The sequence below is a fragment of the Acinetobacter sp. CFCC 11171 genome, assembly GCF_003268405.1.
GTDB classification, from domain to species: domain Bacteria; phylum Pseudomonadota; class Gammaproteobacteria; order Pseudomonadales; family Moraxellaceae; genus Acinetobacter; species Acinetobacter amyesii.
Window position 1 is genome coordinate 1 of sequence record NZ_LQXP01000027.1, and the last position, 46,482, is coordinate 46,482.

The following is a 46,482-nucleotide window of genomic DNA, read 5'->3' on the forward strand; positions in this document are numbered from 1 at the left end:
GCATTCCAAATAATAAAAATACAAAGTGTAAAAAACCATATATTAGCTGTAATTACTATCGTAAGCACTGCCAATATAAATAAGATAAAACCCAAATTTAGGTTTAAAAATAATATAGTTGAAGTTCTTATTGGTAGTTGTACTTTCATTGGCAACTGCTTGAATAAAATATTACCATCATTCAATTTTTCGTTATATTTAAAGTAAAAACAAATTGCCAGTATTAAGAATGATATTAAACTAATGAATGTAAAATGTTTTTCCCATATTTGCCAATTAGATAAAAAATATATAAAAATGACCGTAAATATTGAAATTGAACAATACATCGTAAGTAAGGAATTTAAAAAAATATGCATTCTCATTGTTTGTTTAATCTAGTAATTTTTTAATGGTATAACTATACTTAATTATTGATAAATTTAAAGCGTCATGATGAAATGTCTTTGTAAAACTATCTCATCATGCTCTGGAAAATTAATTTTTATTTAATGATTTTTAAATAAGATTTAATATTTTTCAATGTTTTATAGGTTTAGTTATCTGCTTTCTCATAGGTATGTAGTGAATTCCCCATTGCTGAGTTAATTCACCTACAATCTCAAAGCCAAATTTTTTATAAATTTCTAAAGCATAGAAACTCGAATTTACCGTAATATGCTCAGGCTCATGCTGCATTATTACGCTTTCTATAAACTCCCACATTTGACGTCCAAAACCTTGGCCATGATATTCAGGTTTCAAGAAAAAATGCATGAGATGTGCAGGATGCACATAAGCTACATTGCCAACGATTTCTTGATTTATTTCAGCAACAAAATAATGGATTAAATCACGCTCAAATATATGTTTGAGCATGTGGGGCTTAAAGCGCTCACGACCTTCTTCACTGCAAATAACATCATCGACAAATGGTTCAATGACTGCCGCGATTCCATCAACATCCTCTACACAGGCTGGGCGTATGATCATTTTTAGCATGTTGTTTTCTTTATAAAAGTAATCCTTAAACTTCCTCCGTCAAAGAAAATAAACTTTCTTAAAAGAGTCATTTAATGAATTATCGCTTTTAGCTGTTATTTTTCAATACGTTTAAAAGTTACTTCAGCTAAATTTAAAGTAGATGTTGTATATACAATATGCAATTGTCATTCAAATATTTTTCAGCACAATTTTAAAATATATGTGAGGCATAAATGCTGAATGAATTCAGAAAACATAAAAATCCCCCACGTTTGGAGGATTTTTTACTTTATTTATTGAATAGCCATTATTTTTAATACACATCACGGCGGTAACGACCTGCTTTACGCAGTGTATGCAGTTGTTTAATGCCCAGTATCTCTTGCAAAGTGGCATCTACCGCTTTGGCCATATTCAAACTGCCGCAGATATAGAGACAAGCCCCTTGCTCTAGCCAATCAATCGATTCAGCTTTTTTACAACTAGGACATCTTGCACATACTTTTCAGCAAATCCATCACGAGAAAATACCCGATCGATTTCTGCAATTTTACCTTGGTTTTGTAATTCATGCAGTTCATCAGCAAAAATTGCATCGAAATCTTGTTGATGCTCACCATAAATTAACCTGTTTTGATAGTGCACCGTTGCGACACGTTGCTAAAGATGTGAAAGCAAACCCGCCATTCCTGAGCCATTGCCAATCATAATTGCCGACTTAACGCCCTCTGCTAAGTGAAAATTTGGATTCGCACGAATATAGGCATGAATACATTGTCCAAGTTTTAAATCTTGTGTTAATAAACCAGAACCTAAACCTAGTTCATCGCCATGCTGCTCTTGACGTACGACGAGCTCTAAATCTTTTTAATTAAATAGAGTTTGATAATTTCACGCTTATACTAAACGACTGAATAAAGACTATAATAAAAATTAAAAATTCATTCGCCATTTGCGAAATCTTCGAGCAATCATGTCCAAAAATCTTGCAACGCTGATTGGATTCAGTGCAATCTTACAATGGTCTTCTATTGTTGGTTTACTTAAGAAAATTAGTTTCAGTATTGGCCCTGATCTTGCTGTGCTCTTTATGTATACCTTGAGCGCAATTATTCTATTGCTCTTATTTAAAATTCCAAACCTTAAACTGGTTCCGCGCCAATTTTTGATATATGCCACCCTTTTATTTGTGATTTATGAGTTGTGTTTTTCGTATGCCATTGCTTTGGCTCAAACAGCTCAACAAGCGATTGAAATCAGTTTGGTCAATTATTTATGGCCGAGTCTGACAATTGCCGCGTTAATATTATTTAAAGAATTAAAATTTAACTTTTTCGTAATCATTGGTTTAGCCATTAGTTTGGGCGGCATTATTTTGATCCAAACGGGTAATGGAAGTTTTAACTGGTCTACAGTCTTTACGAACATTCAGTCCAATCCATTAAGCTATTTTCTTGCTTTTATGGGCGCGAGTTTATGGTCACTCTACTGTGTGATTACCCGTAAATACAGTCATGGACATAACCCTATTTCATTCTTTTTCGTCGTGATCACCATTGTGCTATGGCTAAAAATGTTGATATTTCACGGTATCCCGCGAATGCCTGCCGTAGACTTACATACCGGTAAGTATATGTTAATCGTGTCCATCGTGACCGCATTGGGCTATGCAGCGTGGAATGTAGGTATTATAAAAGGCAATATTACGATATTGGTGACTTTATCGTATTTTAGTCCGATTTTTTCTTCGGTTATTTCAATGTTTATATTACAGACACCACTGAGTTTAAGTTTTTGGCATGGTGCCATTTTGGTGACATTAGGTTCGCTGGTATGTTGGATTTCAACCAGTTGGCCACAAATAAAAGCAAAATTAATGCAATTGCGTCATGAATAATATGGCGCAGTTAATTGCCTCTGATTATCTTAAACTGAATAACAAAACCGCGATTAGGCACAGCATGTGAAGTAACTGTGTTGGTGCAAAATATAGAAAATATTTCCATCCACCTGTGAGAAATGCATTCACACATTTTGAAATCGCATGGGCTGATAATCCAATCACCACAGCATAAACCAATGTTAAATTGTCGATATTACCTTGCATCACCACGGTTGCCATAGCTGCATGGACTTCAAAGAGTGATGCTAATAATGTCCCTAAAATTAAACCTTTATCACCTAAAGCGAGATTTAATCCATAAACAAGTGCTTGGATCAAAGTAAGCGTGATGGCAATGATTGCCGCCTGTTTTAAGCTAAACATTCGACTATCGGTCTTTTCTAACTGTGCTGGTTCATTCGCCTCTACATGAAGCATTTCGGGTTCTGACTCTTTATTATGCTGAACTGGAGATGAGCCATAAATCAGATATAGCGCAGCAAGGACCAATATCAAGATGCCGACGATACTTGGTATAACTAATATTTTAAACCAAGCAAAACTCACCCCAAGGACAATGATCAAAAGTTGAACCAATGTCGCAACACATGAAAAAAGTCCTGCCCCTGCATTACTTTTGGCACTGGCTTTTCCTGCTCGCACTTCCATGCCTAAGCTTGCGATTGTTGCTGTGCTCGACACAAAACCTGATGCCAAGGCCGATAAAATAATGGCTTTATCAGAAGATAGAAGCCGCTTGGCGATGTGCGCTAATGACTGCACCACCAAGATCAATATCAGTAATTTTAAAATCACATAGGGATTTAATACAGAACCCCAATAGGCCTGATTCGGCGTTAAAGGTAAGGCAATTAGGATCAATGCCAGTAAAAAGACCCCATCTCTTAACTCATAGTCTTTGATCCAATGTGCTGCAAAATGATGTAAGCCTTTTTTTCCAACTAATATGAGGGTCAACACCACAGCCAAACACGCAGCCAATGGAATATTAAATACACAAGCAGCGCCGATTAAATAGGTCATAACAAAAGCAAGTTCTGTGGTTGTGCCAATATCTTGTTTTTGTTGACTTAATCCATAATAGCTAAACATACTGACGACAATTGCACCGATCGCACCAACAGCTAAATGTATTAAAAAACACAATGCTCCAAACAACGCACAAATGGTAAATGAGCGTAAACCAGCAAAACTCTGTTCACTGTCCAAATTGTTGTTACGTTGACGCTCCAAACCGATGAGCAATCCACAGCCTAAAGCCGAAGCTAAAATAGTTAACAATGCGGGGAAGGATAAAGTTTGTATGAGTATTTCCAAATTTAAGCCCTCCCATCAATACATTGTTTATTTTGGCAATATAAATAAAAAATAAAAAAAAAATTTAACGCTAAAATTTGAAAAATAAATATATAGATTGAACAACTTGAGCATTTTCAATCATGTTCCAAGTTTAGTCATCCTTTAAATCATAAACAATTCCATGTTAAATATCCTAGTGAACATGGAATATTTCTCATATTTTAATTAAAAATATATTCGAAAAACTGACTTAAATTCGGCCTCTATTTGCTTTCATGAATGTTTAAAGCACACATTAAGCCCAAATCACCATAATCGCCGCAATCACCACTAAGGCTAATCCCCAATGATCGGTTCTTGCGAGTTTTTCCTTAAAGAAATATGCAGAGATTAATAGACTAAATAAGATTTCGATTTGACCTAGGGTTTTAACAATCGCAACCGTTTGCATGCTCATAGCAGTAAACCAACCCAAGGACGCTAGAAAGCTACAGACACTAACGCGAAAGGTCAAACCGACTCTATCCCACATGGCAATGAGCGTTTTGCGGCTAAATAGACTGAGGTAGAGCAGCATAATCACACATTGAAAGCCAATTACACTCAACAATACCCACGCCGCACGATGCAAAGTCGGTAAATCACTTAGCTCTAAACTGGCTTCACGAACCAATAAAGAGGTAATAGCAAAACTTAATCCACTCCCTACACCGATGCATAAAGTTGGCAAAGATAACTTTTGTCGTTGAGAACCTTTGCTTAAAAGAAAAACGGCAACACCACCAACCAAAACACCAATCCAACCAAATAAACTTAAATGTTCACTTAAGAAAATCACCCCAACAATGGCCGCAAATATCGCTTCACTTTTCGCTAAACCAACACCAATGGCATAATTCTTTTGTTTAAAAAGCAAGACCATTAAAATCGTCGCTAAAATTTGACTTAGTCCTGCAATCACCACATAGACCCAAAACATAGTTGTAAATGTGGTCACCTGAGTCACAGGCTGTTGTTGGTACAGCACATATAAATAAATGCAGGCAAATGGGAGTCCAAAAATAAACCGTGCAAGGGTGACACCATACACATCAACAGTGGTACTGAGTTGTTTTTGAAATGCATTGCGCCATGACTGCATAAAAGCAGCCATTAAAGTGAACAAGATCCAAACTGGAAACATAAGAAAGGTGGTTTAACGGTGGATGCCTCATCAATTTACGCTTTTATTGAATTGAATGCGACCCAACACGGCTAGATTATTCATTGAACTTGGTTATGGATTCGTTGAAAAAAATTTATTTAAAAACCTCATATTAAGAATATGGTATTTATCAAAATTTATGTTTTTATAAAAAAATGCAAAGGCATGTTACCTTTGCGTTTTACTCTTTACTAATATTTAGTTAGTGACTTATATTAAGTTAGCTTTCTAGTAATACAGCACCAAATTGCTCACGTAGATCTTTTTTCAGCATTTTACCTGTTCCGCTCAAAGGAATAGCATCCACAAAAATCACTTTATCTGGCACCTGCCATTTAGCAACTTTATCTGCATAATAATCCAAAATTTCTGTATCAGATAAATCGACATCTGGCTTTTTAATTGCAATCAAAACAGGACGCTCATCCCATTTCGGATGGGTCGCTGCAATCACTGCCGCCATTGCAATTTTAGGATGTCCCATAGCTAAATTTTCTAACTCAACAGAAGAAATCCATTCACCGCCCGATTTGATCAAATCTTTTGAACGGTCACTAATTTTTAAGAAACCATCTTCGTTCAGGGTTGCAATATCCCCGGTATCAAACCAACCATCTGAGGTTAATGCAGATTCTGTTTTGCCAAAGTAATTGCCAATAATCCAATGCCCTTGGATCTGTAAATTACCCGTCGTTTCGCCATCACGTGCAACTTCGTGTGTACCGTTTTCTTCATCGGTAATACGTAAATCGACCCCGAATGGTGGACGACCTTGAGACAATCTTACTTGTAATTGTTCTTCTTCAGATAATAATAAATGTTTGGCTTTAAACTGGTTTGAAGAACCTAATGGACTGGTTTCAGTCATCCCCCAAGCATGAATCGTTTCACAGTTAAATTGTTCTTTAAAGACTTTTAACATCGCAGGAGGACAAGCAGATCCACCAACCACATTACGCACTAAACTTTGGAGCTGACTGCCCGCTTGCTGCGCAGCATTGATTAATCCCTGCCAAATCGTTGGAACACCCAATGCAACGGATACTTTATAGTCATCAATCATTTGCGTCAGGCTTGCTCCATCTAAACCTGGGCCTGGCAGCACTAAAGTACATCCCACCATTGCCGCAGCATATGGCGTACCCCATGCATTGACATGGAACATCGGCACAACAGGCATCATAATATCTCGCGCTGAGATATTTAATGAATCCGGCATACAAATCGCATAACTGTGTAAGACTGTTGAACGATGACTATACAACACGCCTTTCGGATTGCCTGTGGTACCCGAGGTATAACATAACGAACTAGCCGATAATTCATCTAATTCTGGCCATGTATAGTCTGCAGATTGCGCCGCGATGAGTTCATCATAAAACTTCACATCGGGCACCGCTTCAACAATCGCTGCATCTGGTCCATCTAAACAAATAAAATGTTCAACAGATTTTAATAATGGTTTTACTGCTTTGATTAAAGGCAAAAAGGTTTTATCAAATAACATCACGCGGTCTGCGGCATCATTGATGATAAAAATTAATTGTTCTGGAAATAAACGTGGATTAATGGTGTGACATACATAACCACTACCTGAAATAGCGTACCAAGACTCTAAGTGACGATGGTTATTCCAAGCGATGGTCGCAACACGATCCCCTAAATTTAAACCGAGTGATGCAAGAACATTGGCAAATCGTTTTGAATTTTTATGGACTTCACCCCAAGTGGTTTTCGTAATCGTCGAGTCTGTATTTTTTGAAATGACTAAACTATCCGCATGATAGCGACCCGCATGTTCAATCATGCTACTAATCAAAAGCGGTTTAAACATCATATTACCAAGCATTCTTTGCTCCCACATTCATCCATATTGAGTTGTTGTTTTTCCGCACTGTCCTGCAGATTTTTTAAAACTTTGCACCATGTCAAAAGTGATTGTTCTTTATCGACAAGGTTAAAGCAGTAGATATGAAACGCATATCCAAAACTGATTCTTATGTTTTAACCTTAATTGATTTTAGAATCCACTGTTTTATTGCTCAAAATATGAATGCTTTAGTGGTATAAAATGCAAAAATTAAAGCTTTAGCCCTATTCAAAATATAGTCTTATTTAGTTATAACACTGCTGCTTTAAAAAATGTCGTTTTCAGTTATCAAATAATCGACTGAGTCAATTAGCATAAAAAAACCCAGTCTAGATACACTGGGTTCATTCGTTGCATTAGCCGTTGTAGTTAAGTTGAAATAGTTACAGCACTTCAAACTCAATACGACGGTTTTTCTTACGGCCTTCAGGCGTAGCATTGTCTGCTACAGGCTTATTTGAGCCCATCCCTTCAGTACTTAAGTTCGCCGCCGCAATATTCTTTGAAATCAGGTAGTTTTTAACTGCATTAGCACGATCTTGGCTTAAACTTAAGTTTTTCTCAGGATTCCCTGAGCTGTCTGTGTGACCAATAATTCGTACTTTTTTCCCACCGACGCGATTCAGTGCGATAACCATTTCATCTAAGATCTGTACCCCAGATGGTGCTAAAATCGCGCTTCCAGATTCAAATTCAATAATACGATTACGTAAAGCCGCATCAATAATGGCCTGTTCAGCCTGATTGACAGAAAGCTGTGCATTGAAACGAAAAGGTGCTGTGACCAAAGACTGAAACTTGGTGGTCGTGGGTTGGATATCATCTTGATTTGACATCTTTCCACTTAAATCGACTTGCGTTCCGCGTACAGAGAGTTTCCCCTGTTTTACTTTCTTTAAGTCATCATTAATCATCTGGCTTACGCTATTGCCCCAACCATTGGGTGCAGTAACCGCTCGAACCTGAATTTTATCAACCACATTTGCCTGACCATAAGTCAAATAGGCTTTATTTAATATTTCTTGCTTGGTTGCTTCATTCGGTACAGCGCCTTCAATCACAATAGGCTCTGCCCAGAGCAAAGCCGAACAGCCTAAAATGCATACACTCGCAAGAAATTTGGGCAACATTGGTAAGATTCTTTGCATCATTATTCTTCTATAAAAGTCTGTCTAAAAAGTTTAATGCCATGAATAAGGCTGATCTGACGCTCACTCAAAGACTGTTCCAAAACGGCTAAGCCTGCATTTTGTTCAAGATAAGGATCAATCCAACTGGCATCGATCAGGGAAACCCAATGATCACTTTGCATATTTTGGGTGAAAACATCACTCAGCGCTGTAATATCAGCACCTTGAAAACCAAACAGTAAAACAGGTGAATCACTGTGTAGGATGCCAATGAGTAACTCAGCATCTTGGTTTTCGACAAAACGACTAATTAAATTGACCCAAAACGCCGCAATTTCATAGCAGTAACTAATATTATTGATTGGTAAGATCAGCACTTTATTCAACCGAGACGTACCCTGATGAATAATCGGTTGTAGCAGCAAACCGAGACCAATCATGCTTTGCGCCAACTGATAAGGCGTAAAATTCAATAAACGTGCAAATGAATGCAACGTATGATGCTCATAAAAAGAAGAGGTTTCTTCTGTCCCGAACACTTGAATTTCGTTATTCAGTTTGCCTAATTTATCGAGCAAAATATCGGGATCGCGAATAGAACGCATCACTCGGTTACGCTGATATAAGTCAATTAAGGTTTGTTTATAACGATAAGGTGCATACAAAATATTATCGAAAGGATCATCGATTTCTAGCAGATGAGCGAGCACCATTGGAAATTGACGCTTTGAACTGTCTTCACTACTAATCAAATTGGCAACCAAAAAACGCTTATCTTTTGGACTGGCAATAAAGAAATCTAATGAAGGCAGTGAGTTATACGCTGCATTAAAATTGTCTGAACGCATAGCGAACTCAAGCGCCTCCGTGATCCACTGATCGATTAACTGAATCAGTGAATATTGTTCACGGCTCTTTAAGAAGTCACCACGAGCTGGACATTTTCCATAATACAGCGGTGTCGTTCTCACTTCATACATCGTCACACTCCTTGTTCTTTTGCACGAATGCCACCGCTCTCATTTTTAAATTCATCATCATGGTGTTGCTGTTCCTTGTACAACACTCATCGGTGAAGTCGCTGGCGCTACAGGCGCTTGTCCTGCAGGCATCGTTTGCGCTGCGACGACACGAACACCTTTATTCGTCACCACTTGATCAACAAGAGTCATACCTGAATAGCCTGAACCTGTAGTTGGGCCAGATGCGTTACCACTTATTAAACGGAAATTCACTTTAACAAACACTTTTGGATTTTGTTTGCTACGCCACACCATTTCAAATGAATTACCATTTTGTGTACGCTGAGCGCCTTCAACCAATCGGTTAATACCATATTCACCCGGCTCATCAAAAATCGTATGCGTTTGACCTTCCAAGTCAATTGCAGTAATACGTGCACCCGGAATTGCCCCTTTATTTGGCCAAACGAAGTTCACCCATTGCTGAACACCGTTTTCATACACCATACGCTGACCATCAATATCAATGGTATATGAAAGCAACTGTGTATTTTCTAATGGGAAGAACTGGAAGTTCGATTGATTGGTTGCCGCAGGTGCTGCTTGACTCAATTCCCCTGTAGCAACGCCATTACTTGGCGCAACATAGCGTTGGAAGTTCGCTACAAATTGTGGATTTAAACCAATGCCCAAATCTTTCCATGTTTTCGTGGTTAAGGTATAGCCTCGACGAATCACCAATGGATCCAAATATTCTTTTACAAAACGAGCGATACTTCCGTTTTCACCAAAAATTTGGCTAATTTCATTACTGGTCGCTTGTAAAGTAGCATTGCTATTAAATGGATATTTAGGTGCAAGATTGGTTGTAAATGGTTGATACGCCTGCATTGCCCACAACTTATTAATTTCGTTTTGAGCTGGAATCAAAAGAACTTCAAATGACTGAGTCACCGGCTGCATAAAGAGTTTTTGAATCAACTGTTGATCTAATTCATTCAGACCCACAGACATTTTTTCATCTACGAATTTTTGTGTGCTATTAAAGACTGAGCTTTGATCATTGATGGTTTGTTTCACCAATGTCATGCTTGCAGGTCCCATATCACCGCCACTCTTCAAATCATTGAACTTACTACGTACTTGACTCAAAGACAGCATGTATTCATCTAAAATAGATTTGTTTTGCTGATCATCACGCTTACGAACTAGTTGATAGAACACATCAAATTCTTTTGCAATAACACCTTGACCGGCTTTAGAAGCAACTTGCTGTGCCTGCTGCGCATCATCACGGCTGAGGACTTTACGTTTAAACCACGCAATAAAACCTTTCTGAGGCGCAGCCAGTTCTGCTTGAACAATTGGATTATCCCAACTGGTTTCTTTCGCAATACGGTCCACCACTTTACGAATTGGCGAATTCTCAGGTTCACCTAAAATATCGATAAAACGTGACTGCTGAGCAACATCTGCACCTTTTCCATAATGCACAGCATTTAAGAATTTACGCCATTCAGCGATATATTCCTGCTTATAAAGTTCGGTTAACTGTTTACTGATCTGATCTGGACTACCACTAAACGTCAGGTCATCAGAGCGATTGGTATTGAGTACCCAATCTTGAGTATCTGTCGGATTATTCGCAGCTTGGTTAATCGCATCTTTTACATAATCATTCCATGCTTGGTAAGTAAAAATACCCGGCAAGGCATAACTACCTAACATGCTGTTTTGGCCTGTTTCACCTAATATTTGCTTAACTGTCACTGCTGGGAAACGTACTGAACCACGCATTTTAATTTCATTATAAACGCGGTCACGTGCAGGAATACCCATGGTAACAGCTGTTAATAATTGACGTGTTTGATCAACCAATAAAGGATCAGATTCCATTTGCGGGAAAGCAGGATCAGCGGCTAAAGTCATTGCATAAGATAAAACTTGTTCAGCTTTTTGAATCATTTCCCCGCGTGGCATTTGACCACGATTTGAATCTAACCATGAACGCCAGAAACGAGTAACTTGATCACTCAAATGGCTCGATTCCATATATTTATGATTGCTCATCATCAAATACGCCTTCAGTGCATTATATGCATCCTGAGGGTTAGTATCCGATGGTTCTAAATAGGGTTGATTTGATTTCACAGTTTGAGTGATTTGCACATTGACGTGATTTTCTTTCAACGTCGCTTCATTGGCTTTGACACGTTGTAAGTACTGCGCCATATTTTGTTGAGATGGTGCCAATACAATTTGTTGAATACCACGTAAATACTCAACTTTGAGTTTTTCACGGATTTTATTCCCTTGGTATAAACCAAAACTATATTTCAATGGACGATCTTCATCAAAATGATCGAGCTGCTGTAAATGTCCTTGTAATATCAGCAATGCATCCAATTGAGTCGAAAGCTCACTTCCGCTACGGCTTTCCATTTGCACAACTTTGTCTAAGTCAGCTTGAACTTCCGCCACGAGTTGTTGGTTATTACGATACGACCAAACCCATAACCCAAGCACCACAGCAACCAATAACAATGCAGCAATAAATGCCATAAAGCGCTGACGTTTACGTGCAGGATTGATATGTTGTTTAACTAGATTTTTATCTTTTAAAATGACGGTTGAAAAGAGTCCTTTTAAGAAATAACCATGGTCTTGCGAAACAGAATTCGTAGGAATGCCAAACTCACTATCCGTACTTTTCACCAAATGAAAATCTTCAGCGATTTGCTCCGTCATTGGACTTTCAATCACACCTTCTTGCAACGCACTGGTGAAATAGAACCCACGGAATACCGGTTTAAACTGATAAGGGTTGTCTTGAAACAACGTACCAATAAAAGTTTTTAACACTGGCTTTAAACTTTTAAACTCAAGTGGAAATGTCATTACACTTGGAGAAATATTTTGCGAATGACGACGACTCAAGTGCGTAGTACTGACGCTCTTCAAACCATCGTATAAAATTGAATAATGCTTTTCGAACATCTCAACGGCATGCTCAGATGAGTCTGGATCATAAGGTAGTGTTGCACCCCAAACTTGATCAAATTCATCTTTATCATAACAATCAAAAAATTCAGTAAAGCCCGCTATCAAATCCATTTTTGAAAAAACGATATACACTGGCGCAAAAATTTCTAAACGTTCAGTCAAATCCTGTATACGTGCTCGTAAATTTTTGGCTAATTTGATTGATTTTTCAGGGCTTTGACTGACAAGTTCTGCCACAGAAACAATCACAATTAAACCGTTAATCGGCGCTTTAGAACGGTTTTTCTTTAGAATATTTAAGAAACCTAACCATTCTGAATGGTCTTCGGCATAAACTGAATATCGACCTGCGGTATCGAGTAACACACCATCTGTAGAGAAAAACCAATCGCAGTTACGTGTACCACTTAAACCTGCCGACACCATTTTCTGATGAGTTTCTTCAAATGGAAATCTAAGGCCAGAATTATAAATCGCTGAACTTTTACCCGCTGCTGGGTTACCAATCACCATGTACCAAGGTAATTCATATAGCGCTGCATTACCCTTTTTATCGCCAAGTTTTGATTTACGGATAAGTTGAATCGAGTCTTTCATTTGCTGATTGATCAGCGCAAGTTCTTCTTTATTCTTTTGTTTGCCGTATTCAGCTTCATTATCTTTGGCAATCGCCTCAGCAAGCTCTTCGCCTTGCTGTTTATGACGATAATGTTGTACTAACTCATAAATACCCCACAGAATTAATCCGAGAATATAAACAGCAACCACAATGTAAAAAGTCTTTTGTGGAATCGAATTATGCATGGCAACAATGGCCACAAAAAATGACAAAGCCACCATCGCTTTAGGATTGGTGACGTACTGCCAAACATAACCGAGGATCGTATAAAATAGTGTGTTCACAATGTTCTCAATTTCGTCTTAATTCTAATTAAACAGTTTCTTGTTCAAGTTCATCTTCTACTGAAAATGCTTGAATAAAAGCAAATGTCGATTCTTGGTCTGTGCTATAAATCATAGCAGTTAACTCTTCTGGCAAGTGCATACCCAACATGAATCCAAAAATTTTTGCCAATTGCTGGGTATTTCCAAGATTCTGTTTTGTATATAAAAAATGATAGGTTTCAATCGCGGTTTCATTAAATTTATGCTGTAATTTTTTCACCACTTTCATATCAGTTGCATCATCTAACATCAATAAAAAGGGTTGTTCTTGATCATACTGATCTAAATTATTCAGTGCTTTAAGCTCTAAATTACGTTTCAACTCAGGCTCATGTGCCACCACTTGTAGCACTTTATTTGGAGTTAAACCTCGAACTTGAACCTCTGAAGCAGCCAAACACCAACTCGATGCAAACTCTGCAGCAATGTATTTTTCTTGTAACCACATCTTTTCATCAATCCATTCTTGGTCGATTTCAGAGTCAGCATTGAGAATCAAACTGACTTCAAACTTTTGTTTTGAAATCATCTCTAAAATGCTTAACCATTCTGAATAAGCGACTTGAGTGCCGATAAAATGTGGCTCGATATGAATTTGTTCGGGAATGATCGAAAATCCGTCAGATAGATACTGCTGAATAATTTGAGCATAATCATCATTCCATTGATGAATCAAATTATCAGCAAGCAAAATATGGACATTTAAACGATTTAAACGTGAAACTTGCTGTTCATTGTTCGCCAAATGTTCTGGATGTTCATCTTGCGTATAATCTGGATCCACCCAACCCGGATGCATACGGTACTGATATGCCAATTCACTATCATAAAAGAGTGCTGATTGCTTCAGATGCTCTGCAATTAAAAATAGACTTTCAACGTGTTGCTCTAGTTGTTGCTGAATAAGTGACTGGATTCGTTTTTCACGCATGGTGATGGCACTATATTCATCATCTGCTTCTTCATTAGTGAGTTCATCTAAATCTTTGATTCGAAATGAAAGAACAGGCAAACCGTATGCATTAAATAACTTATCATCGAGTTCAGGACTTTTGAATTGTTGAATATCTTGGATAATTTGTTCGTTTTCACCAAAACTATGCCAAGCCGCTGAAGAATAAACATTTAAACGAAATTGCTGTACATCAATAGGCTTCGGTTTTGCTTGTTCAATGGCCTCAAGTTGTTGTTGCTCAGCTTGTTCTTCTGCACGTTTTTCAGCTTCAAGTTTTTTTTCTTTTTGATGTTGAATGCCCTTGTAAAGCAAATAAGGCGACAAAATAATTGCACATAAAGCTAAAGGAAGAAGTAAAAAGTATGTGACTAAATCGAAAGCCGTCGGATCATAGCCTGTATCTCGCCAGTAAAAAATCACGAAAGCAGTACACAAAACAAAAAGCGTACTAAAGGTTCCAATTATTAATTTCAGCATTATTTTGCATTCCCCATTAAGGCATAACAGGTTTCTGTATTATCGACCTGTTTATTCGGCTGTAAAAATGCTCCCTGAGCTAAACCAATTCCGCTCAAAGAATTTAAACACACCGGTTTTATTTCTTCTTTTTGTAAAATTAAGCGCACATCCACCATTAATGTTGGACTACACCAAGTTTGAATCATTTGTTTTAATTTTAGGCTGCGTGCCTGATTCGGTAAAAATGTTAAATAATCTTCATGATTTAAAGGTCCAATCACGATTTCAATTTTTTCGTCAATCTGTTGAATCTTCTCACCACAAAAAGTATTCAGCCCCAATAAGCTCGGCTGAGATCCACCTAAACATGTTCTCTGATCTTCTTCAAATACAAAAGTTTCAGGGATAAATTCTCGAATATCAAATTTCTGCTTAAAGATACAATTCAGCATGGTTTTTAATGCATAAGCTGTATTGTTTTGCCCCTGCATTAAACCTGAGAATTCAGCAAAATAATCATCTAAATCTGGCTGATCATGCTGGCTACTGATATAACCATTTAATGCATGTAAAATATCAAGATAGTGATTATCCTGCTCGATTTCATAACGAATAGGTAAATGATAATTTAAACTGGCATCAACATAATGTGCTGTTAATTTATGATTAAACAGCCCTAAAAACTTTTGTGTTTCGTGTCGCTGATGTCGCCCGCTGAGCTTAATCTTATTGGTATAGCTATAAGGTAATGCACCTTGAATACCCGTTAAACCCACCATTAAATTTGTCAGTTCAACTTTCTCATCGTTGAACTCTAAACTTTCAATTTCAGTGTTCGGGAAGTTCAAATTAAGTGAACTATTAAACTCAAAGTCATTGGCCCAATGGACTTGAGCTGCTCCATAAGGTGCATGTCTTAACAAACGAGTAGCTTGAACAAACTCGTAGGCTTTCGGTTCTTGGAAAAGTCCGTCAATTACAGAGCTTTCTTGCCACCAACGTTCTGCACGCATTGGTATAACTCCTGTTGACTATTTGCATCAAAAACCGAGACATCGACAAAGCTGTTCATATTGACTTTTAAATTAAAGATATGGGCCAGCAATTGACTAAATATATACAGGCTATGCCCTCTAAATATATCCGCATCGATATCGAGCTGTACTTTTAAGCCTCTGACAAATAATGGAAACGGTTTACTATCTACAAGTTTCTGCGTGGTAGAAAACTGAATATTTTTTATGGAATCGATAATAATTTGGTTTTCTTTCGATTTAGGTAAATTATACAATTCCAAAAGTTCTTTAATATGAGAGACCGCATCGCCTTTCATTAAAGACATATTATTCAAAGATAAATGTGAAATAACCCGCCACTGTTCTTGTTTATTTTGCTCAAAATAATACGGTAACGACGGTCGTTTGAGCATCAGGGCACGACGTGCCAAATTACTATCATTCAGTGTTAATGCATTCTGATCTTTATTATAACTTTCGTAAGGTAGCTCACGATTACTACACAAAGTTCAGTACTAATAAAATCGGACTGAGTACTATGCGGGTCTAAAGCACGAGATATGATTGAATAGTTTAATTCCTGATGTTTATTCTTCATCTGCTGCGGATTTAAACTATAAAAAAACTGGACTTTATCCTGATGATAATGACTCATTGCAAAAAAAGGCAGTACCGGATAATACACTTCATCTTGGTTACTTTTTTCACGCACCATATTCATTTTTAAAATGCTATAGGCTTGAAAATATTCAGGATGGTGTGCATCTGTCACCAATGGATATTCCATTCGCTTATGATTAATCTTTTGCGGCTCTGCTTGTTTATTGAAAAGATTAACAATTGGTGTAGCAAACAATTTAAAATTTGCAGCATTTAATTCAGAATAATTTCGAATCGCTGCTTGATCATTTAAATTGAGTTTAAAGTGCATTTGAACATCAAATTCACTATGTTCTAAACTTAAAAACTTAATGAAATCTAAATTTAGATTTAAAAAATTGAATTTTTCAGGAACACAAAAATATTCCATCAGTAAACGATATGCATGATGCGTATGCTGATCGATAGGAAGAACACTTTGAACTTCTTCAAAGCCCATAATTTCAAATGGATTGGCAATATCAAAAATGTGCTGCCCTACACGAATCGAAAAACTTGTAGTGGATTTAAAAATACTATCCAAAACCTGCAAAGGAAAATTAGAAATAGCGTCTAAAAAGATCGGCAAAGTTTCATTTTTGAGTAAAGCGTGCTTATTCGAAAAAATTTCAAATCCTAAGCTCAATGTGGCATTTTGATTTAAATGCATATGTGCCGATGGATGAGTTTTGAAATTGAGCTGTTTTAATTGAATCGGTAATAATGTGACTTCTTGTACCGTCTGATATTCACATTGAACACCGCGCGTACTTTTGGCTTTTAGACTGGTCGCCTTTGGAATAACGTGTCGATCTGTTAATTGCTTAATTTTATTTATATCTTCGAAGCTCACCACAGAACATGCAGGAAATGGTTTTAAATATTGAGGAAACATCACCTCAAAAATTGATCGGGTAAAAACGTCATAACTATCTGCAAGTTTTTTATCAATCCGTGCAGAAATTAAAGAAAAGGCTTGAATTAAACGCTCAATATGCGGGTCATCTATTTGTTCTTGGTTTAAAGACAAACGCTGGGCGATTTTGGGGTATTTACTGGCAAACTCACGGGACTGTTGTCCAAATTCCTGTAGTTGTTTTTCGTAATACGGTAACAGCTCTTCAATCACAGATAACCCACTTCATTAAGCTCTTGGAGAAATAACATATTGTTGTGTTGTTGGTTTTAATAAGGCATCAAAAATAACTGGTTCGTATAAAGGATGAATATTTAAATATGCCTGAATACTTAAACATAGTGCCCCCATATTATGGCCATCCATGAGCATTTCGACTCGAATCTGTTTTAAACGCGGTTCATGTGCAGCAATCGATTGCTCAATTGACTGGCAAATTTTGTCGCGATCCGATGGATTTGCTGTCGATAAGCCCACAAAATCGATAATGCCAAATTGCAAAATAGACTTTTTTGCTAATGGAAAGTCATCAATCAGTTCATCTAATTTTGCCACACGACTATTGAGGAGATCCTCTAAATCGGAAGCAACAGATTCACGAAGTTCTTGCAAAGACAGACCTTGAGTCTGTTGAGCATCAGCTGGTAATAAGCGGTCAAATAATGTCGTTCTAAAACCATAAGGATAAAGCTGATCGAGATTCATATCTTCTTATAAATATTTAAAAAAATGAAAATAGAGGCTACCCAAGTTAGCCTCTATCTGAATCCATCTATTACGCTGCGTATGAAGCAGTGTTGTTAGATAATGACCACTTCTTAGTAACAGCACCTTTCGCAGTACCGTTAATATCTTGTTGGTTATATGTCCACTCTACTGCAGCATATTTCAAACCAAATGATTCGTGTGGAACACCTTCATCATTTACAGTTGGAGTCACGCTAGAAACCAACACATGTTTCAGTTTGATTTGAAGATATTTAATACGTTTGTCGCCATTCGCACGGTAGAAATCAATTTGAACTTCATCAAATGTATAACCTGCTGAACATGCTTCCCAAAGTTTAGGGCTTGTCGCGTCTAAATCTTTAACAAAAACCATGTCAGAATGCTCTACACGTTCTGCAGTGTGACCACCCACACTTGAAGAAGTCGCAGATTTAGGTTGACGGATGTTATGCGTCCAAGAGTTTACTTCTAACCAACTCTTGTGCTCTGCATCACGAGATTCGCCGTCTACTTTGTACTTACCACGAAATTGAATGTATATATCTTTCATTGTTCTGAATACCTATTTATTTAAAGTTATTATAGTGTTGACCCAAAATTAATTTGAGGACTGAGGTAACTCGGTCACAAGTCGTAATGAAACAGACAACTCATCCAACTGGAAATGTGGTCTTAAGAAAACCACAGATTTGTAGTGACCAGGCAAAGCTGGATTTTCTACAACTTTTACAGAAGCTTCACGCAATGGATACTGAGCTTTAGCTTCTTGAGATGCACCATCATCAAGTAATACATATTGCGACAACCATTCATTTAAGAAGGTCTCAACATTACCCGCTGATGCAAAACTACCCACTTTGTCACGCATCATTGCTTTTAAATAATGTGCAATACGTGAAACTGCCATGATGTATTGGATCTGGCTAGACAATGCAGAGTTGGCATTTGCTGTATCGCTATCATATTTTTTAGGTTTTTGCGTCGATTGCGCACCAAAAAATGCTGCATAATCCGTATTTTTGCAGTGTACCAACGGAATAAAACCAAGATCACTCAGTTCTTTTTCACGACGGTCAGTAATGGCAATTTCAGTTGGGCATTTAAAGACCACTTCGCCATCATTGGTTTTGAACGTATGGACAGGCAAGCCTTCAACTAAACCACCACCTTCTACACCACGAATCGCAGCACACCAACCATGCATATCAAATGCATTGGTTAAACGCGTACCAAAGGCATAAGCCGCGTTCATCCATAAATATTCATTATGGTTTTCACCCGAAACTTCTTCAACGAAGTTAAAGCCTTCAGTGGCAATACCTTCTTTTGGATCATATGGCAAACGACCTAGTACACGTGGCATTGTCAATGCAACATAACGTGCATCATCACTTTCACGGAATGAACGCCATTGTACATATTCAGCGGTTTCAAAGATTTTAGATACATCACGCGGACGATCAATATCAGTAAAAGACTCTAGTCCCAACATATTCGGGCTAGCAGCCGAAATAAACGGTGCATGTGCAGCCGCAGCGACATGTGAAATTTGCTCAAGCAAATACATATCAGATGGAGTACGGTCAAACTCAAAGTCACCAATCAATGTTGCATAAGGCGCACCACCGAATGATCCATATTCTTCTTCATAGATTTTTTTGAACAACGTGCTTTGGTCAAAATCGGTCGCACCTTGGAAATCTTTAATCAATTCTTTTTTCGTCGTATTTAACATACGAATTTTTGTTAAAGAATTTGAAGGTGTTTCTTGGCAGAAATAATACAAACCACGCCATGTCGATTCAATTTTTTGAAATTCAGCATGGTGCATGATTTTACTTAACTGAGATGAAATCAACGCATCAATTTCAGCAATACGCTTATCAATTGATAAAGTCATATTGTCTGAAACGGTGATGGTACCTGCCATCACTTCTTTAGCAAGTTCACCAATCAAACTTTTTGCACGATCATGTTCTTGATCTGTACGCGCGATACGACTTTGTTCGACAATTGAATCTAAAAGTGAATATTCTTCGGTTGCTTCAACGTTTACAGCAGTTGCAGTATTATAATTACTCATTTTCTGCCTCCACGCTCAACTTACGAATTTGATCAGTGTTATGTAACACTTCATCCAATAAATCTTCTAAGCGTTCATTATTTGAAATTTTATTACGCAAGTCAGACAGACGCTCACGCGCAGCAACTAACTTTTGTAGTGGATCAACCTGTTGTACAACTTGCTCAGGAGTAAAATCGGCCATGCTCTTAAATGTAAGATCTACCGACATTTTTCCACCGTCTTCAGTCAAGGTATTTTCAACTTGAAAATTAGCACGTGGCGCTAAAGACTCCATGACTTCATCAATATTATCTAAATCAACATTAATGAATTTCTTGTCTTTTAATTTGGTTTTCTCTACTTCAGATGCCGCTGAGAAATCACCTAACACCCCTACAACGAATGGTAATTCTTTAATTTCTTTACCGTCGCCAACTTCAACATCGTAAGTCAATTGAACACGAGGAGGACGAATTCGTTGAAGTTTTTTCTGTACACTTTCACGTTTTGCCATGAGTGCTTTTCCTTGTTATTTATTTTTTAATGTATCGAAAGGTGAACCACTGGCAGCAGGTTTTTTCGCTGTAGTCTGCGTTTTTGCTGTCGTGGTAGTTTTCTTTTTGCTTGCTGCTGTAGTCGTTTGTTTAGACTTGGTAGACGCTGTATTGGTTCGTTTTTTAGCTGGTGTTGTCTGTTTAGATTTCACATTGCTCGAAGATTCTGTACTTTTTTCACGAACATCTGCTGCAGCAGACGTAGATTTATCAATCGTCGGCTGAATATAACGAATATTATCCGACAACACTTTGGCAGGAGAATAGGTCTGTTCATCTAGAGTACGATTTTCATTACTCCGCATATGATTCAGCGCATTATAAGAAATAGCGATACCTGCTAAAAAAGTGACATCAGTAAGTTCAGGCGACTGATAGTTCTTTTCTCGCAGCAGATTGACCGCTTGCAATGCTTTTAAATTGTAACCATTAGCTTGATATTTTTTGGCAATATCTACAAAAATTTCATTTTTTAAGTTCTCATTTTTCTTATTTTTTTTGTCACATAACTGATTATAAAAACCAATAATCTCTGGATCTGTATCACCTACTGCCAGTGGATAATCCTTTAAACAGGATTTTTTCACAGATGCCGCTTTATCTTTTGCAAAAACGGTTTGTGTTAAACTAGCTGCTAAAATTATAGGTAATAAAACACTAAATTTATTCAAAATTGCCTCTGTATTTCTACGTGCTAAAACTTAATTTATGTGGATATGTGGAGAAATCACCACTTATTTTCCCGTGGGTTTTCTCTTCATTTATCAAAATTAAAAATATGCTGCAGATTTAACAAAAAATAAGCACATAGAGTCAATACAAAAATGTGCCAAATACTCCAAAGTTTGTCGACGATTTGTTTTTTTTTGTTTCATTTTATAAAAAAATCTTTTTCCTTTTTTTATTTAGTCTGTATTATATCGCCTAAAGCAAGACACTAAAAATATATAAGGTGTTGATTTTAAAGTTTTTATTTTTATAGCAAGAAAAAAGAGATCACAGTCAAACTTGTAAAATTTCGTACTGTGGATTCTAAATTTGATGAGTTATTTATGAATAATTTAAAAGTTTTAATTACTAAACTTTCACCTCACGCCCGCATTTCACTCGAAAAGTCAGCCAATACATGTATTTCACAGCAAAATTATGAAATCGAAATTGAACATTTTTTACTCGAATTATTAACCTATAACAATAAAAATGACCTTCAAATACTCTTAGAAAAATACAAAGTTTCTGCAGACGGTTTGGCAGATGACCTCAAAGAAAGTATCGCTCAACTTCCAAAAGGAAATACGCGCACCCCGATTTTTGCCCAATCTATTGTGCGCTTACTTGAACAAGCTTGGTTATTAGCATCTGCTGAACAAAATCCACAAATTCGTAGTGGTCATTTACTTGTTGCACTGCTTACCGCGCCAGATTTATACCAAATCGCAGCAAGAGCTTCTTCTCTATTCGATTTATTACCTATAGATACGATTAAACATAAATTTTTAGATCTTTGCCTAAAAAGCATTGAAAATGAAGATTTAGCAACAGCATCACTTGATGAAAAATCAGCAGTACAAACGAATGCAACTACGCCAGTTAAAACACCAGCTCTAGACCAATACACCATTAATCTTACTGAAAAAGCTAAAAATGGTGGCATTGATCCTGTGATTGGTCGTGAGTTTGAAATCCGCTTAATGCTCGATATTTTGATGCGTCGTCGTCAAAACAATCCGATTTTAACGGGTGAGCCTGGTGTTGGTAAAACGGCCGTTGTTGAAGGTCTTGCATTAAAAATTGCAACCAACCAAGTTCCAGATGCTTTAAAAAATGTCAGCATTCATACTTTAGATATGGGCTTACTACAAGCGGGTGCCAGTGTTAAAGGTGAATTCGAAAATCGCTTAAAACAAGTCATTCATGAAGTTCAAGCCTCTGCACATCCAATCATTTTATTTATTGATGAAGCACACACGTTGATTGGTGCGGGTGGTCAAGCAGGTCAAAATGATGCAGCAAACCTGTTAAAACCGGCGCTTGCACGTGGTGAGTTAAGAACCATTGCCGCAACCACATGGGCTGAATATAAGCAGTATTTTGAAAAAGATGCCGCATTAAGCCGACGCTTCCAAGTAATTCAGGTTGAAGAACCGACTGAAGAAGTCGCAATCGATATGCTGCGTGCCATGATTCCCGTGATGGCAAAACATTTCAATTTACAAATTGACGATGAAGCTATCGTTACTGCAGTCCATGCTTCGCACCGTTATATCACTGGCCGTCAATTGCCTGATAAAGCAATAAGTGTCTTAGATACAGCTTCTGCACGTGTTGCGTTAACGCAAAATGCACAACCAGTAAAATTGGATCAACTTCATGCTCAATTACATAATTTGAAGCTTGAATTGGCGATTCTTGAAAATGAACATAAGAATATTCCGATTCACCACGAACGCATTGAAAGTGTAAAAACACAAATATCCGCGCTTGAACAGGAGATTCAGTCAACAGAAACGCAGTGGAAAAAAGAACTCGAAATCGTTCAACAGATTAAAACGCTTGAACAAGAGTCCGAGCAAAAACCAGAAAATATTGAAACTTTAAGCAATATTCGTAACCAACTGGCAACTTTACAAGGTCAAACACCGCTGGTTTTTGAACGTGTAAATGCTCAAATTATTAATGAAATCATTTCAGACTGGACCGGCATCCCTGTTGGTAAAATGGTGAATGATGAAATTCAGCAAATTTTGAAGCTTGAAGCACAGTTAGAACAACGTGTGATGGGTCAAGATTATGCACTGCATCAACTGGTACAAGGCATTAAAACCTCTAAGGCAAAATTGGAAGATCCAAATAAACCTCAAGGCGTTTTCATGCTGGTTGGCCCAAGTGGTGTGGGTAAAACTGAAACTGCACTCGCGTTAGCAAACGAGTTATATGGTGGTGAGTCACATTTAATCACCATTAACATGTCTGAGTATCAAGAAGCACATACCGTGTCGTCTTTAAAAGGTGCCCCTCCGGGCTATGTCGGTTATGGCCAAGGCGGCGTACTGACAGAAGCAGTTCGCCGAAATCCATATAGTGTGGTTTTGCTCGATGAGATTGAAAAAGCACACAGCGATGTTCAAGAGCTATTCTACCAAGTATTCGATAAAGGTACTTTGGAAGATGGTGAAGGTCGTGTCATTGACTTTAAAAATACCACGATCTTATTGACTTCAAATGCAGGCTCAAGTGCCATTATGCAGGCTTGTTTAAATCAGCCAGTAGAAGAATGGCCGTCAGCAGAAGAACTTCTAGATGTATTAAAACCAGCTTTATATAAACAATTTAAGCCAGCATTTTTAGGTCGTATGCGTATCGTGCCGTATTTCCCATTGCACGATGATCTTCTCGTACGCATTATTCAGCATAAATTAGGCAAAATCACCGCGCGTATTGAAAAACAATATGGTACGCAAACACGCTATACCGATGATTTAGTCGAATTATTATTAAGTCGCTGTACTGAGGTCGATAGTGGTGCGCGTAATGTCGACAACATTTTAAATGCGACGGTCTTACCTGCTTTAGCCACTGAATTGTTGATGGCGATGAGTGAACAAAAGATTCCATCAGTCATTGAAATCGATGTCAAAGACGATGAAATTATTTATGTTTTAGATCCTAAAAGTAAACCTGCGAAAAAACGCAGCAGCAAAAAGACTAAAACCTTAGAAGCATAAGTTAGGAACGATGTAGAATATGAGTTTAGAGCTCGACGCTTTATTGCAACCGATTACGGATGATTTACCTTGCGGTAGTGATTTTTCATTTTCAAATGATTTTCATGCAATTAAAAAAGCTAAAACACAAGATGACCCGCTCTTGGATCAAGGCGACTGGATCGCAGAACCAAAACAGGCAGATTGGGGCTTTGTGCACCAAAAATCGTCAGATCTACTTCGCGAACATACAAAAGATATTCGCTTATATGGTTGGTTGCTTGAAGCGTGGACTCACATTCATGGTTTCGAAGGGATTGCCAAAGGGATTGAACTTACACAAAAAAGTTTGCAAGACTTTTGGCTACAACTTCATCCTGAAATTGAAGATGATGACCTTGATCAACGTCTAGGTTTATTACAAGGGATAATTAATCAAATCCCAACATTAATTAAATCAGTTTCAATCGTTCATGGCGCGGTAGCTTATTCCCTATCCGACTATGATCGACTACTTCATGTTCAAAACCAAAGACGTAAATCCAACCATGAAGATGATGATCAAGAAGAGTCTTTTAATGGTATGGAACAGTTTGAACATGCCTTGTTCAATACGTCAAAATCAATTCAATACCAGTATTACCAACAGTTTTTAGATATTTTAAACCATTGGGAAAACTTAAAAACGACTCTTGATGATTTGATGGGTTTAGATGCGCCAAGCTTTGCTGGCATTGACTCTCAAATCGAAATGATTCACTTGAGCTTAAAAAAAATCTATAAAGCAGATGCTTTTATCAATTCATCGAGTGCTGAACAGGTTCAATCAAATTCTCCAATTGAAAGCCAGACACTTTCCACTGTAACTTCCGTGCAGAATGATATGCAAATAATACAACAACAGCATACACAGCAGTTTAAACCTCAAGTGCAAAATCATCTTGAAAATCGTGAACAAGCCATGAAAGTCTTGCAAGATATTGCTGACTATTTTCAAGTGAATGAGCCGCATAGCCCTGTCAGTTATATGCTGCAAAAAACCATTAAATGGTCACAAATGCCTCTACATGAATGGTTAACTCATGTGATTAAGGATGAAAACCCTCTTGAAGCTGTACAAGAAATGTTAGGTGTTCAGCAACAAAGCAATGAATCGAATAGCGACTGGTAAAAACAATGTTTAAAGCAGAAAAAATTTTATGGGGTGAAGGATTATTTTTACGCCCACAACACTTTCAATTACAAGATGCTTATCATGAACAGCGTTTAAACCATACGGTTCGCGCAACGATACCGTTCGCTTATGGTATTCAAAGTTTAATTTTTGATGAATCGCAACTCAGTACCAACACATTAGCTTTGAATAAAGTCGAAATGATTTGGCAAGATGGTGAGATTTATCAAGCACCTGCACAAGATTTATTACCTGAGCCTGTACTACTTGATTCATTAAATTTACGCGGTGAAATGCAAATTTATTTAGCATTACCGATTGTTCAACCGAATAAACGAAACGTCAATTTTGAAGAAAATACCCAATCGAGTCGCTATCATTCACATTTGACTGAAACTCATGATTTGTTTACAGATGCGACGGCTGCTGAAATCACTTTATTACGCCGCCGTGCAGAGTTTAAAATCTTTGAATTAGGCCAAGAACCACAGCACAATCTTGATGGTTTTCTTTACATGCCTATAGGCCGAATTAAGCGCCAAAGTTCAGGTAATTTTGTTTTAGATTATCAATTTATCCCACCAATATTACATATTAGTTCGTGTGATTCACTGATTACCGGGCTTAAACGAACGCTCAATATTATCAAAGCTAAAATTAAAACCATTCAATCGAATAATCGTGAAAACGAACAAAAGTTAATTGAATTCCGTTCTGGTGATATCGTGTCATTTTGGTTGGTTAATGCGCTGAATACTGCACATGCGACCTTAAATCATTTATTGCAATATCCACTGATTCATCCTGAACGTTTGTATTTTGAATTATTGCGTCTGACAGGTTCTTTACTCACCTTCTCTACAGCTTATGAAGTAGATCAACTCCCACAGTATCAACATCATAATTTGCAAGAAAGTTTTGCTCAATTAGATGTGATTTTACGTGAGTTGCTCGATACGATTATTTCAAATCGATATATCAGTATTAACTTGAAAGAAACCCGTCAATCCTACTGGGTGGGCAGTCTTGAAAGTGACAAAATTACTCGCGATTCGCGCCTGTATTTAGCTGTTTCAAGTAGTGTGATGCCTACACATGACATTATTTCTTATGTACCACTGCGCTTTAAAGTCGGCAATACTGTCGATGTTGAACAGCGTGTCATGGCAGCATTACCTGCTGTTCCATTGCAACATATGATGCAAGTGCCAACAGCAATTCCAGTTCGTTCAGGTGTGAGTTATTTTGAAATTGAGCCAAATAATGATTTGTATCAGCGTATGCTTGATTCTGAATCGATCTGCGTTTACATACCAGCTGGCTTCCAAGATATCTCGATTGAACTTATTGCAGTGATGAATGGTTAAGGAGCAATCATGAATATTTCAAATAATGCCCCTTCACTTTTTGACGACGGTCAAATTGGATTAGGCTCTTCAAAACCAAGTGCTGAACCGAAAATCAACAGTTCAACCAATTTAGTTGATCTACTGCATGATGGTTTTTACATCGTATTCTTACTCAAAAATCAATATGTTCCATCCAGCCCTGAAAGTTTCAGGACAAAAATTATGGATCTATTAAACCGATTTGAAAGCCAAGCCCGTAAGCTTCAATTCAGCAATGAAGATATCACGGACGCAAAATATGCCTATTGCGCTTTATTAGATGAAACCATTGTCACCCAACAAGATGCACGTTTTTTTGATTTACAAAACAATTGGATGATGAATCCACTGCAATTAAGTCTTTTTGGTTCACAGCTAGCAGGTTATCGTTTTTTTGAAAATTTAGAGCAAATTCGTTCTAAGAATAAAGATCGTTTAGCAGCACTTGAAGTTTATCATTACTGCATGCTGCTTGGTTTTCACGGTAAATACCGACTTGAATCGATTGAAATGCTCAATTCACTCGTTGCACGTGTTGGCGATGAAATTGATTATATGAAAGGTAAAAAGGCGTTTTCGCCTTTCGCGGCACTGCCGGATCAAATTAAAAACATTATTCATCGTGAATTACCATTTTTTTGGATCATTATCTTTTGGGCATTGTTTGCTGTCTTAGCATTTGGTGGACTGAGATATATGCTATCCAGCCAAAATAATCAGGCGTTATCACAATATCAAAATGTCATAACTGCTCCATCGGAACAGGCTTATATCACCATTCATTTACCATAAGACTTAGACACCATGGCAAACGAAAAATCGAATAGCGTTAGAATTTTACAGTCGACTCAAAAGAATAATTTACCACCTTTAGCTCATGCTGCGATTGGCTTTCTTGTTGGTGCAGCGGTCATTATTGTTGTTGGCCTGGGATATTTTTATCTAAGTTCTGACGATCAGCCTGCAAATGCAGAAATGACAACTTCTGCCCCAACTGAAGATAAAGCTGAAACTGAGGCATCCGCTGCGCCCCGTCAAAGTGAAAATGAGCAAGCTTCAGCTGAAAAAGCACCGCAAACCGTTCATGCAACTGAAGAAAAAGATCCGGATAATGGTTTATATTCGAATGATTTAGCTACCGCTTTCAATCATGGAAATACAACAAAAGTGACTCAGCCTGTTCAAGCTGTAGCGAATAACCGTTCGCCTTTTGAAATTACCCAACCGCAGCGCCCTGTTGTAGCTGCTACAACAACCGTTAAACAACATATTCCAACCACATTAGCAAAACCTAAAGCTGCGCCAACAACAGCTAAGGTGACCAAGCCTACAGAGCCATCTACGAAAGCAGTAAAAGAAGATGAGCACTTCGAAGAGCCGATGGGCGGAACGCAAATTTCTGAAACCAAACGTCCGAAAGTGGTTGCTACAACAAACACTGCTAATGCGACTGTGAGCGCTACAGTTTCCCCATGATCATCTTTTTGGTTAGTTGTTTCTTTGTCTTAGCACTGGTGACAGTGCTTTGTTTTTCTTATGAACTCAGAATTAAAGTTCAGGATTTTTTCTTTCAAATCATTCCACAAAGTAAAAAAAGAATTCAGCACGCCAAAAATTTTGCTTATGAACTGAACTATGCAGCAGCACCACAACAGATTCAATCACACTGGCATTTACAACAATGGTGGATTTTATTTGCAGGCTTTTTACTGTTTGCCAGTATTTTATTATTTGCTTTTACTCGCCCGATAACTGCAAGTAAAGTAGAAGCAGATTATTTACGTAAAGTCGACCCACAAATTTACGCCATGCTCGATGGACAGGTTTTAGATGCGCCTCCTGAAGTTGAAGAATATCTTGTTCAAGAGGCAATCGCAGAAGAAGCAGCAATGATTGAGCAGCCATCTGTTATGGCATCAAGCTTTAACCCAGAAGTTCAAGATATCCATACGCACTCATACTCAACAGATGTGCCTTCAGCAGATCGTAAATGGCATAAAATGAACCCACGTTATAAACAACGTTTATTGATGGTGTTTAAAATTATGCGTGAACAGCATGGCTATGAAATGGTTTTGCTTGAAGGTTATCGAAGTCCACAGCGTCAAAATAATTTAGCTACCAATAAAAATACCACTCGTGCCCGTGGTTTCCAAAGTTATCATCAGTTTGGCTTAGCAGCCGATGTTGCATTTAAACGCAATGGCAAAGTGGTCATTACTGAACGAGACCCTTGGGCTATGCGTGGTTATCAACTTTATGGTCAAGCCGCTGAGTCTGTTGGTTTAACATGGGGCGGACGCTGGAAATCTATTCAAGATTATGGTCATACAGAATATCGTATGCCAGGCCTAAAAAAAACTGCAGAGATGGCGGCACTACTGACCTCTGAAGGTCAGCTTCAAGCCAATAACATTTCGATTGAGTAATTTCGATGTTGTGCCTTCAAAATATAATTGAAGGCACACCGTATTAATTTAAAAAATTTTGTATTTGCTCTATAACTTCAGTTGTTTTTTCTGCATGTAACCAATGGCCTGCACCTTCTATTTCTACAATTTTCGCATGTGGAAATTGTTGTTCTATCGCATTGATATGTTCTGCTTTTGAAATATAAGGTGACTGTCCACCTTTGAGGTACAATGCAGGCTGTTGCCAAATATTTCCGATATTTTCCCAACCAATAATTTGGTCATACTGTTTATACAACGCATCTACATTAAACAACCATTGTCCTTTACTAAACGATTTGAGTAGAAACTGTATCACCATATCTGAATGAATATACTCACGCATAATTTCAACCGCTTGTTGTCTAGATTGAATTTGCGCATTTTGTACAGCGATCAAAGCTTTAAATATTTCATCATGATGACGTTCTTGATATGCAAAGGGCGCGATATCCAATACAACAAGTTGCTCTACCCGCTCTGAAATTAAAGCCAATTGCATTGCGACCTTGCCACCCATGGAATGGCCAATCACTGAAAACTTATCGATGCCAATCGCATCTAATGTTTCGAGTACATCGTTTGCCATCTCACGATAATTCATTTCTGTACTTTGAGGTGATTTACCATGGTTTCGTAAATCAAGCTGAATGACAGAATATGAATTTTGAAAAGCTCTGGCAAGCATCCCTAAGTTACTGAGGCTTCCAAATAAACCGTGAATAAAGACAAGTGGGTGTGTTTCGCCTTCTAATTTTTGATGATATTCGTAATTTAGGATCATTTTTGAATACTTTGCTATGTTGATATTATGATGCCTAGTTGAATGAATGAAATCAAATGACAGTTAAAAAATTATTAGTCTTACTTAGGCTATTTGTAGGTAGCAAATATTTAAATTGCTTAGGCTATTTTATAAAATGAAATAGCCAACCGCATTCGACCTAAAGGTTCTTTGTCTTTAATTTGCAGATTTAAAGTAATTAAAAGGAATTTTTAAATAGCGGATACCATTCCCTTCTGGTTTTGGAAATTTACCTGTATCCATATTAATTTGTATGGCAGGTAAAATCAGTTTGGGCATAGCCAAATTTGCGTCACGCTGAGTTCGCATTGTGACAAAATCTTCTTTTTTCGTACCAACGTGGATATGAATATTCTGCTGTTTTTGCGCATGCACACTGCTTTCGCAGCAGTATTTTGACCGGTTTTCTGGTAAATAGTCATGACATAAAAACACGCGCATTTCAGGTGCTAACTGATAAATCTTTTGTACAGAGTCGGATAATACTGCCGCACTGCCCTTGGGAAAATCACAGCGTGCTGTGCCATAAACAGGCATAAATAAGGTATCACCGACAAAAACAGCATCATCACCAACCACATAGCTCAGACAAGCAGGTGTATGTCCAGGCGTTGGAATGTTATACGCATTTAGCTCACCGATTTTAAATACCTCATGATCTGCAAATAAATAATCAAAAGACTGATGTGAATTAAAATATTTCACATCAAAATTATAAATGGCGCTAAATTTTTACTGCACAATCTTAATCTTATAGATCATTGTAATTTTGCCACCAAAAAACTGTTTTAAATATTGAGATGAGGTTAATTGATATGCGTGCACATGCATTTCTAAAACCTATTATATACTTAGGCTATTTTATTGAAGTAGCCAACTGCCGCCAGACCCATAAAGTTCTCGCCAATAAAAGCGGTTAGAAATGGATGCATATTTATCAGCCATAAAACAATATATGTTTTTATAACATATTATTAAAAAAAAGATGCAAGCTCGCCAGTCTAAATATTCATTCTGACATGCCTTTCCTGATTGAAAATTTTACGTTTCAAGAGTGTTTAATTTATTTAGAATTAATTAATAAACTTGAAAAATCACGAAATATATCCTCGGGGATTTTTCAATAAAGGCTGTTTATTATGAAGTTAATTGAAATAATAGATAATTTATAGATCAATACTGATATCGCTGAGTGCATCGCTCACCCACGTTAAAGCATCTGAACCCAATTCTATAATATTCGAACCAATTTCGGCTAAGTCAGTCAAATCTAGAGAAGATAAAGGATCAGATGATGTACTATTTTTTTGCTGTTCTTGTTCAGCTTGCTGCTCAATGGCTTGATCAAGATGAGTTTGATCTAATGGAGATGAACTTGAATGTTGTTGTAATTCATAGTCGTTATTTTGCATAGGTTTATCCTGTTATGTTGTTTTATATGACGTTCAGTTGATATTAATTTGGCTCAAACTCTTTAAGCACCTTATCTACAAACCACCACGGTAAACGCTGAATACCTGAATTCATCTTTAAAATTTCAGCTTGTTCAATTTCCGCAATGAAAGAAGCATGCTGTCCATCGGCAGAGTTATCAAATAAATAACTTCGATCCGTTGCTTCTACCGCCTGCATTAACAGATCCATACTTCGATAATAACGTTCGCGAATTTTTTGTTCTGGCACACCATGTCCACCCGTTTTCACGCGGTACTGAACACGTGAAATATTGATCACAGGATCAATAGTGGAAACATAATATAGATAGGTTTTAAAGCCTTTTCTTTTTGCTTCGCGTAGAAATTCTACCTTGGAAATATGGGACATCACCGTTTCAAAGGTAAAACTAATTTTTAGTTCTAAAAACTGCAAACGGATGTAATCAATAATTCTTGCACAAAGATATGAGTCAATCTGATCTGGATGAAACTCAATTTTCCACGGATCTAATATCTGAGGTTTACGTGCTAATAGCGGAATAAATTCTCCATCAGCGGGACGCTTTTTCGTATATAGAAAGTCAATTAGTGCTTCGGATTTTAAAGCGGGATGGTAATCCAACAAATTGAGCCGGTGTGAATGTTTCAGTTGAGCTTCGAGTTCATCCGCATTTAAATATGCCCCAATATGATGGGGCAATAAATATTCTTTAACTGTGCTTTTACCTGAACCATTTGGACCCGCGAACATTCTAATGCGAGGTTGTGGAGGCATGTATTAAACAATTTCCTCTATTTTCTTTTTTCGTTTTAAAATTTTTGGTAGATCATCCACTTGTACAAAGTCGGCTGAAACATCTTTTAATTGTACTTCTTGACCATTTTGCAGACGTTGAACCAGTTGTAAACCTTTTACATAAACCACAGTGGATGACGCACTTGCTTGTTCAAAAGCATGGCGAAATGCATGTATAGCAAGGCTCGGGATCATATCGTCCTCATATTTGCTTGCTTTCAATACTGAAGTATAAGCTGTCATGTAAACAACTCCTCAAACATCAAAAATAATGTGTTCAATTATCTTATCATACTCGCAATATTTGTCTATTTTTCCATCAGCAATCCTGAGATGAAATTGATAAAAATTCAAAGTGCTTAAATCATTTGATTGTATTGCTCGAAAAGAATGTAGTATATAAGTCAACGTGTGTGGATAGTAAATCAAGAATTATGTAAAAGTTACCTACATTGGATTTATCACCCAATTAAGCATTTAATTTTTCACAAAAAAATAGCCACTTATTCAGTGGCCAAAAGAGAACGACATCAACTAGTTGATGTATTAGTACTGACCTATGCAACAGGACCAGGGATGTTTGTTGCATATAAATCGTTCTAACCTGATCATAATAATGTGATGGACTTATCATTTTAAGCATATTTCATATCATTTTAAGCATATTTCATATCATTTTAAGCATATTTCATATCATTTTCTGACAATCTAAATTTTCAACTTCTACGATTATTAGAAACTGCACCTATAGTGAATAATGCTGTAATAATTTTGAAATATTAGACGACTTCGAATTATGAAAATAGAACAAAATGAAAGAAAGCGAGACTAGAGTTTTAAAAATAGAAGAAACAATTTATTTCTCAATTTATTTTGTAGGACTCGAACAAAATGCACTTTCGTTTAAGCCAGATGACTGCATACTCTGTTGCTGTTGTAGTAAATAATGTTGTGAAGCCACTTGCATTAGATTGGCCATTTCAAGAGCTGAGTTTTGCTGAGATATTTCTAAAATCTGTCGATATGCATTCAATCTTAAACAAAATGCTTGAGTTAGCTGCTGACCCGTTGCTGTAGATGCAGGATCATCCAAAATGGCTTTGGTTGAATTAATTTGCTCAGTATATGCTTGTATCTGAGCATTATATTCAGCTTGAGTCAGTTGTGGCGTAACCGTTTCATTCACATTTGCATGTATTACAGAAGCAGTAAACACAGAGAAAATAAAGACATAAAGTTTATACATCAATGGAGAATGCATAAATTAGGCCTCATCACCTTCTTTCCAGACATCTTCATAATCATCAGCATCGATCATAAAACGATAGCCTACATCCAAAGCTAAATACGGTAGTACTTCAGGCACGACATCTTGCAGTTTACGCACAGTCATTGTTTCAAAGTTATCTGCGCCTTCAAGCTCACCACCATAAATATACCAACTGACATTTTCATCACCTTCTGCAGGCTTACGAATACCAACAATTGGATCTTTATTTAAGGTATGAACAGCCACAGCAATTACATCATCGCCCTGCACTTCTACATATACAGAACCCACTTCTTCACATAAAAGTTTTTGTTCTGCAATCAGTTCTGCCAAAGGTGATGAATTTTGCGTATGTTTTGCCATGTTTGTTCTCAGGCCATATAGGTTTCGGGCATTCTACCGTGAATTACACTTATATAGATAAATTTTTTCCGTGGGAATGCATTCGAGCCTTGTTTTATCAATTCATTTATAGAAAAAGACTCAATGCGGTAGATTCCATGTAAAGGTATAAACAGGAATAAAGGAAACTTAATTTAAGACATATACCGCTCAAACACAGAAATAGACGAAAAAAAATAAAATCAACATTCAAACAGCAAGCTTCTTTACCACCACAGATTTAACTTTTGCCAATGCCTGTGCAAATTTGGACAAATACCCGATTTTCCAAACTTACATGATTTATGAAAGAAATCGTCAATGCCTTGCACGTTTCATAGATTCAAAACACTGACTAGAAAATACACAGGATGGTTAATACGCTTATATATAGGTCTATAAAGTATGACTTAGCTAGGCAATAAATGTTCATCATATCTAAAGCTGCCTACTTATAAGGAAATGCTCCCGCAGAATATTTAATTCGCTAAGGCAAACAAAATATCTAGCTTGAGCCCTATCATTTATGAAAACCTTTTATTGACCTAGAAATATGCTTTATAAACCATAAAAAAATTAACTATCTTTTAGTTTTTATATACTTAGCATACAAACCTGATTTATTATTTCAAATAACTCGATTGAAAACTGAGAACAATTTAGATTCCTTTACACTCGAAATAAGTTAAACCTTAGAATTTTTTAAGTCGCTGTATAAATACCATCTTTACGGCTATGCATGCTTAGGCTGTTCAACTAACGATCTATAAGGTGGATACACAAATCAGCACACCTTTTAGATCATTCGCACTGGTTATTGCTAAACGTACGCACCACGATAAAGCAAGTTTACACAAAAAATATCAAAAGTTTTAGCCAATTGGGTTTAAAATGATGTCCTACAATATAATGATAAAAATGTAATCTTTTAACATTGCCAATTATCTGCAAAGTTCGCATTATATAGCCCATTCTCGGCACATGCTTTTCACGTCAATTCAAAGAAATTATAAAAAAAATGTGGAATTTTATGCCATAATGAGCAAACTTTGCAGGTATCTTGCAAAGTAAATTTGCAACTTTTTATTGGAGCAGGCTGAATGAGCTCGACCATTTTGGTCATTCATGGACCGAATCTCAACTTACTGGGAAAACGTGAACCCGAAGTTTATGGCTATCTGACACTTGAAGATATCAACCAAAAACTGATTTCACAGGCTCAAAACGCTTCCATTTCTCTCGACACTTTCCAAAGTAATTGGGAAGGCGCTGTCGTCGACCGAATTCATCAAGCGCAACAAGAAGGCGTTCAATTCATCATTATTAACCCAGCAGCCCTAACACATACTTCGGTTGCTGTGCGTGATGCCCTTCTTGGTGTAGCCATTCCGTTTATCGAAGTACATCTATCAAATGTCCACGCTCGCGAAGCATTTAGACATCACTCCTATCTATCTGATAAAGCCGTTGGCGTTATTTGTGGTTTAGGTGCAAAAGGCTATGCCGCAGCACTAGACTTCGCCATCGAAAAAATTCAACCAACTTCTCAATCTTAATTAGGAATACTGTTCATGGATATCCGTAAAATCAAGAAACTCATCGATTTGATGATTGAATCTGACTTACAGGCGATTGAAGTTAAAGAAGGCGATCAATCGATTGCTCTAACTCGTCGCAATCCAGTAGTTGCTGCCGCTGCGCCTGCTATGGCTGCACCTGCCGCTGCGCCTGCTGCACCTCGTTCACCACGTGGTGCTGTTGAGCCGTCTCCTATGGTTGGTGTGTTCTATGCTGCGCCAAATCCAGGTGAAGCACCATTTGTGAAAGTTGGTCAAACTGTATCTGCTGGTGAAACACTCGGTATCATCGAAGCAATGAAAATCATGAACCCAATTGAAGCAACTCAAAGCGGTGTGATTGAAGAAATTTTGGTTAAAAATGGCGAAGTGATCCAATTCGGTCAACCATTATTCCGCTATCGCGCTTAAGACCACGGGGAATCACAATGTTGCAAAAAGTTTTAATTGCAAACCGTGGTGAGATTGCGCTCCGCATCACCCGCGCTTGCAAAACTTTAGGAATTAAAACCGTAGGGATTTATTCCGATGCCGACAAAGACCTAATGCACTTACGCTTCTGTGACGAAGCAGTGTGTATTGGACCAGGTGCCAGCAGCGAAAGTTATCTTAATATCCCTGCCATTATTACAGCGGCTGAAATCACCGGTGCAGATGCCATCCATCCAGGTTATGGTTTCTTATCTGAAAACGCTGAGTTTGCTGAAATTGTAGAAAACTCAGGTTTTATCTTTATCGGCCCGCGTCCTGAACACATTCGCTTAATGGGGAACAAAGTTTCTGCCATTATTGCGATGAAAAAAGCCGGCGTACCGACTGTTCCGGGTTGTGACCATGCTGTAACGATTCACAATGCATTGGCAGAAGCCAAAGAAATTGGCTTTCCATTGATTGTAAAAGCTGCCTCAGGTGGTGGTGGTCGTGGTATGCGTATCGTTGAACGTGTAGACACGCTACTCGAATCTGTACAAGCTGCTCAACGTGATGCGGAAATGTGGTTTGGTGACGACACCGTTTATATGGAACGTTTCCTTCAAAAGCCACGCCATGTCGAAGTGCAAGTTCTTGCAGATGGTAATGGCCATGCGATTCACCTTTATGATCGTGACTGTTCATTGCAACGTCGCCATCAAAAAGTGCTTGAAGAAGCGCCTGCACCGGGTTTACCTGAAGAAGCACGTGCGCATATTCTTGAAGCATGTGTAAATGCTTGTAAATTGATGCAATACCGTGGTGCGGGTACATTCGAGTTCTTATTTGAAGAAGGTGAATTCTTCTTTATTGAAATGAATACTCGTGTGCAAGTAGAACATCCTGTTACTGAGCAAGTAACTGGTGTAGATATTATCGAGCAACAATTACGCATTGCTGCCGGTTTAGGTTTGGATCTTCAACAAGAAGATATTCAACTTAAAGGTCATGCGATTGAATGTCGTATTAATGCGGAAGATCCATCTACATTTATGCCTTCACCGGGCAAAATCGATCATTTCTATGCACCGGGTGGCGCAGGTATCCGACTAGATTCTCATATCTATCAAGGATATAGCATCCCACCATACTATGATTCAATGATTGCAAAACTCATTGCGCATGGTAAAGATCGTGAAACCTCTATTGCGCGTATGAAACAAGCTCTCGAAGAGATTATCTTAACTGGCGTGAAAACCAATATTCCGCTACATAAAGATTTGATTCTTCAAGATAAAAATTTCTGCGAACAAGCAATGGATATTCACTATCTTGAAAAGCATCTATTAAAGAAAGTCGAAGGACATGAAGATAAATAAATCTTCAGCGTCAAAAAAACACTCAAATGAGTGGTTTTTTATTTTCATAAGAAAGATCTATAGTCATGCTTAAGGCAAAACTCGACGCAATGTCGCAAAACACTGCTGAGCCTGATCATTGGCACAGAAATTTATAACCGATGGACTTTTCCACTTTACAAAGTACTGTGAAATTTCGCCGGTTTGATCTTGAATATTGCCCGAACAATCCATCTGATTATTGTCATATTTCACTTGCAAAATCAGTGCTGGAATTTGCACATTCGGATCTTGCGCAGGTTGATAGTCATATACCCCAGATGACCACTCTTCACCGCTTTTGATCACAACATCATTATTACTCTTAAAATTATAATATTCGACGCACTTTTTATTGGTCGGAATTTCCATGCCCCATAAGCCAACCAATTCAGAACGTGTTGTCACCCTAAAGCTATTCACCGCTTCAACTTGATTTTTAGCCTCTGAATTTTGAGTTGTATTCTTATTATCTGCCGCCATCACCAACGATGAACTCAACATGAGTAAAACTGTAAGATATGCTATTTTCATACATTTAATCAGTCATATAAATCATGCTCTTAAAGTAACACATTTTTTTACAAATCCGCGGTTTATCACATTTTCATAACAATCATTTTTCATCTTTATCCAGAAAATCAATCTCCATTAACGAAACTACAAATTAGCTAAATGCCAAACAAATCACACTATTTACAATAAAATAATATAAAATCTTTTTTATCGTTTAATATACGAAAAAAACGAATTCTCCCATATTTAACCTAGGCTTACATAAGCTAATGAAACTGCATTCGAATAGTCTTGCTCCGCTTAATACACGCCACAGCATGGCTTTTGTCATAGTCGCTGCAGTTATTTTTTGCTGCTGCTTAGTCGGTATTTTCAGCCGCCCATTAAGCTATTTAGCGATTTTTTGGCCTGCCAATGCAGTATTGTTAGCATTATTCTTAAGGTTTCCCAAACTCAGTAATCTGGGAGGATGGTTAGGTGCATTTACCGGTTATATGCTCGCAGATTTAGTGACGGGTAATTATTTCCAACTCACCCTATTTCTTACTTTTTCAAATTTAACCAACAGCATGGTATCGCTATTTTTTATGCGATATTTTCAGGTGAACTATCAAAACTATAATAAAGGTTTCACCTTTCTTACCATGATTGTCATCATCGCCTGCGGCGGATGCCTTGCGGGTGCTCTTTTTGCCATTTTCACCGTGCCTTATATCCCCAATACGTTTATGTCAACCGATCGATTATCGATTGATTTTGGTATGTGGTGGATTACTGAAATATTAAATGCGCTGATTATATTACCGCTTATTCTGTCTTTTCCTAAACTGGCCGATCTTAAACTTTATTTCAAAGATCGACGTCATCAAAGCTTTCAGATCAATAAAATATTTCCGGCAATTGCAGTTGTCTTCTGTGTATTTTTAACAGCTGTTTCTGCAGGTCCAGGGGCAATTCTCTACCCTTTGGCGGCTTTGATTTGGGCAGCGTTAACCTATCGCTTATTTACCCTATCCCTAATTAATGCAGTGGTAATTTTAGCGACCTATTACAATTTAAATGCGTTCTACTTACACGATTCTTCATTAGCCTATTTATCGACAGCAATTTCAGTTCGTATAGGCCTAGCCATGCTGATTCTCTCGCCGTTGATTCTTTGTATTATTAGCCGAAATCGACACGAACTTTATAAAGAGGTTTTATACCTTGCAAATCATGATAGTTTGACTCATGCGATGAATCGTCGATATTTTTTCGAGCAAGGTGAACTTTACCTACAAAATCAAATTCAGCTTAACTTTTCCATTATCATGATGGATATTGATCATTTTAAAAAATTAAATGATCAATATGGGCATTATGTCGGTGACCAAGTTTTACAAGAATTTTCGAGCGTTGTGCGTAAGAATTTACGTGAAACAGATTTATTTGCACGTATTGGTGGTGAAGAGTTTAGTGTATTACTCACGAACATTGCAGCAGCTGAAGCTCAAGGTATTGCTGAACGCATCCGAAAAGTCGTTGAAACTACACCTATCATCATTGATGAACAAAATACGATTTATATTACGGTGAGTATTGGTCTGATTCATCAGTCTTTGCCCAATGCTCCAAGTTTGCAAAGTATGATTAATCAAGCCGATCAGGCATTATATCAAGCTAAAGAACTCGGCCGTAATCAAGTGATTTTAGTCCATTGAGACTTTTCAATATACTGAATGTTTCAAGCTGGCTTTTGGATCGTTTTAGGCAAGCTCACGACCAAAAACATGGCAGGTATAACCGCCAGTCCTGCAATCATAAAAATAACGGGTCCCGAAAGCATGTCCCAATATCGACCTGCTAAAATACTGCCACTCGCAACACCTAAGCCCCACATGGTACTGTATAGCGCTTGACCACGCCCTTGTTGACTTGCGGTAAAATTTTGAAAAATGATTCGCATAGCGATTAAGTGGAATAATCCAAAACTAAAGGCATGAATCGTTTGCGCAGCAAATTGAGTGATAAACACCGTCGGATATAAGCCTACAATCAACCATCGCATCCCTGTTAGCCCCAAACAAATGAGCACTAAGTTACGCCAAGAATATCGATTAAAAAAGACATTGGCATAGGCAAACATAATGATTTCCGCAATGACTCCGACAGACCATAAAAAACCGATTTGGCTCGTCGAAAAATCAGCCTGCATAAGGTAATTGCTATAAAAACTATAAAACGGTGCATGCGAAAAGAGCAGAAAAAATTCAATGATAAAAAAACTCGCTACAACTGGTCGTTTTAAGATAGGCCAAAGTGGTTCAAGTTTTTTCTGTGAAGATGGTGCAGTAGCGGGCTCTTTAATCGTAAATGACCAAATAAATGCGAGAAATGCAATGCATAACAACATGATAGGCAGCATTGAAACAGGTATTATTTCTAGCAAAGCCCCAATTCCAAATACCCCAACAATGAAGCCAACTGATCCCCATTTTCTGACTTTTCCATAAAGTTCTGCACGCCGCTCAGCTAACCAAAATAAAGTTACTCCTTCAAACTGAGCCAATATAGCATTTTGAAAGAAACTAAAAACCAGCATGAGTAATGCAACAGATTGAAAACTGTTGGGAATTATAAAAATCAGAAACCAAATACAGGCTTCCATCCATGTTGCGATTCGAACTAAAAGCATGCGCTTGCCGGATTTATCTGCAATCCAACCCCAAATAAACGGTGCAAAAAAACGTGTGACAATTGCAATCGAAGATAAAATACCTATTTCTTGATAATTAAACCCTTGATCCTCTAGATACAAACTCCAATACGGCATGAATGTACCCACTATTGAATAATAGAAAAAGTAGAATCCACCGAGTTTGGAATGGATTGGAATGTTAAGCATCAAGCTGTATTCCTTGTATTTACAACAGGTTATAAACTTTTCAGAGTTGTATACTTTTGCATCTAAAAGGCTTGGTTAGGATATGGCGAGTATACAAATTTATTTTAATTAAATTATTTCAAAATTTGTATACTTTTACAAAAAAACTAAGCATTATTTTATTTTTTTATTAATAAACATGTATTTATTTTTATCTTTAGAATTATCACATATTAGTAAAAAACCGCCCGAAGACGGTTGTTATTAACGATAAAAGTTATAAAACTTTTTGAGCATTCATTTTATTGACGAGCTAGAGATGGAAATAAACACTCAACAATACGTTGGGTACTCCATAAACCAATTTCTTGATGATGCATATGAGGTGCTAAATACTTTAGAAGTTTGTTGATCTTGTATCCTGTATTCGTACTTCCATCAAATTGTTTCTTAAGCTCAGCCATTTCATGGTTCGCTAAATAACTAAATGAATTGGTCTCTAGGAAGTTTTTTACAAACTCATTATTTACTTGATTTTGTTTGGAATCTACTGATTTACCTGCAATCCAGTCATAAATAAAAGTTTTTTCAACAGCATTAAACACTCCAAACATTTTACCGTCTTCGTCGTGAATCATCTGCCAAAACCTACTCTCTTCAGGTGGTCGATTCAATTTTATCCAGCCCATACGGACAAGTTCAAAAATAAACTCTTCAACACTATCATCTTCAGACAGCCATTCATTCGTTGTTTTATTATTAAACATGCACTTATTGCTATGCATGTGTTTACCAACGATCGCCTTTTTCTTAAATATTTCTAGCACCATCTTTTCAGTGCTTAAATTTTTAATTATCTGAACTGAACTCATTCCTTTGTTATTTAGGAGAAAGCCGATTTTGAGTTTACGAATGAACTCTTCTTTAGATCTGTACCTTGTAGAAAGTTTTTTAATAGCATTGGTTGCAAGCTGCGCATGCCCATTATCAAAATTATCTATCGTGATATGAACATTAAAATAGTGTGCATCAATTCCAAGTTCTTTTAACTCGTAATTGCTTATTAGCAAATGTAAAGGAAGTTGTTCATAGCCTAAATTAAAACCTGCTATCTCTGGTATAAACTCTGAAGGTGCATATGCAAGCGCAAGCTGTATTGCTGCCTGATGGTAATAGGCATCAGATAAGTTTAAAGATAGTTGATTCAAACCATGTGCCAGTAGTAGGTTGTCGTACATTCTCACGTGATTGGCTTTTTCTGAACCGAGACCAAGTTCCTCTAAATATATCTGAATAAAATCTCTAAATACTGGATCATTCCAATACTGAGTAAAGCTATATAGCCATGAACCATCCACTTTTTTTGTGGGTGCAACCTTGTATAAAAACTCATAAGCTTTACTAACTGATGAAAAATACTCTCTTCCTCCACCTTGCTTTCTTCTATCTAGGTATTCTTTATAATATTCACACTGTGTACGGTTATTATGATGAATCCAATCGACAAGATGGTCTATCTCATTTGGCATCTCATCAATGTGCTCGAGAGTTAGAATTTCATTTTCTAAAACCTTAAATGCCTTTAATTCTTTGGCTGAATTAGGTATTGAAGCATCTAAGAAGAACTCAACAATTTCGAAATATTTCTGATGATCTTTGGTTATTAAATTTAAGATTCTTTCTTTTACTGCTGTAGGCATTATAATTCTCACGCGGTAAATGATTCTTCTTAACCATAGTTCAGAAAATAAGTAGTATTTGTTAATTTTTTTTAATAAAATTTAACGCAATGTAATATTTTAAAAATTTTAATATATAAAACACACCTTTAGCATAATTTTTAACAAGTTTTTAAAAAGTAACATTTTTTTGATGTGACTTAATTCACATATTCATATTTAAATATCAATTATGATTTTTTTATAAAATATTCATAGGATAATTTATATGAAATCAATTTTTGACTTTATTTCTAAAAAATCCCTATCGATAACGCTATTTGAAAGTGCGAGTGCAGGTTATTTAGCATATAGAATTTCACAAGATAAAAACTCTGGAATACTTCTGGATGGTTCTATTGTTAGTTATGACTTACTATTCAAGAAGCGCATTTTGAATATAAAACAATCACTTATAGATAAATATACTGCTGAATCCCCAGAAGTAACCACTCAAATGATTATAAATGGAAAAAAATTATTTAAATCAGATATTTATATTTCTTGCACTGGACTTTTAAAGCGCGGAGGATCCGAAAACAAAAAGAAACCTGTAGGTACTTTTTTCTATTGCATTTATTTTAAGAAAAAATTTTATAATTTCAAAATTTTAACTAAAGGTAAGCCTATCAAAAAATTAAAAATACTATATAAAGCTCTATGCAAGTCACTCACTAAAATATTAAAAAATTATTATTGTTAGTTTAATGTAATTAAAAAATGACTATTTATGTATATAAAACAGTCCCTAAATTTTTACTTTTAAACAAATTGAAACTTAATAAAGATTATGTAACATCTTTAATAATCATATTAGCAATATTCATGTTAATAATAAATGGTCTACTGTAATTGAGTAGATTATCTAATTAATCTTTAAAGGAACAGTATTATGTCTAATTATAACCAAGATCAAAATAATGATACTCGCTTACAGCACCAACGTGGCGATACTCAAAAACCTCAAAACCAACAAAATCAGCAGTCTGATCAACAACGTCAGCAGAATGATCAGCAACAACAGCAGCAACCCCAACATCAACAAAATCAACAATCTGATCAGCAGTGCCAGCAGAATGGACAGCAACAACAGCAGCAACCTCAACATCAACAAAATCAGCAGCGCCAGCAGAATGGTCAGCAACAACAGCAGCAACCCCAACATCAACAAAATCAGCAGTCTGATCAGCAGCGCCAGCAGAATGGTCAGCAACAGCAGCAGCAACCCCAACATCAACAAAACCAACAGTCTGATCAACAGCGTCAGCAGAATGATCTGCAAGACCAATAGTCAAAGTAACAACATTAATTTTTATTTGCAGAAGTAGCTCAGGGATCGCTACTTTTGCAATTTATTAAATAATTTATCGGAGTTATTACTATGAACGACCATCAAAATGAACATCCAATACATCATGACTGGCGCACGGATTACTCCAATAGACCGTACTATGGGGATCTGCAACGCGAAGTGCCAGATATAGATTATGACCGTGATCTAAGGTCAGCTTATGAGCTTGGTGAGCGCGAACGTCATTTGTACGGTGAAAATGCGCGTTTCGAAGATTCTGAGCCGGATTTACAAACCAAATGGGAAGAGTTTAAAGCAGATTCTCGCTTGAAATGGGAACATGCTAAGCATGCGATTAAGGATGCTTGGGATAAAATTTAACCCTGTATGTATGTAAAACTAGAATTAATAAATTGTATCAAATATGGACTTCATAAAAATAATTCTGCATGACACCTCTTTTAACTTTGCATTGGAAATTATTTTCCGATGCATCATTATGTTTATCTTAATTATTATTTTTTTAAGATTTTCAGGGAAAAGAGGTGTCAGGCAACTTTCAGTATTTGAGTTAGCTATTATTTTAAGTTTGGGATCTGCAGCAGGCGATCCCATGTTTAATGATGATATCCCCATCATTCAAGCACTCATAGTATTTGCAGTCATTATTCTTCTCTATAGATTAACTACATACCTCATCATGAAATCAGATTCATTTGAAACCATGTTAGAAGGTAGGCCAATGTATATCGTCAAAGATGGCTTATTGATTGTTGAAGATATCAAACAGGAAAAGTATTCATATGACGAATTTTTTGCTGAGTTAAGGCAAAACAAAATAGAACACTTAGGGCAAGTCAAATCAGCCTTACTTGAAACAGATGGGTGTCTAAGTGTAATCCCTTATGCCAAGGATAATATTAAATGGGGACTACCAATTTTTCCTGATCACTACCAAAAAGCACAGCGTTTTGATTCCAAAAAATACTATTCGTGCATGCTGTGTGGTCAAACACAATTTATTAGTTCTCTAAATGCTCAATGCCCCCGCTGCAAATGTGAACGCTGGGCTGAATCTGCTTTTTATTGTGAAAGCAACTCTATTCAACCCTCAGATTGAACACAAAATAGACAATTTTTTACTTTAAATTTGCCGAGCATCTTTATTGTCTATATTAGCTTTATGCAATAGCAAAACCTTATCTAGCACATGTACTAAATAACATCATACAAAGGGATGTAGCTCATGAAAAAATCAAATAACCCTAAAATTGATCAGTTTGAAAAAGAGGCATATGTAGACCCTAAAGGTAAAACACTGACTTCATCTTTGGGTGTACCTGTAGCTGACAATCAAAATAGTTTAAAAATAAATCAGACTGGTCCTACTCTATTAGAAGATTTTCTCTTACGAGATAAGTTAATTCACTTTGACCGTGAACGTATCCCTGAGCGTGTTGTGCATGCTCGTGGTGTTGGAGCGCATGGTTATTTTGAAGCTTATGAAGGCAACGAAAAATGGACTAAGGCTAAATTTTTGACTAATACTCAAAATCCAACACCAATCTTTGTCAGAATTTCTACAGTACAAGGCGGACGCGGCTCAGCTGATGTAGTCCGTGATGTACGCGGGTTTTCCATTAAGTTTTATACCGAAGATGGAAACTACGATTTAGTCGGTAATAACATTCCTGTATTTTTTATTCAGGACGCAATCAAGTTCCCTGACTTTGTCCACGCTGTAAAGCCTGAAGATCCGAATGAAGTTCCAACAGGTCAATCTGCGCATGATACGTTTTGGGATTTTATTTCTTTAAATACCGAAGCTTCTCATATGACTACTTGGGTGATGTCAGATCGTGCTATTCCTAGAAATTTACGATCGATTCAAGGTTTTGGTGTACATACCTTCAGATTAATTAACAAAGATAATCAGGCGCATTTGGTTAAATTCCACTGGACACCGAAACAAGGTGTTGCCCAAGTCGTTTGGGATGAGGCCTTAAAGCTTAATGGTAAAGATCCCGACTTCCATCGTCGCGACCTTTGGGATGCCATTGAACGTGGCAATTATCCTGAGTGGGAATTAGGGGTACAGATCTTTACCGAAGAAGAAGCGGCTCAATGGGACTTTGATGTTTTAGATGCTACAAAGCTGGTACCTGAAGAGCTTGTACCTATTACCCCACTAGGTAAATTTACTCTAAATCGAAATACAGATGATTTCTTTGCAGAAACAGAGCAAGTTGCTTTCAGTCCAGCCAATATTGTTTCAGGAATTGATTTTAGTAATGATCCTTTATTACAAGGTCGTTTGTTCAGCTATACAGATACGCATCTGCACCGCTTAGGAACAGCAAACTTTAATCAAATTCCAATTAATAAACCGGTCTGCCCTTTCCATACAAATCGACGTGGCGGCTATGCAAACCATGAAGTCTATAAAGGTAAAGCGAATTATGAGCCTAACTCTGTAGATGAAAATTGGCCTAGAGAATCTAATAATGATCCGCATGCATTTCGAACCCATCCTGAACAAATCCAAGGCAGCAAGTTAAGAATTAGACCAGAAAGCTTCGCAGATCATTTCTCGCAAGCGACCATGCATTACCAAAGTCTTGCTAAGCACGAACAGCAACATATAAAGGATGCCTATGCATTTGAACTTTCAAAAGTGAAAGCTGTTGAAATTA

Annotated in this window: 40 protein-coding genes and 2 pseudogenes; 16 read left to right on the top strand and 26 right to left on the bottom strand. The window is 37.2% G+C overall.

The features are described 5' to 3' along the window. Positions 1–519 precede the first annotated feature (519 nt). Positions 520–972: a GNAT family N-acetyltransferase gene (locus tag AVJ20_RS12715; protein WP_111885494.1), complete on the bottom strand. Its 453-nt coding sequence runs from the start codon at positions 970–972 to the stop codon at positions 520–522. 441 nt (positions 973–1,413) lie between these two features. Further along, a complete protein-coding gene (locus tag AVJ20_RS12720; RefSeq protein ID WP_111885465.1) occupies positions 1,414–1,608 on the bottom strand; it encodes a hypothetical protein in 195 nt (64 codons plus the stop codon). A gap of 328 nt (positions 1,609–1,936) precedes the next feature. Here AVJ20_RS12720 and yddG point away from each other — a divergent pair, with 328 nt between their 5' ends. After that, positions 1,937–2,860, top strand: coding sequence for an aromatic amino acid DMT transporter YddG (yddG, locus tag AVJ20_RS12725; RefSeq protein WP_111885466.1), 924 nt, complete (start codon positions 1,937–1,939; stop codon positions 2,858–2,860). 24 nt (positions 2,861–2,884) lie between these two features. Here yddG and AVJ20_RS12730 read toward each other — a convergent pair whose 3' ends face one another. The 14 genes and pseudogenes from AVJ20_RS12730 to AVJ20_RS12795 form a co-directional block, all read right to left on the bottom strand. Beyond that, positions 2,885–4,183 (bottom strand): MgtC/SapB family protein, encoded by a 1,299-nt coding sequence (locus AVJ20_RS12730; protein ID WP_111885467.1) that lies wholly within the window; start codon positions 4,181–4,183, stop codon positions 2,885–2,887. Positions 4,184–4,460: 277 nt separating this feature from the next. Further along, positions 4,461–5,348 carry a DMT family transporter gene (locus AVJ20_RS12735; protein ID WP_111885468.1) on the bottom strand — a complete coding sequence of 296 codons (888 nt, stop codon included), beginning with the start codon at positions 5,346–5,348 and terminating at the stop codon, positions 4,461–4,463. A 241-nt stretch (positions 5,349–5,589) separates the two neighbouring features. After that, on the bottom strand, positions 5,590–7,218 hold the full coding sequence (locus tag AVJ20_RS12740) for a long-chain-fatty-acid--CoA ligase (RefSeq protein WP_111885469.1): 1,629 nt from the start codon (positions 7,216–7,218) through the stop codon (positions 5,590–5,592). A gap of 404 nt (positions 7,219–7,622) precedes the next feature. After that, positions 7,623–8,369, bottom strand: coding sequence for an OmpA family protein (locus tag AVJ20_RS12745; protein WP_228157211.1), 747 nt, complete (start codon positions 8,367–8,369; stop codon positions 7,623–7,625). A 20-nt stretch (positions 8,370–8,389) separates the two neighbouring features. After that, positions 8,390–9,349, bottom strand: coding sequence for a type VI secretion system-associated protein TagF (tagF, locus tag AVJ20_RS12750; protein WP_078190765.1), 960 nt, complete (start codon positions 9,347–9,349; stop codon positions 8,390–8,392). 57 nt (positions 9,350–9,406) lie between these two features. After that, the gene (gene tssM, locus AVJ20_RS12755) at positions 9,407–13,237 is read right to left on the bottom strand and encodes a type VI secretion system membrane subunit TssM (protein WP_111885471.1); all 3,831 of its coding nucleotides are present in this window, start codon (positions 13,235–13,237) and stop codon (positions 9,407–9,409) included. Positions 13,238–13,265: 28 nt separating this feature from the next. Then, positions 13,266–14,711, bottom strand: coding sequence for a hypothetical protein (locus tag AVJ20_RS12760; protein ID WP_111885472.1), 1,446 nt, complete (start codon positions 14,709–14,711; stop codon positions 13,266–13,268). Then, positions 14,711–15,706, bottom strand: coding sequence for a type VI secretion system baseplate subunit TssG (gene tssG / locus AVJ20_RS12765; protein ID WP_111885473.1), 996 nt, complete (start codon positions 15,704–15,706; stop codon positions 14,711–14,713). The genes AVJ20_RS12760 and tssG overlap by 1 nt, the downstream gene beginning before the upstream one ends. Then, positions 15,670–17,477, bottom strand: a pseudogene (gene tssF, locus AVJ20_RS12770) (type VI secretion system baseplate subunit TssF). Before tssF ends, tssG begins: the two are co-directional and overlap by 37 nt. A 15-nt stretch (positions 17,478–17,492) precedes the next feature. Next, positions 17,493–17,969, bottom strand: coding sequence for a type VI secretion system baseplate subunit TssE (gene tssE, locus AVJ20_RS12775; protein WP_078190770.1), 477 nt, complete (start codon positions 17,967–17,969; stop codon positions 17,493–17,495). A 70-nt stretch (positions 17,970–18,039) separates the two neighbouring features. After that, positions 18,040–18,543 (bottom strand): Hcp family type VI secretion system effector, encoded by a 504-nt coding sequence (locus AVJ20_RS12780; RefSeq protein ID WP_078190771.1) that lies wholly within the window; start codon positions 18,541–18,543, stop codon positions 18,040–18,042. Positions 18,544–18,591: 48 nt separating this feature from the next. After that, a complete protein-coding gene (gene tssC, locus AVJ20_RS12785; RefSeq protein WP_111885474.1) occupies positions 18,592–20,076 on the bottom strand; it encodes a type VI secretion system contractile sheath large subunit in 1,485 nt (494 codons plus the stop codon). After that, positions 20,069–20,572 (bottom strand): type VI secretion system contractile sheath small subunit, encoded by a 504-nt coding sequence (gene tssB / locus AVJ20_RS12790; RefSeq protein ID WP_078193364.1) that lies wholly within the window; start codon positions 20,570–20,572, stop codon positions 20,069–20,071. The genes tssC and tssB overlap by 8 nt, the downstream gene beginning before the upstream one ends. Positions 20,573–20,587: 15 nt before the next feature. After that, positions 20,588–21,283 (bottom strand): hypothetical protein, encoded by a 696-nt coding sequence (locus AVJ20_RS12795; RefSeq protein WP_111885475.1) that lies wholly within the window; start codon positions 21,281–21,283, stop codon positions 20,588–20,590. Between the two features lie 381 nt (positions 21,284–21,664). On the opposite strand from AVJ20_RS12795, the gene tssH reads away from it, so the two are divergent. Genes tssH through AVJ20_RS12825 form a run of 6 tightly spaced genes read left to right on the top strand, consistent with a single transcriptional unit; the run spans position 21,665 to position 29,307 of the window. Next, positions 21,665–24,337, top strand: a complete 2,673-nt coding sequence (tssH, locus tag AVJ20_RS12800) for a type VI secretion system ATPase TssH (protein ID WP_111885476.1) — start codon at positions 21,665–21,667, stop codon at positions 24,335–24,337. A 19-nt stretch (positions 24,338–24,356) separates the two neighbouring features. Then, positions 24,357–25,487 carry a type VI secretion system protein TssA gene (tssA, locus tag AVJ20_RS12805; RefSeq protein ID WP_111885477.1) on the top strand — a complete coding sequence of 377 codons (1,131 nt, stop codon included), beginning with the start codon at positions 24,357–24,359 and terminating at the stop codon, positions 25,485–25,487. A 5-nt stretch (positions 25,488–25,492) separates the two neighbouring features. Then, a complete protein-coding gene (tssK, locus tag AVJ20_RS12810) occupies positions 25,493–26,857 on the top strand; it encodes a type VI secretion system baseplate subunit TssK (protein ID WP_111885478.1) in 1,365 nt (454 codons plus the stop codon). A gap of 9 nt (positions 26,858–26,866) precedes the next feature. Then, on the top strand, positions 26,867–27,670 hold the full coding sequence (icmH, locus tag AVJ20_RS12815) for a type IVB secretion system protein IcmH/DotU (protein ID WP_111885479.1): 804 nt from the start codon (positions 26,867–26,869) through the stop codon (positions 27,668–27,670). Positions 27,671–27,682: 12 nt separating this feature from the next. After that, entirely contained in the window at positions 27,683–28,354 is a 672-nt protein-coding gene (locus tag AVJ20_RS12820) for a hypothetical protein (protein WP_111885480.1), read from the top strand. After that, positions 28,351–29,307 carry a M15 family metallopeptidase gene (locus AVJ20_RS12825; protein WP_111885481.1) on the top strand — a complete coding sequence of 319 codons (957 nt, stop codon included), beginning with the start codon at positions 28,351–28,353 and terminating at the stop codon, positions 29,305–29,307. The genes AVJ20_RS12820 and AVJ20_RS12825 overlap by 4 nt, the downstream gene beginning before the upstream one ends. 43 nt (positions 29,308–29,350) lie before the next feature. On the opposite strand, the gene AVJ20_RS12830 is transcribed toward AVJ20_RS12825, so the two are convergent. The 7 genes and pseudogenes from AVJ20_RS12830 to AVJ20_RS12860 all read right to left on the bottom strand — a co-directional run bounded on the left by AVJ20_RS12830 (position 29,351) and on the right by AVJ20_RS12860 (position 33,998). Next, entirely contained in the window at positions 29,351–30,112 is a 762-nt protein-coding gene (locus AVJ20_RS12830) for an alpha/beta fold hydrolase (protein WP_111885482.1), read from the bottom strand. Positions 30,113–30,289: 177 nt separating this feature from the next. Next, positions 30,290–30,973: pseudogene (locus AVJ20_RS12835) on the bottom strand (MBL fold metallo-hydrolase); the annotation flags it as partial. A 326-nt stretch (positions 30,974–31,299) separates the two neighbouring features. Further along, positions 31,300–31,545, bottom strand: coding sequence for a hypothetical protein (locus AVJ20_RS12840; protein WP_111885483.1), 246 nt, complete (start codon positions 31,543–31,545; stop codon positions 31,300–31,302). Positions 31,546–31,588: 43 nt separating this feature from the next. Next, the gene (locus AVJ20_RS12845) at positions 31,589–32,344 is read right to left on the bottom strand and encodes a zeta toxin (RefSeq protein WP_228157210.1); all 756 of its coding nucleotides are present in this window, start codon (positions 32,342–32,344) and stop codon (positions 31,589–31,591) included. Between the two features lie 3 nt (positions 32,345–32,347). Next, positions 32,348–32,608, bottom strand: a complete 261-nt coding sequence (locus AVJ20_RS12850) for a hypothetical protein (protein ID WP_111885484.1) — start codon at positions 32,606–32,608, stop codon at positions 32,348–32,350. A 625-nt stretch (positions 32,609–33,233) separates the two neighbouring features. After that, positions 33,234–33,626: a hypothetical protein gene (locus AVJ20_RS12855; protein WP_111885485.1), complete on the bottom strand. Its 393-nt coding sequence runs from the start codon at positions 33,624–33,626 to the stop codon at positions 33,234–33,236. A gap of 3 nt (positions 33,627–33,629) precedes the next feature. Further along, entirely contained in the window at positions 33,630–33,998 is a 369-nt protein-coding gene (locus AVJ20_RS12860; protein ID WP_111885486.1) for a hypothetical protein, read from the bottom strand. A 1,118-nt stretch (positions 33,999–35,116) separates the two neighbouring features. Here AVJ20_RS12860 and aroQ point away from each other — a divergent pair. The 3 genes from aroQ to accC are packed head-to-tail and all read left to right on the top strand — an operon-like array spanning position 35,117 to position 37,383. Then, a complete protein-coding gene (gene aroQ / locus AVJ20_RS12865) occupies positions 35,117–35,572 on the top strand; it encodes a type II 3-dehydroquinate dehydratase (protein ID WP_078190789.1) in 456 nt (151 codons plus the stop codon). A 15-nt stretch (positions 35,573–35,587) separates the two neighbouring features. Next, a complete protein-coding gene (gene accB, locus AVJ20_RS12870; RefSeq protein WP_078190790.1) occupies positions 35,588–36,004 on the top strand; it encodes an acetyl-CoA carboxylase biotin carboxyl carrier protein in 417 nt (138 codons plus the stop codon). Positions 36,005–36,021: 17 nt separating this feature from the next. After that, positions 36,022–37,383, top strand: a complete 1,362-nt coding sequence (gene accC, locus AVJ20_RS12875; RefSeq protein WP_111885487.1) for an acetyl-CoA carboxylase biotin carboxylase subunit — start codon at positions 36,022–36,024, stop codon at positions 37,381–37,383. 69 nt (positions 37,384–37,452) lie between these two features. Here accC and AVJ20_RS12880 read toward each other — a convergent pair whose 3' ends face one another. Beyond that, positions 37,453–37,935: a hypothetical protein gene (locus AVJ20_RS12880; protein ID WP_078190792.1), complete on the bottom strand. Its 483-nt coding sequence runs from the start codon at positions 37,933–37,935 to the stop codon at positions 37,453–37,455. 251 nt (positions 37,936–38,186) lie between these two features. Between AVJ20_RS12880 and AVJ20_RS12885 the strand changes: the two genes are divergently transcribed. Beyond that, positions 38,187–39,617: a GGDEF domain-containing protein gene (locus AVJ20_RS12885; protein WP_111885488.1), complete on the top strand. Its 1,431-nt coding sequence runs from the start codon at positions 38,187–38,189 to the stop codon at positions 39,615–39,617. 23 nt (positions 39,618–39,640) lie between these two features. Here the strand turns inward: AVJ20_RS12885 and AVJ20_RS12890 are convergent, their stop codons facing one another. After that, on the bottom strand, positions 39,641–40,801 hold the full coding sequence (locus AVJ20_RS12890) for an MFS transporter (RefSeq protein WP_111885489.1): 1,161 nt from the start codon (positions 40,799–40,801) through the stop codon (positions 39,641–39,643). Between the two features lie 281 nt (positions 40,802–41,082). Continuing rightward, positions 41,083–42,480 (bottom strand): iron-containing redox enzyme family protein, encoded by a 1,398-nt coding sequence (locus AVJ20_RS12895; RefSeq protein WP_111885490.1) that lies wholly within the window; start codon positions 42,478–42,480, stop codon positions 41,083–41,085. Between the two features lie 247 nt (positions 42,481–42,727). Between AVJ20_RS12895 and AVJ20_RS12900 the strand changes: the two genes are divergently transcribed. The 5 genes from AVJ20_RS12900 to AVJ20_RS12920 all read left to right on the top strand — a co-directional run. Then, positions 42,728–43,201 carry a CinA family protein gene (locus AVJ20_RS12900; RefSeq protein ID WP_111885491.1) on the top strand — a complete coding sequence of 158 codons (474 nt, stop codon included), beginning with the start codon at positions 42,728–42,730 and terminating at the stop codon, positions 43,199–43,201. Positions 43,202–43,390: 189 nt separating this feature from the next. Then, on the top strand, positions 43,391–43,789 hold the full coding sequence (locus AVJ20_RS18370) for a hypothetical protein (protein WP_162689766.1): 399 nt from the start codon (positions 43,391–43,393) through the stop codon (positions 43,787–43,789). 84 nt (positions 43,790–43,873) lie between these two features. Further along, on the top strand, positions 43,874–44,170 hold the full coding sequence (locus tag AVJ20_RS12910) for a hypothetical protein (protein WP_078193446.1): 297 nt from the start codon (positions 43,874–43,876) through the stop codon (positions 44,168–44,170). A gap of 43 nt (positions 44,171–44,213) precedes the next feature. After that, complete coding sequence (locus AVJ20_RS12915; protein ID WP_111885492.1) at positions 44,214–44,909, top strand: DUF421 domain-containing protein; 696 nt, start codon at positions 44,214–44,216, stop codon at positions 44,907–44,909. A 126-nt stretch (positions 44,910–45,035) separates the two neighbouring features. Next, positions 45,036–46,482: catalase (locus AVJ20_RS12920; RefSeq protein ID WP_111885493.1), on the top strand; the 1,447-nt coding region annotated here is incomplete at its 3' end.

Excerpts from the sequence above, each read along its gene's own strand:
- AVJ20_RS12845 (WP_228157210.1), bottom strand. The coding sequence starts at position 32,344 with ATGCCTCCACAACCTCGCATTAGAATGTTCGCGGGTCCAAATGGTTCA.
- AVJ20_RS12715 (WP_111885494.1), bottom strand. The coding sequence starts at position 972 with ATGATCATACGCCCAGCCTGTGTAGAGGATGTTGATGGAATCGCGGCA.
- tagF (WP_078190765.1), bottom strand. The coding sequence starts at position 9,349 with ATGTATGAAGTGAGAACGACACCGCTGTATTATGGAAAATGTCCAGCT.
- tssG (WP_111885473.1), bottom strand. The coding sequence starts at position 15,706 with ATGCGTGCAGAACGTTGGTGGCAAGAAAGCTCTGTAATTGACGGACTT.
- tssK (WP_111885478.1), top strand. The coding sequence starts at position 25,493 with ATGTTTAAAGCAGAAAAAATTTTATGGGGTGAAGGATTATTTTTACGC.
- AVJ20_RS12895 (WP_111885490.1), bottom strand. The coding sequence starts at position 42,480 with ATGCCTACAGCAGTAAAAGAAAGAATCTTAAATTTAATAACCAAAGAT.
- AVJ20_RS12780 (WP_078190771.1), bottom strand. The coding sequence starts at position 18,543 with ATGAAAGATATATACATTCAATTTCGTGGTAAGTACAAAGTAGACGGC.
- icmH (WP_111885479.1), top strand. The coding sequence starts at position 26,867 with ATGAATATTTCAAATAATGCCCCTTCACTTTTTGACGACGGTCAAATT.
- AVJ20_RS12850 (WP_111885484.1), bottom strand. The coding sequence starts at position 32,608 with ATGACAGCTTATACTTCAGTATTGAAAGCAAGCAAATATGAGGACGAT.
- AVJ20_RS18370 (WP_162689766.1), top strand. The coding sequence starts at position 43,391 with ATGTCTAATTATAACCAAGATCAAAATAATGATACTCGCTTACAGCAC.
- AVJ20_RS12760 (WP_111885472.1), bottom strand. The coding sequence starts at position 14,711 with ATGCTGAAATTAATAATTGGAACCTTTAGTACGCTTTTTGTTTTGTGT.
- AVJ20_RS12830 (WP_111885482.1), bottom strand. The coding sequence starts at position 30,112 with ATGATCCTAAATTACGAATATCATCAAAAATTAGAAGGCGAAACACAC.
- tssE (WP_078190770.1), bottom strand. The coding sequence starts at position 17,969 with ATGAATCTCGATCAGCTTTATCCTTATGGTTTTAGAACGACATTATTT.
- AVJ20_RS12855 (WP_111885485.1), bottom strand. The coding sequence starts at position 33,626 with ATGCATTCTCCATTGATGTATAAACTTTATGTCTTTATTTTCTCTGTG.
- AVJ20_RS12740 (WP_111885469.1), bottom strand. The coding sequence starts at position 7,218 with ATGCTTGGTAATATGATGTTTAAACCGCTTTTGATTAGTAGCATGATT.
- AVJ20_RS12890 (WP_111885489.1), bottom strand. The coding sequence starts at position 40,801 with ATGCTTAACATTCCAATCCATTCCAAACTCGGTGGATTCTACTTTTTC.
- yddG (WP_111885466.1), top strand. The coding sequence starts at position 1,937 with ATGTCCAAAAATCTTGCAACGCTGATTGGATTCAGTGCAATCTTACAA.
- tssC (WP_111885474.1), bottom strand. The coding sequence starts at position 20,076 with ATGAGTAATTATAATACTGCAACTGCTGTAAACGTTGAAGCAACCGAA.
- AVJ20_RS12825 (WP_111885481.1), top strand. The coding sequence starts at position 28,351 with ATGATCATCTTTTTGGTTAGTTGTTTCTTTGTCTTAGCACTGGTGACA.
- aroQ (WP_078190789.1), top strand. The coding sequence starts at position 35,117 with ATGAGCTCGACCATTTTGGTCATTCATGGACCGAATCTCAACTTACTG.
- AVJ20_RS12840 (WP_111885483.1), bottom strand. The coding sequence starts at position 31,545 with ATGCAAAATAACGACTATGAATTACAACAACATTCAAGTTCATCTCCA.
- accC (WP_111885487.1), top strand. The coding sequence starts at position 36,022 with ATGTTGCAAAAAGTTTTAATTGCAAACCGTGGTGAGATTGCGCTCCGC.
- accB (WP_078190790.1), top strand. The coding sequence starts at position 35,588 with ATGGATATCCGTAAAATCAAGAAACTCATCGATTTGATGATTGAATCT.
- AVJ20_RS12860 (WP_111885486.1), bottom strand. The coding sequence starts at position 33,998 with ATGGCAAAACATACGCAAAATTCATCACCTTTGGCAGAACTGATTGCA.
- AVJ20_RS12885 (WP_111885488.1), top strand. The coding sequence starts at position 38,187 with ATGAAACTGCATTCGAATAGTCTTGCTCCGCTTAATACACGCCACAGC.
- AVJ20_RS12900 (WP_111885491.1), top strand. The coding sequence starts at position 42,728 with ATGAAATCAATTTTTGACTTTATTTCTAAAAAATCCCTATCGATAACG.
- AVJ20_RS12820 (WP_111885480.1), top strand. The coding sequence starts at position 27,683 with ATGGCAAACGAAAAATCGAATAGCGTTAGAATTTTACAGTCGACTCAA.
- AVJ20_RS12915 (WP_111885492.1), top strand. The coding sequence starts at position 44,214 with ATGGACTTCATAAAAATAATTCTGCATGACACCTCTTTTAACTTTGCA.
- AVJ20_RS12745 (WP_228157211.1), bottom strand. The coding sequence starts at position 8,369 with ATGTTGCCCAAATTTCTTGCGAGTGTATGCATTTTAGGCTGTTCGGCT.
- tssH (WP_111885476.1), top strand. The coding sequence starts at position 21,665 with ATGAATAATTTAAAAGTTTTAATTACTAAACTTTCACCTCACGCCCGC.
- tssA (WP_111885477.1), top strand. The coding sequence starts at position 24,357 with ATGAGTTTAGAGCTCGACGCTTTATTGCAACCGATTACGGATGATTTA.
- AVJ20_RS12735 (WP_111885468.1), bottom strand. The coding sequence starts at position 5,348 with ATGTTTCCAGTTTGGATCTTGTTCACTTTAATGGCTGCTTTTATGCAG.
- tssB (WP_078193364.1), bottom strand. The coding sequence starts at position 20,572 with ATGGCAAAACGTGAAAGTGTACAGAAAAAACTTCAACGAATTCGTCCT.
- AVJ20_RS12880 (WP_078190792.1), bottom strand. The coding sequence starts at position 37,935 with ATGAAAATAGCATATCTTACAGTTTTACTCATGTTGAGTTCATCGTTG.